Consider the following 56,445-nt stretch of genomic DNA (forward strand, 5'->3'; position numbering starts at 1 on the left):
GAGGACGACCTCTTCGTCAAGTTCAGCCTGGATGTGCGGATCACCAACGACATCCGCCGGCTGTGGCGCCACGACCTGATCGAGCTGCGCCGCACCGACGCGGCGGCGGCCTCCGCGTTCGCGGCGCACCGGGGTCCGGCTGTCTGGCTGAGCGACCGCGGCTGGCGCACGGCCGCCTTCGCCTTCGAGGAACTGGCGGTCCTGGTCCGCGACGGGCTGCGCCCGCACCTGCTGCCCGGTGCCACCCCGCTGCTCGCCGCCGCCCTGGTGGAGGGGTTCGACGGCAGCCCGCTCGACGCGCTCACCGACCCCGCCGCGTGGTGGACGGCGTATCTGCGCCAGGTCGTGCCCCCGGCCCTCGAGGCGTTCGAACGGCACGGGGTCGTCCTCGAGGCGCACCTGCAGAACACGCTGGTCGCGGTGGACGGCACGGGACTGCCCGTGCAGGCCCTGTTCCGGGACGCGGAGGGCGTGAAGCTCCTGGCGGACGTGTCCCGCGAGAAGGGCTGGGAGCGGCTGGTGTACTGCCTGGTCGTCAACAACCTCATCGAGGTGGCCTCCCTGCTGTCCGAACGCCACCCGGGCTGGAACCCCTGGCCCGCCGCCCGCGCCGAGCTGTCCCGCCACCCCGTCCCCGAGATCCCCGCCCTGCTCGCCTCGCCCACCCTGCCCGGCAAGACCAACCTGCTGCTGCGCTGGACGGGCGCGGACGGCGCGGACGCGCGGTATCTGCCCCTGCCGAACCCGCTGGCCTGCCGCTGAGCGCCGCTCAGCGCTCAGATATGCCGACGGCCGTCACGGTCCTTTGTCCTACAGTGGCCCGTGTGCTGCGCGACGTGACTGCTGTTCGATACGTGACCCCGCTGCGCTCCGGCGGTTCCGTCCCCGGAGTCGTCGAGGCCGACGACCTGGGGACGTACGTCGTGAAGTTCACCGGCTCCGCACAGGGCACGAAGGCCCTGGTCGCCGAGGTCATCGTGGGGGAACTGGCGCGCCAGCTCGGGCTGCGCGTCCCCGAGCTGGTCCTCGTCCACTTCGACCCCGCGATCGGCGCGCACGAGCCGCACCAGGAGGTGCGCGACCTGCTCAACGCCAGCCCCGGCCTCAACCTCGGCATGGACTACCTGCCGGGCGCCCGGGACCTCACGCCCGAGGTCGCCCAGGTCTTCCCCGTCGACCCGGCGGAGGCCGGCAGGATCATCTGGCTCGACGCGCTGACCGTGAACGTGGACCGCACGGTGCACAGCTCCAACCTCATGGTCTGGCCCACCTTCGGCATCGCACCGCCGCGGCTGTGGCTGATCGACCACGGTGCCGCGCTCGTCTTCCACCACCGCTGGGACGCCTCCGCACCCGAGAAGGCCTACGACTTCCGCCACCACGCACTCGGCCACTTCGCCCCGGACATGCGGGCAGCGGAGGACGCCCTGGCGCCGCTCGTGACGAAGGAGCTGCTGCGCGAGGTCACCGAGGAGGTACCGGACGCCTGGCTGGCGGACGAGCCGGGCTTCGCGACGCCCGGCGACGTCCGTGCCGCCTACGTGGACTACCTCACGGCCCGGGTCAGGGCGTCCGAGGCATGGCTGCCCACCGACTTCCCCACCCAGGAGGAGCGCGCCGCCGAGGAGGCCCAGCGTGCGGCGCGGACACAGCAGGGCCGGCCGGGCTGGCTCAAGCGGGTCCCGGACCTGCACGGCAAACCGGCCGCGGAACAGGATTGGTCGGTGCACCTGGGATGACCCACCGTGTCCAGATCGAGTACTGCACCCGGTGCCGCTGGCTGCCCCGGGCGGCCTGGCTGGCGCAGGAACTGCTGACCACCTTCGAGGCGGAGCTGACCGAGCTGTCGCTCAAGCCCGGTACGGGCGGCGTGTTCGTGGTCCGGGTGAACGACGAGGTGGTGTGGGACCGGAGGGAGCAGGGGTTCCCGGAGCCGACGGCCGTGAAGCAGCTCGTACGCGACCGAGTGGCCCCGGGGAAGCCCCTGGGCCACTCGGAGAAGTGAGACCTCAGCCCTCGATGAGGCCTCAGCCCTCGAGCTGCTCGTAGGCAGGAAGCGTCAGGAAGTCCGCGTAGTCCTCGTCCAGCGCGACCTTCAGCAGCAGGTCGTGGGCCTGCTGCCACTTGCCGGCCGTGAAGGCCTCCTCGCCGAGTTCCGCCTCGATGTTCCGCAGTTCCTCCGCGGCGACCTCGCGGGCGAGCGCGGCGGTGACCCGCTCGCCGTTGTCGAGGACGACCCCGGCGTTGATCCACTGCCAGATCTGGGAGCGGGAGATCTCCGCGGTGGCCGCGTCCTCCATCAGGTTGAAGATGGCGACCGCGCCGAGGCCGCGCAGCCAGGCTTCGATGTAACGGATGCCGACCTGGACGGCGTTGACGAGGCCCGCGTACGTCGGCTTGGCGTCGAGGGAGTCGATGGCGATCAGGTCGGCCGCCTTGACGTCGACGTCCTCGCGCAGCCGGTCCTTCTGGTTCGGCTTGTCGCCGAGGACCTTGTCGAAGGACTCCATCGCGATCGGGACCAGGTCGGGATGGGCGACCCAGGAGCCGTCGAAGCCGTCGTTCGCCTCGCGGTCCTTGTCGGCCCGGACCTTCTCGAAGGCGACCTTGTTGACCTCGGGGTCCCTGCGGGAGGGGATGAACGCGGCCATGCCGCCGATGGCGTGGGCGCCGCGCTTGTGGCAGGTACGGACGAGGAGTTCGGTGTACGCGCGCATGAACGGGGCCGTCATCGTGACCGCGTTGCGGTCCGGCAGGACGAACTTCGCTCCGCCGTCACGGAAGTTCTTCACGATGGAGAACAGATAGTCCCAGCGCCCCGCGTTCAACCCGGAGGCGTGCTCGCGCAGTTCGTAAAGGATCTCCTCCATCTCGTACGCCGCCGTGATCGTCTCGATCAGGACCGTGGCGCGGATGGTGCCCTGCGGAATGCCGACGTGGTCCTGGGCGAAGACGAAGACGTCGTTCCAGAGGCGGGCCTCCAGGTGCGACTCGGTCTTCGGGAGGTAGAAGTACGGGCCCTTGCCGAGGTCGAGCAGCCGCTGGGCGTTGTGGAAGAAGTACAGGCCGAAGTCGACGAAGGCGCCCGGGACCTGCTCCCCGTCGACCTGGAGGTGACGCTCGTTCAGGTGCCAACCGCGCGGGCGCATGACGACCGTCGCCAGCTCCTCGTTCGGGCGCAGGGCGTAGGACTTGCCGGTCGCCGGGTCGGTGAAGTCGATGCTGCGGGTGTAGGCGTCGATCAGGTTGAGCTGGCCGAGGACCACGTTCTCCCAGGTGGGCGCGGAGGCGTCCTCGAAGTCCGCGAGCCACACCTTGGCGCCCGAGTTGAGGGCGTTGATGGTCATCTTGCGGTCGGTGGGGCCGGTGATCTCGACCCGGCGGTCGTCGAGGGCCTCGGGCGCGGGCGCCACCCTCCAGGTGTCGTCCGCGCGGATCGCGGCGGTCTCGGGCAGGAAGTCCAGCGTTGAGGTGCGGGCGATCTCGGCGCGGCGCTCCGCGCGGCGGGCCAGCAGCTCCTCGCGGCGCGGTGTGAACCGCCGGTGCAGCTCGGCCACGAAGGCGAGCGCCGCGTCGGTGAGGACCTCCGCCTGCCGGGGCAGGGGCTCGGCGTCGACGATGGCCGCCGGGGACGGCGCTGGTGCGGACATGAGGCTGTCACTTCCTTCGGCGAGCTGGCATGAGGGTGTTGCGGCACCGCGTGCCAGGGGCTCCGTATGCGGTCGGCGGCGCCTGGGGAGCGGTCGAGCGCTTCTGATCAGTGGATACTAGTTTCCTCATAGTGGAAGTTCAATGGTTTGTTGATGTCGAGACTCTCGGGGTCGAGGCGAGGCGGCGCTCGGTGCCACTCCGTTCACTGAAGGTGGGACAGGTCCGCCGCCGTGTCGATGTCGTAGGGCTGTGCCACGTCCCCGCACTCGACGAGAGCGATGGCGTCGTCGTGGGCCTTCAGGTAGGCGCGTGCCCCGCGGTCGCCGGTCGCGGTCCGGGCGACACCGGCCCAGTGGGCCGAGCCGAGCAGGACCGGATGCCCGCGCACCCCGTCGTACGCGGCCGAGGCCAGCGACTCCTCGTCCCGGAACGCGCAGAGCACCCGAGCCACCGCCTCCGGCCCGATGCCGGGCTGGTCGACGAGCAGGACCAGCGCCGCCCGCGCGTCCGTCCCGGCGAGCGATGCGAGCCCGGCCCGCAGTGAGGAGCCCATGCCCTCTTCCCAGTCCGGGTTGTCCACCAGCACGCAGCCGGTGAGGTCGGCACGCTCCCGTACGGCGGTGGCCCCCGCTCCCACCACCACGTGGACGCGGTCGCATCCGGCCGCGCGCAGCACTCCCGTCGCGCGCTCCACCAGTGGGCGCCCACGGTGTTCGAGCATCGCCTTGGGCCGCCCGCCGAGCCGCCGTCCCCCGCCTGCCGCGAGCAGCAGCCCGGCGATCCGCCCTTCGTTGCCTGTCATACGTCCTGCTTACCTGACCCGAAGCCGATCGCACGGTTTCCAGGGGCTGAATTTCCGTCCACACGGTGGCGCCCGGCGCGCCCGGTGGCGTTTACTGGCCCGCATCCCCGGTGCCCGACCACGCCCCGGGGCACGGGGGGACGTACGAGCACAACGGCGTTTCGAGGGGGATGGCTGTGGTGCGGAGCTTGGGGCAGAGGCCAGTGACCGGCAGTGAAGAGGATCCGAGAGTGGCGGGACTGCGTACCGCCGTGTCCCGGCTGCGCCGTGAACTCGCCGCGCATCCGGCGGAGTTCCCCGACCGGGCGATAGCCGAGGACGAACTGGCCGCACTCGCGGCGATGGCCGCGGGAGGCGTCCCCGAGATTCCCCGCCTGCGCCGCTCCCTGCTGCTGATCGCGGGGGCGATCGGCTCGGTCAGCGCACTGAACAGGGGTTTGACGGAGGTCCGCAGGGCGGTCGAACTGTTCGGGGAGCCGCCGCGCGGCAGGCGGGAGTTCGACGACAGGGTCTAGGTCTAAAACTGCCGGACGTTGTTGACACCTGGGTCTCCGACCACTCCGGAGATCCGACATGCCCCTTCGTCAGACAGCAGCAGGACCGCCAAGCCCAACGGCGCCTGGCGGTCCTGCGCCATGCCCCGCTCCCTGATCCGGCCTGATCCAAAGGAAAGACCCCAGGGCTGCGTGCAGCTGCAAGCCCGGCTCCGACCCTGGTGAAGAGGGAGTGCCCGAGGGCCGGGTCGGCCGAGGGCTGTGGGTGATGCCGGGGTGCCTCAGGCGGCCGGGCCGCCCGAGGCCGCCAGAGTCCGGGACAGTTCCGCCGCCACCTGCTGGAGCACCGGCACGATCCGTTCCGTCGCGGCCTCGGTGACGCGGCCCGCCGGGCCCGAGATGGAGATCGCGGCGGCCGTGGGGGAGTCGGGAACGGACACCGCGAGGCACCGGACCCCTATCTCCTGCTCGTTGTCGTCGACCGCGTACCCGAGCCGGCGCACCTCCTCCAGCGCGGCGAGGAACGCGTCCGGCGTGGTGATCGTCTTCTCGGTCGCGGCCGGCATGCCCGTACGGGCGAGCAGGGCGCGCACCTCGTCGTCCGGCGTGCTCGCGAGCAGAGCCTTGCCCACGCCGGTGGAGTGCGGCAGTACCCTCCGGCCCACCTCGGTGAACATCCGCATCGAGTGCTTGGAGGGCACCTGCGCCACGTACACGATCTCGTCCCCGTCGAGCAGCGCCATGTTCGCCGTCTCGCCGGTCTCCTCCACCAGGCGCGCCAGATGCGGCCGGGCCCAGGTGCCCAGCAGCCGGGACGCCGACTCGCCGAGCCGGATCAGCCGAGGGCCGAGCGCATAACGGCGGTTGGGCTGCTGGCGCACGTACCCGCAGGCCACCAGGGTGCGCATCAGGCGGTGGATCGTGGGCAGCGGCAGGCCGCTGCTCGCGGACAACTCGCTCAGGCCGACCTCACCGCCCGCGTCCGCCATCCGCTCCAGCAGGTCGAAGGCGCGCTCGAGGGACTGGACACCACCGCTCGCGGCGGACTTGGCGGGGGTGGACGTCGACGGCGGCACGGCGCGTTCCTTTCGGCTGTGTCTGCGGTTTCGGAATTCTAATTCCGCTACACGGAAACGTCCAGGGTTCTCCGGGCCGGTACGGCGAGGGGCGCCAAGAGGATTGTGCCCTTGACGGCAGGGGTGCGGGAGGGAAGACTCCTTCAACAGAACGTTGAATTCCGTTACGCGGATGTAAATCCCGTCATCCGGAAGCCGACCGGAAGCGGGACGGCGGCAGAAAGGGGCCCGGGTGTCCGACGCTGAACTGGTGCTGCGCTCCACGCGCGTGATCACCCCCGAGGGCACGCGCGCCGCGTCGGTCGCGGTCGCCGGGGGCACGATCAGGGCCGTCCTGCCGTACGACGCCGCCGCACCGGCCGGGGCCCGGCTGGAGGATCTGGGCGACGACGTCCTGCTGCCCGGCCTCGTCGACACACACGTGCACGTCAACGACCCGGGTCGCACCGAGTGGGAGGGCTTTTGGACCGCCACCCGCGCGGCGGCGGCAGGCGGCATCACCACGTTGATCGACATGCCGCTCAACTCGGTGCCGCCGACCACGACGGTCGCCCACCTCCGCACCAAGCAGGAGGTCGCGGCCGGCAAGGCCCACATCGACGTCGGCTTCTGGGGCGGCGCGCTGCCCGACAACCTCAAGGAGCTCAGGCCGCTGCACGACGCGGGCGTCTTCGGCTTCAAAGCGTTCCTGTCACCGTCGGGCGTGGACGAGTTCCCGCACCTCGACCAGGAGCAACTGGCCCGCTCCCTGGCCGAGATCGCCGCTTTCGACGGGCTGCTGATCGTGCACGCGGAGGACCCGCGCCACCTCGCCGCCGCCCCGCAGCAGGGCGGTCCCCGGTACGCGGACTTCCTCGCCTCCCGGCCCCGGCACGCGGAGGACACGGCCATCGCGCACCTCATCGAGCAGGCGAGACGGTTCAACGCGCGCGTGCACGTGCTGCACCTCTCCTCGAGCGACGCGCTGCCGCTGATCGCCGCCGCCAAGGCGGAGGGCGTACGGATCACGGTGGAGACCTGCCCGCACTACCTCACCCTGACGGCCGAGGAAGTCCCCGACGGGGCCAGTGAGTTCAAGTGCTGCCCGCCCATCCGTGAGGCCGCCAACCAGGATCTGCTCTGGCAGGCGCTGGCGGACGGCACGATCGACTGCGTCGTCACCGACCACTCCCCGTCGACCGCCGACCTGAAGACCGACGACTTCGCCACCGCCTGGGGCGGCATCTCGGGCCTGCAACTGAGCCTGGCCGCGGTGTGGACCGAGGCGCGCAGGCGGGGGCACGGCCTGGAGGACGTGGTCCGCTGGATGTCCGAGCGCACGGCCCGGCTCGTGGGGCTTCAGACCCGCAAGGGCGCCATCGCGGCGGGCCACGACGCGGACTTCGCCGTGCTGGCGCCCGAGGAGACGTTCACCGTGGACCCGGCGGCCCTCCAGCACCGCAACCGGGTCACCGCGTACGCGGGCAGGACCCTGCACGGCGTCGTGAAGTCCACCTGGCTGCACGGCGAACGCATCGTGACGAACGGTGAGTTCACCGGGCCGAAGGGACGACTGCTCGGCAGGACCGACTGAACCGCCCGCACCGACTCCCGCGCCGCAGCGGGCGACACCGAAAGGAAGAACTGATCACCGTGACGGCGATTCCGAGTTTCACGGGCGACGCGAACCCCTACCGGGGCGGCGACCCCTACGCGGACTACCGCACCGCCGACTTCCCCTTCACCCGGTACGCCGACCTCGCCGACCGCCGGCTCGGGGCGGGGGTCATCGCCGCCAACGACGAGTTCTTCGCCGAGCGCGAGAACCTCCTGGTGCCCGGGCGCGCCGAGTTCGACCCCGAGCACTTCGGGCACAAGGGCAAGGTCATGGACGGCTGGGAGACGCGCCGCCGCCGGGGCGCCTCGGCCGGGCACCCGTGGCCCACGCAGGACGACCACGACTGGGCGCTGGTGCGCCTCGGCGCGCCCGGCGTCGTACGGGGCATCGTCGTCGACACGGCCCACTTCCGGGGCAACCACCCGCAGGCGGTGTCCGTCGAGGGCACGTCGGTCGCCGGCTCCCCGTCGCCGGAGGAGCTGCTCGGGGACGACGTGAAGTGGACGACGCTGGTGCCGCGCACCCCGGTGGGCGGACACGCGGCCAACGGCTTCGAGGTGGACGTGGAGCAGCGCTTCACCCACCTCAGGCTCAACCAGCACCCCGACGGGGGCATCGCACGCCTTCGCGTCCACGGCGAAGTGGTGCCGGACCCCGCGTGGCTGGAGGTGCTCGGCACCTTCGACGTGGTGGCCCTGGAGAACGGGGGCCAGGTGGAGGACGCCTCCGACCTCTTCTACTCGCCCGCCACCAACACCATCCGGCCGGGCCGCTCCCGGAAGATGGACGACGGCTGGGAGACGCGGCGCCGTCGCGACCGGGGCCACGACTGGATCCGCTACCGGCTGACGGCACAGGCCCTGGTCCGGGCGGTCGAGATCGACACGGCGTACCTGAAGGGCAACGCGGCGGGCTGGGCGTCGGTCTCGGTCAAGGACGGTGAGGACGGCGACTGGCGCGAGATCCTCCCACGCACCCGCCTCCAGCCCGACACCAACCACCGCTTCGCCCTCCCGGCCCCGGCGATCGGCACGCACGCGCGCGTGGACATCCACCCGGACGGCGGCATCTCCCGCCTGCGCCTGCACGGCTCCCTGACAGAGGACGGGGCGAACCGGCTGGCGGCGCGCCACCAGGAGCTGGGCGGCTGACATCCTCACGCGCGCGTGGGGCGCACCGGCATTACCGGGACGGTCGGAGGAGCTGGTTGCGCGGCCGGGCTGACGGCACCGGCGCGCGCCCGCGCCGCACGCCGCGCGCACCCGTGCGACCCCGGCCGGAGCGTCGGCAGGCAGGCGGCGAACGGGGGCCGTCCTCGGACGGCCGGAACTCTTCGCCCCTCCCGTCGCGTTCTCCTCGCGTGACTCTTCAGCAAGAAATCGTCGGCAACGCCATGCAGATGGCGGTCGTCAACCTGCACCCGGGCCAGACCGTGTACTGCGAGGCGGGCAAGTTCCTCTTCAAGACCACGAACGTCACCATGGAGACCCGCCTGTCCGGCCCGTCGAACGGCGGTGGCGGGCCCGAGGGCGGAGCCGGTGGCGGCGGCATGGGCGGCTTCCTGCGCCAGGCCATGGGCACCGCCATGCAGGTGGGCCAGCGCGCGCTCGCGGGCGAGTCGCTGGCGTTCCAGTACTTCACCGCCCAGGGCGGCGAGGGCACCGTCGGCTTCGCGGGCGTGCTGCCCGGCGAGATGCGGGCGCTGGAACTCGACGGCACGCGCGCGTGGTTCGCGGAGAAGGACGCCTTCGTGGCCGCCGAGTCGACCGTCGACTTCGGCATCGCCTTCGCCGGCGGCCGCACCGGCATGAGCGGCGGCGAGGGCTTCATCCTGGAGAAGTTCACCGGACACGGCACCGTGATCATCGCCGGCGCGGGCAACTTCATCGACCTCAACCCCGCCGACTTCGGCGGCCGCATCGAGGTCGACACCGGGTGCGTCGTCGCCTTCGAGGAGGGCATCCAGTACGGCGTCCAGCGCGTCGGCGGCCTCAACCGCCAGGGGATCATGAACATGGTCTTCGGCGGAGAGGGACTGTCCCTGGCCACCCTGGAGGGCAACGGCCGCGTCATCCTGCAGTCCCTGACCATCGAGAGCCTCGCCAACGCCCTGAAGAAGGCGCAGGGAGGCGACAAGCAGGGACCGACCGGCGGACTGTTCTCGACCCACGCGGGATGAGCCCGATCACCGGGCTACCGGCGGGCGGCTGACCACCGCGTCCACAACCGCCCGCCGCCCCGGGTGCCCGGGCGCAGGTTAACGTGCCGAAAACAGTTGGCACTTGGGCGTGAAAATCCTCTGGTTGTCATTGACATGCCACCATCTACGCGCGTCACCATGCCGCTATGAGAACCCCCACACGCGCCACCCGGATCGGCGCCGCAGCCGCGCTCCTGTCCGCCCTCCTCATGGGCGGCACCGTCTCCGCCACCACGGCGGACGCCGCCACCACCTCGGTCGGCAGCATCTGCTACAGCGGCCTGCCGTCCCAGGCCCACGACACCCTCGCCCTGATCGACCAGGGCGGCCCCTTCCCGTACTCGCAGGACGGCAGCGTCTTCTCGAACCGCGAAGGCGTACTCCCCGGCCAGTCCTACGGCTACTACCACGAGTACACCGTCATCACCCCCGGCTCCTCCACGCGTGGCGCCCGCCGCATCGTCACGGGTGAGGAGTACCAGGAGGACTACTACACGTCGGACCACTACGCGACGTTCGACCTGATCGACTTCGGCTGCTGACGAGCGGTCACCACGAGCCGGGGTCCGGTCCGCACCCGGCCGGACCCCGGCTCTCCCGAGCGGCCGAGAAGACGGCCGCCAGGACGAGCGGGACCGTGGGACCTACGGTGCCCGGCGTACAGGCTCCGGGAGGAGATCGCCGGGTGACCCCGTGACCGCGGCCGGTCACCGCGGCATCGCGTCGGACCGGGATTGCGCGATGTCCGAAGCCGCCTCGGCGAACTCGCGGATGAGCGGGGAACGCCGGGTGGCCATCCACGCCAGGCACACGTGATTGGGGCCGATGTCCTCGACCGGTACCGGAACGACGTCCGGGCGCGTGTAGAAGTTGGCCGTGGACAGGGGGATCACGCAGACTCCGGCTCCGGAGGCCACGAGCTCGAGCTTCTCCTCGACCTGATGGATCTCGGGCACCTCGGGCCGGTCCCGCTCGCGCATCTCGAGGGCCACGTCGCGCCACTCCGGCACCGCGTCCGGGTCCTGCAGCAGGTGATCGGCGGCCAGGTCCGCGACGGCCACCGACTGCTTGCCGGCCAGGGGGTGGTCCAGGGGCAGGACGACGACCCGGGGCTCCTGGAACAACGGCACCACCTGAAGGCCTTGCTGGTCGATCGGCAGACGGACGATGCTCACGTCCGCCCGGCCGTCGTGCAGCACTTCCACCTGGTCGACCCAGCTCGTGCGCAGCAGGCGCACGTTGAGCCCCGGGCGGCGCGAGGTCAGGGCGCGCACCGCGGACGTCACGGTGATGCCGGGCATGAAGCCGATCGTGAAGGTGGGCGTGCCCTTGGCCGCGGAGGTGACCCGCCGGAGCAGTGCCTCGGACGCGGCGAGGAGCGGGGGTGCGTCCTCCAGCAACTGCTCGCCGGCCGGGGTGAGCATGGTGCCGCGGCGGTCACGGACGAACAGCTCCGCCCGCAGCTCCTCCTCGAGGGCGCGGATCTGCCGGGACAGAACGGGCTGGGCGATGTGCAGGCGTTCGGCGGCGCGGCCGAAGTGGAGTTCCTCGGCCACCGCCACGAAGTACCTGAGCTTCCGCAGGTCGACGTCCACAGCTCCGCACCGCCCGTCTCCGTTTCAGATGAATCTACCTCCGAACGTGCCGACCGCGCCGCCGACAAGGGGGCACGTCAAGCAGGCGCCGAGGATCGACCGAGTCTTGTCAGCCGCGGGCAAGGACCGTCAGCGGGTCGGTGTGGCGGAGCGTCTCGGCCCGAGCCGCGGCGGCGTTGAGCACGTCGAGGTCGTCCAGCCCGCCGATCACCGGGACGGCACCCAGGGCGCGGACCGCGTCCGCGGAGCGCTCGCTGCGGGCCGGTGCCTCGACGGCGTGTCCGTGCCGGATCAGCGCGGTGATCGTCGCCCTGCCCAGGTAATCGGAACCACCGGTGAGGAAAACCTTCATCGCTTGCCTTCCGCTTGCCTTTCGTCCGGTCCAGACCGTCGCATTCAGCGTGCGCCGGACCCGAGGCAGGCGTCCAAGACCTGTTCGGTCGGCTGTGATGCCCCAGGGGTATCAGTGCAGTCGGCGCCGGGGGCTCGCCCTGATGTCCGGCTGCGGTCGACGCGGTGCGGCGCGTCGCGACCGGCGACCCGGTCTCGTCGCCCGCCGTCGGCCGCCCGCCGTCGGCCGCCCGCCGTCGGCCGCCCGCCGAAGGCGCGCGACGCCGCCGGGGTCGGGACCGGCACCCGGCGCGCCACCGCAGGCGGACGGGACCTGACCCGGCCGCCGGTCAGTGGCGGGCGCCCGGGATCTCCCCGAGACGCACCGGGCGGCGCTCCCTGCGGGACAGTTCGCAGGCCTCCGCGACGCGCAGGGCCTGCAGTGCCTCGCCGCCGTCGCAGGGGTTGGCGCGCTCGCCGCGCACCACCTCGACGAACGCCGCGATCTCGGCCTCGTACGCGGGCGCGAACCGCTCCAGGAACCCCCTCCACGGCTTGTCCGCGGCCGGCGGACCGGCGAGCTCCGTGGACGCGATCGGAGTACGGTCGTCCAGGCCCACCGCGATCGTGTCCAGCTCGCCCGCCAGCTCCATGCGCACGTCGTAACCGGCCCCGTTCGTACGGGTCGCCGTGGCCGTGGCGAGTACGCCGTCCTGAAGTGTGAGCACGACCGCCGCCGTGTCGACGTCGTCCGCCTCCCGGTACATCGCCCCGCCCGCGTCGGACCCGGTCGCGTACACCTCGGACACCTCCCGGCCGGTCACCCAGCGCAGGATGTCGAAGTCGTGGATGAGGCAGTCCCGGAAGATGCCGCCGGAGACCGGCAGGTACGCGGCCGGCGGCGGTGCCTGGTCGGCCGTCAGCGCGCGGACCGTGTGCAGCCGCCCGAGCCGACCCGAGCGCACGGCCTCCCGCGCCGCCGAGTAGCCCGCGTCGAACCGCCGCTGGAAACCCATCTGCAGCACCGTCCCGGCGGCGTCGACCTCGGCGAGCGCGGCCAGCGTGCCCGCCAGGTCCACCGCGATCGGCTTCTCGCAGAACACGGGGAGGCCGGAGCGCGCCGCCCGGCCGATCAGTTCGGCGTGCGCCGCGGTCGCGGCGGTGACGACCACCGCGTCCACGCCCCAGGTGAAGACCTCGTCCACGCCGGGTGCCGCCGTCGCGCCCAGCCGGTCCGCGAGCTGACGGGCCCGCGCGGTGTCGACGTCCGTGATGATGAGCGAGCCCACCTCATGGTGACGACTGAGGGAAGCCGCGTGGTATGTCCCTATACGCCCCGCTCCGATCAGTCCGATGCGCATGGGACCAACGTGGGGGTGTACCCCCCACTATGTCAATGCTTTGTCCGGACAACCGGACTACACAACTTCCCGTCAACAAGCGCCGGAGCTACGCTCGCCCCGTGCCGAAACCAGATGTGGACCCCACCGTCCCACTCCAGCTCAGCGTCGACCGGAGCAGTCCGGTGCCGCTCTACTTCCAGCTGGCCCAGCAGCTGGAGGCCGCGATCGAGCACGGCGAGCTGACGCCGGGCAGCCTGCTGGGGAACGAGATCGAACTGGCCGGGCGGCTCGGCCTGTCCCGCCCCACGGTCCGGCAGGCCATCCAGTCCCTGGTCGACAAGGGCCTGCTCGTGCGCCGCCGCGGCGTCGGCACCCAGGTCGTGCACAGCCAGGTCAAGCGCGGCCTGGAGCTGAGCAGCCTCTACGACGACCTGGAGGCGGCCGGGCAGCGCCCCGCGACCCGGGTCCTCGTCAACACCTTCGCGCCCGCCTCCGCCGAGGTCGCCGCCGCACTCGGCGTCCCCGAGGGCATGGAGGTGCACCAGGTCGAACGGCTGCGTCTCGCCCACGGCGAGCCGATGGCGTATCTGTGCAACTACCTGCCGACCGGCCTGCTCGACCTCGACAGCGACCAGCTGGAGGCCACCGGCCTCTACCGGCTGATGCGCGCCGCCGGCATCACCCTGCACAGCGCCCGGCAGTCCATCGGTGCCCGCGTCGCCGGCCGGGGCGAGGGCGAACGACTCGGCGAGCCCGAGGGCGCCCCGCTGCTCACCATGCAGCGCACCACGTTCGACGACACGGGCCGCGCCGTGGAGTTCGGCACCCACACCTACCGCGCCTCGCGCTACTCGTTCGAATTCCAGCTGCTCGTACGCTCCTGAGCTCCGGGGCGCACGACCCCCCGCCCCGCCACCCGTACTCATCATCCTCACGCCCCGTCCCGCCCCTACCAGGCCCTGACCTGCGGCGTCGATCCGCGGTCGGCGATACCGGTCGTTCCGTGCGCCGCACGACTCGTGAGGAACTGCCGCGTATGGGCATCGACCCGCGCCACGTCGACCAGTCGATCGGGACCCTGTCGGGCGGTGAACGCCAGTGCGTGGCGATCGCCGGCGCAATCTGCGCCCCGAGCTGGAACGTGCCCTGTAGGTGTCGCCCCCGCGCGGCGCGGCCCACGGCCCCGACGCGGCGAAGGGGCCCACAGTGCAGGCCAACGCGCGCGTGCGGCAGAATCGGGCCGGTGAGCACCTACCGCGACTTCACCCACCGCGGCTCCGCCCGGGCCACCGTCCTGCGGACCGTCGGCACGCGCGAGCGCCGTTCCCATCTGTCGGCACCGCGCGTCCCCACGGTCGGCATCGACATCGGCGGCACGAAGGTGATGGCCGGCGTCGTCGACGCCGACGGCAACATCCTGGAGAAGCTCCGCACCGAGACGCCCGACAAGTCCAAGAGCCCCAAGGTGGTCGAGGACACCATCGTCGAGCTCGTCCTGGACCTCTCCGACCGGCACGACGTGCACGCCGTCGGCATCGGCGCGGCCGGCTGGGTGGACGCGGACCGCAACCGGGTCCTGTTCGCCCCGCACCTGTCCTGGCGCAACGAGCCCCTGCGGGACCGTCTCGCCGAGCGGCTCGCCGTCCCGGTCCTGGTCGACAACGACGCGAACGCCGCCGCCTGGGCCGAGTGGCGCTTCGGCGCCGGCCGCGGCGAGGACCACCTCGTCATGATCACCCTCGGCACCGGCATCGGCGGCGCCATCCTGGAGGACGGCCAGGTCAAGCGCGGCAAGTACGGGGTCGCGGGCGAGTTCGGCCATATGCAGGTCGTACCCGGCGGCCACCGCTGCCCGTGCGGCAACCGCGGCTGCTGGGAGCAGTACAGCTCCGGCAACGCCCTGGTCCGCGAGGCCAGGGAGCTGGCCGCCGCCGACTCCCCGGTGGCGTACGGGATCATCGAGCACGTCAAGGGCAACATCTCCGACATCACCGGCCCGATGATCACCGAGCTGGCACGTGAGGGCGACGCCATGTGCGTCGAGCTGCTCCAGGACATCGGCCAGTGGCTCGGCGTCGGCATCGCGAACCTGGCGGCCGCCCTGGACCCGTCCTGCTTCGTGATCGGCGGCGGCGTCAGCGCGGCCGACGACCTGCTGATCGGCCCGGCCCGGGACGCCTTCAAGCGCCACCTCACCGGCCGCGGCTACCGCCCCGAGGCGCGTATCGCCCGCGCCCAGCTGGGCCCCGAGGCCGGCATGGTCGGCGCGGCGGACCTCGCCCGGCTGGTGGCCCGCCGCTTCCGGCGCGCCAACCGGCGCCGGGTGGAGCGGTACGAGCGCTACGAGCGGTACGCGCAGTCCCGCCGCACCACCAAGGGACTGCTGTGACGGCCGCCGCCTCACTGCCGCGCCAGTCGTCGCCCCCGGGTGAGCCGCCGCGCCCGCCGGAGGACCGTCGGCGCACGATCCGCCGCCGGGCGCTGACGCTGCTGATCATCGTGCTGCTCATCGGCGTGCCCGCCGGGTACCTGATCATCTCCGCCAACCAGTCCCGCAACAGCGGCAAGGACAAGGAGGCGAAGTACGCGGCGACCGGCCTCGTCCCCGGCTGGCCCTCGCGGGTGCAGCGCCGCCTCTACCAGGTGTGGGTGCCGTGGGACGCGACGAAGGTCGCGTCGTACGAGACGAACAACTGGAAGACCAGCCGGCTGTACGTGCAGTTCACCACCAGCGACGACGGACTGAACCGGTTCCTGTGGACCCTCAAGGCCACCCGGTCCTCGCTGAAGGCGAACGACATCGCCATCAGCGCGCGCGACCAGCACGTCGTCAACTGGTCCTTCACGGGGCAGGGCCCCTGGTACGGCCTGACCCACGCGCAGAAGAACCCGGCCCCCACCTTGGACGTCGTCGTGAACACGTCCCAGCCCCAACACCCGACGGTGTACGTGGTGTCGCGGACGGTCCCCTGACGGTGATCCCTGCCGGGTGGTTCCCCGACGGGTGAGCCCCGCACCGGTGGTCCCCGACGGTCCCGTCCCCGCAGGGCCCGGCCGGTGGCCGGAGCCGATTGTCAGACCCCGCCCGTAGAGTCGAAGACGACCGACACGAACGAGCGGCGGGAGGTGACCGGACGTATGGCGGAGCAGGTGGCCGAGGAGGCCGTGCCCGGGCGGGCGCCCGCATGGGAGAGCCTGGCCGCTGTCTTCCTGCCCGCGCCGCTGCCCCGCCGGAGCCGGGTGGCCTTCTGGGACCCGGACGGCGGCCCGCTGCCGTCGGACGGCACCGAGGACCTGACGGTCGTCCGGCCGCACGGATCCGGAGCACGCAGAAGCACCGTTCCCGCCGTGACCCTGCCCCTCACCGAGGCCCTCCCGCTGCTTGCGCGAGCCCGCCGCGCCCCCGCCGCCCACCCCGCGACCGCCTGCTGGGGCGCGGCCGCCCTGCACGCCCTGCGGCTCGTCGCCCGCGGCCGGCTGCTGCCCGGGCTCACCGCGGACGGATACGACGCGTGGCGCGCGGGGCCCCTGGAGCCGGACGACATCACCCACCTCAGGGCCATCGCCGCCGCCCTGCCGTCCGAAGGCCACGCCGTCCCGCTCCCCGGCAAGGGCCCCCTGCTGCTGCCCGAGCCCGAGGCCCTCGTCCGGTCCTTCCTGGACGCGGTCGCGGACACCCTGCCGCGCACCCCGGCCGCCCCCCACACCTCGGGCAGGCCGTTCGCCGCCGAGGAGCCGCAGCGGCTGCCCGAGGCGCACGAGTGGGCCGCCGAGGTCGCCGCGGGCATGGACGCGGGCGTGCGGATCTCGCTGCGTCTGGACCTGTCGGCCTACGACCTGTTCGACGGCGGCGAGGGAGGGGGCCGCGCCGGTGCGGCGATCGTGCAGGTGCACAGCCTCGCCGACCCGACCCTGGTCGTGGACGCCGACGCACTGTGGGCCGGTGAGGCGGACGCGGCCTTCGGTCCCCGCGCGCGCGTCGACGCGGCCCTCGCCATCCGCCGCGCGGCCCGGGTCTGGCCCCCGCTCGACCGGCTCGCCGAGCGGGAGGTGCCGGACGTCCTGGCGCTGTCCGAGGACGAGTTGAGCGATCTGCTGGGCGTCGCCGCCACCCGGCTGGGCGCGGCCGGAGTCGCGGTGCACTGGCCCCGGGACCTGGCACACGACCTCACGGCGACGGCCGTCGTACGGCCGGCGCCCGGCTCGGCGACCGACGGCACCGGCTTCATGGAGAGCGAGGAACTGCTGCGGTTCCGCTGGCAGTTGGCGCTCGGCGGCGACCCGCTCAGCGAGGCCGAGATGGACGCCCTCGCGGAGGCCCACCGCCCGGTCGTCCGGCTGCGCGACCGGTGGGTGCTGGTCGACCCGGCGCTCGTCCGCAAGGCCCGCAAACGGGAGTTGGGCCTGCTCGACCCGGTGGACGCGCTCGCCGTCGCCCTCACCGGGACCGCGGATGTCGACGGCGAGACGGTTCAGGCGGTTCCGGCCGGCGCGCTGGCCGCGCTGCGGGACCGGCTGACGGCCGGCGTCGGTCCGGTGGATCCGCCGCCGGGGCTCGCCGCCCGGCTGCGGGACTACCAACTGCGCGGCCTGGCCTGGCTGGACCTCATGACCTCCCTCGGCCTCGGCGGCTGCCTCGCCGACGACATGGGGCTCGGCAAGACGGTCACCGTCATCGCCCTGCATCTGCGCCGGGCACGCCGCGAGCCCACGCTGGTGGTCTGCCCCGCCTCCCTGCTCGGCAACTGGCAGCGGGAGATCACCAGGTTCGCGCCCGGAGTCCCGGTCCGCCGCTTCCACGGCCCGGAGCGCACCCTGGACGACGTGGACGGCGGATTCGTCCTGACGACGTACGGCACGATGCGGACGGCGGCACCCCGGCTGGCCGAACAGACCTGGGGCCTGGTCGTCGCCGACGAGGCGCAGCACGTCAAGAACCCCTACTCCGCGACGGCGAAGGCACTGCGCAGCATCCCGTCCCCGGCCCGCGTCGCCCTCACCGGCACGCCCGTGGAGAACAACCTCTCCGAACTGTGGGCCCTGCTGGACTGGACGACCCCCGGACTGCTCGGCCCCCTGAAGTCCTTCCGCGCCCGGCACGCGCGGGCGGTGGAGACCGGTGAGGACCCTCAGGCGGTGGAGCGGCTGGCCCGCCTGGTCCGCCCGTTCCTGCTGCGGCGCAAGAAGTCCGACCCGGGCATCGTTCCCGAGCTCCCACCGAAGACCGAGACGGACCACCCGGTCCCGCTCACCCGCGAGCAGGCCGCCCTCTACGAGGCGGTCGTACGGGAGTCGATGCTGGCGATCGAGACCGCCGAGGGCATCGCACGGCGGGGCCTGGTCCTGAAGCTGCTGAGCGCCCTCAAACAGATCTGCGACCACCCTGCCCTCTACCTGAAGGAGGACGCGGCAACCGCCACGGGCCTCATCGCCAGGTCCGGCAAACTCGCCCTGCTGGACGAGCTGGTGGACACCCTGCTGTCCGAGGACGGCTCGGCTCTGGTCTTCACGCAGTACGTGGGCATGGCCCGCCTGATCACCACGCACCTGGCCGCCCGCGCGGTGCCCGTGGACCTGCTGCACGGGGGGACGCCGGTGCCCGACCGCGAGCGGATGGTGGACCGCTTCCAGAGCGGCACGACCCCGGTCCTGGTGCTCTCCCTCAAGGCGGCGGGCACCGGCCTGAACCTCACCCGCGCCGGCCATGTCGTCCACTTCGACCGCTGGTGGAACCCGGCGGTGGAGGAACAGGCCACGGACCGCGCCTACCGCATCGGCCAGACCCAGCCGGTCCAGGTCCATCGTCTGATCACGGAGGGCACGGTCGAGGACCGCATCGCGGAGATGCTTCAGGCCAAGCGCGCGCTGGCGGACGCCATCCTGGGCTCGGGCGAGTCGGCCCTCACGGAACTCACGGACCGCGAGCTGGCGGACCTGGTGTCGCTGAGGAGGACGGCGTGAACGGGGCGGCGGAGGAACGCCCCTGGGCGGGCGGGCAGCAGAGCGGCGGCCGAGCGCAGCGCCCTGCCGACGCGGCCCGCCGTGCGCTGCGCGAGGCACGGGAGCGCGAGCGCGCCGACGGTGTGGCGGAAGGCGTGGAGCCTCCCGCCCGAGTCGAGCCTTCTGCCCGGGTCGGGTCCTCTGCCCGGGTCGAGCCCTCCGCCGGGGGAGCGGATGCCGTCCTCCCCGAGCCGGAGGTGAAGCCGACGGCCACCCGGCCGGGCGATGCGGCGCGAGCGGCGCTGCGGCGGGCGAACACGGAGCGCCGGAGCACCCGGCTTGCGGACGAGCCGGAGGAGGGGCCGAAGGAGGGAGAACCTGCGGAAACGCGGCGGACCGCAGCACCCCCGGCCACAGCTCCCCCAGCCGCCGCGCGGGAGACCGCGCCCGCCGCACGGCCCGGCGACATCGCACGCGAGGCGCTGCGGACAGCACGGAAGGAAGCGGAACGGGACCGCGCGGACAGCCGTGCCACCGAGGCCGAGGTACGGCGCCGATCCGGCAGCCCGGATCCGGCCCGCTCCCAGGAGGGCGCCGCCGAGCCGTCCGGCGCCGAGGAGACCCCCGCCCACCGGGCATCCGTCGCCGCGACGAGGCCGACGGGTGCTCGCGCCCGCCGCAGCACTCGTCCGGCGGGCGGCCGCCAGGCCCGGGACGTACGGGCGCTCCTCGCCGGTGCCTTCGAACTGCCGGCGTCGGCGGCACCGCGGAGCGGGAGCGGGCCCGCCGCGCGGGAACCCGGCGAGCGGAGCCACACACCCTCGCCCTCCCCACGCGAGACACCGAGCCCGCCCCCACGGCGGTGGCAGGGCCCACCCGAACCGTCCGCCGGGCCCCGCGGTACGCAGGCCGGCGCGCCCCCGGTCGCCCCCCGCTACCCGCGGTCGATGGCCGCCCCCGGTCGTGACGGCGAGCTGCGGCGTACCTTCGCGGCGCTCCCCGCCCGTCCGGTGCGTGACCGCGACCGGTTCGCCGAGACGTGGTGGGGCAACGCCTGGGTGTCCGCGTTGGAGGAAGGGGCCCTCGACGCGGCACGCCTGGCGCGGGGGAGGGCGTACGCGGGGCGGGGGAACGTGGACGCCATCACCGTCACCCCGGGGCTCGTGGTGGCGTACGTGCAAGGCAGCCGGCCCCGGCCGTACCGTGTGCAGGTGCGGCTCAGGACGTTCTCCGACGAGGAGTGGGACCTCTTCCTGGACGCCGCCGCCGAGCGGCCCGCGCACATCGCCGCGCTGCTGGACAAGCAGATGCCGCAGTCCCTCGCCGAGTGCGGGGTCCGCCTGCTCCCCGGCGCCGGAGACCTCGAACCCCACTGCAGCTGCCCCGACTTCGGCCACCCCTGCAAGCACGCGGCCGCCGTCTGCTACCAGACCGCGCACCTGCTCGACCGCGACCCCTTCGTCCTGCTCCTGCTGCGCGGCCGTGGCGAGCGTGACGTGCTCGACGCCCTGTCACGGCGCAACGCGGCCCGCGCGGCCCGGGCCGACCGGGACCGCAGGCCCGCCCCCGCCCCCGGCATACGCGCCCGGGACGCCCTGGCCCGCCGCACCCGGCCGCCGCTCCCCGCGCCCCTGCCCCCGCCCGCCCACCCCGAGCAGCCACCGGTCTACCCGGACGCTCCGGGCGGCCCCGACTCGTTCGCGCTGGACCAGCTCGCCACGGACGCCGCCGCCCGCGCGCACGCCCTGCTGACCACCGGGCACGACCCGGTCGGGGAACTGACGCTGTGGCAGGACGCGGTGCGGCTCGCCGCCGCCCGCCCCGGCTCGGGCCTCACCGCAGGAAGCCGGGCGCTGTACGCGTCGCTGGCCGCCGCCACCGGGCGGACACCGGCCGACCTGGCGCGGGCGGTCGCCGCCTGGCGGCAGGGCGGGAGGGAAGCCCTCGCCGTGCTGGAGGAGCCCTGGGACCCGCCGGCCGGCCGCTTCGACCGCGCCCGTCCCCTGCTCCTGGCCGCGGACCTGCCCGCCTTCCGCCCGTGGCGCAACCGCCTCACCCATCCCGACGGCCATGTCCAGCTCCGTCTCGGCCAGGACGGCCTGTGGTACGCGTACGAGTCGGAACCGGACCGTGACGACTGGTGGCCCCGGGGCACCCCCGACCCCGACCCGGTCGGCGCCCTGACCGGACTCGGGGCGCCGGGGGAGGGCTGACACGGGGGCGTCCCGGGATCGCCCCAAGGGGCCGGCGCAGACCTACGGGTTCAGGACCGTCACGGTTCCCACGCCACCGTCCGCGCCGTCACCGGCCCGGTCAGCCCCGACGGAGCCGCCTGGACAGACGGAGCTTCACCGGCCCCCGAGCCGCGCGGACCTTGCGGATCTCGAAGTCCATCGCACCGCTTGAGCTGGGGTGTTGCGACGACCACTGGAACCGAGGCATACCTGACGGGGCCTCTTCGTGTGGCTGGTCACGATGGTCTGAGGGCTCCTTCGTGGGCTCCGTTGTACTCGGGCTCGCCGCTGTCGAGCACCCGGAGCAGGCACCTGGTGACGCCCGGCGTGCTGCGGCCGATGCGAGCATGCGGCATGGGTACTTCCCCTCGCGAACGAGGTCGTAGCCCTTCGCCGTCGAAGGAGCCGTGCGACAGCCTCACTCCCTTGCTGCCGTCGTCGTGTATCGCCCATGTATGGCCGCTCCCTAGCGTGACGCCGATGGAGGCGCCATGTGGGGAATGATCACCGGTCAGCTGCGCAGGCAGTTCGTGCGGACGTCGACGTTGCTGGTCGGTGTGCTGGTGGCCACGGCCGGGTTCACTCTGCTGACCGGGTCCGTGGAGACCTCACGCCTGACGGTGAAGGCGTCCGCCGACGCCAACTTCCGTGCCGCGTACGACATTCTCGTGCGGCCTGCCGGTGCGCGGACCGGGCGCGAGGAGTCCGTCGGCCAGGTGCGGCCCAATTTCCTGTCCGGGCAGTTCGGTGGGATAACTCCCGGTCAATGGCGGGAGATCGCCGATCTACGAGGGGTGGAGATCGCCGCTCCCGTGGCGATGCTCGGCTATGTGCAGGCCGGGACGCACGCCCGGGTCGATGTGACCGGACGGCTCGACCCCGCGGCCGACCGGCAGCTGCTGCGGCTGCGCAACACCTGGACCACGGACCGGTCCCTGAGCAAGGCCCAGGACCCGGGTTCGGTGTACGTCTACGTCACGAGCAACCCGGTCGTGCTGCCGGATGCCACATCGACGGCCAAAGACCCGAGTTGGAGGAGTCTGTACACGTACCGCGGACGGCACCTGACCGAGGTCGGTGACGTGCTGAGCCAGGGGGACAGCCCCTGCGACGAGGGCGAGATGCCTCCGCTCGAGGTGCTGCCCGGGGGGAAGTTCGAGCCGCTGTGTTCCCTTCGTACGGTCTCCTCGTACGGCGGTGGCGCGGTCAACGACCAGCTCGACCCCGCCCAGCGCAGCGAACTCGTCGTCGTGCAGCGGCATGCGGACGGCACCTTCACCAGCGGCACGGACGTGCACAACCGCACGACCTCCCGCCGCGCCGTAGTCGACATCGACTGGTCGATGACGCTGCTGCTCGCCGCCGTCGATCCCGAGCAGGAGGCCCGGCTGGTCGGGGTGGACCGGGCGATGACCTCCGGCCGGTATCTGAAGGACGGTGAGAAGCCCGCCATGGACACGGCGCGCGGGGCGGGGTTCGAGGACATTCCGCTGATCAGTACGGACCAGCCCTATCTGGACGAGCAGTTGAGCACGTCGGTCTCAAGCGTCACGGGAACGCTTCCGAAGCTTTGCGGGCGTGGTGGGAAGGAGCTGCGCGGTCTGCTGGCCGGGCTGCCTGTCAGCCCCGGGGCGACCACGCGCGCCGACGCCGACACCGTGTTCCGGCGGTCGGTCGCGGACGGCACGATCGACGTCAACCCCTTCGTCGTCCTCCAGGCCGGAGCCCCCCGCTACGCGGCCGGCGGGGGAGTGCTGCGGCCGGTACCCGTCGCGTCGGACAGCGGTGAGCTGTGGCGGCAGTCGACGTACGGCGGCGATCTGCCGGCGTGGTTCGTTCAGGACACGGCGTTCCGGCCGGTGACGAGGTTGCCCGGAACCGACGCGAGCCAGGACCACTTCCCGCAGTTCAGGGTGGTCGGCACCTACGCCGTCGAGCGACTGAAGGGCTTCTCGAAACTGTCCGAGGTGCCCCTGGAGACCTACCGGCCGCCCGTCGCCCGCGCCGCCGACGAGGCCAGCCGCGTCGCACTCGGCGGCCAGGCGCTCGCTCCCAACAGCAACCCGGGCGGCTACCTCGCCACCCCGCCGCAACTGCTCACCACCCTCCAGTCGGTGGAGGCCGTCACCGGTCCGGACTCCCCGCACGCGAAGGACCCGATCTCCGCGGTACGGGTCAGGGTCGCGGGTGTGCACGGAACGGACGAGGCGTCCCGGGAACGAATCCGCGCGGTCGCCGAGGCGATCACCACCCGCACCGGGCTCGACGTGGACATCACGGCAGGTTCCTCCCCGGCGCCGCAGGACGTGGCACTGGGGAAGGGCAAGTTCGGGCGGCCCGCGCTCGCGCTGACGGAGAACTGGACCGCCAAGGGCACCGCCGTGGCACTCGTCGAGGCCGCCGACCGCAAGAGCGTGCTGCTCTTCGGCCTGGTGCTCGGCGTGTGCGCACTGTTTCTCGGCAACGCCGTGGCCGCCTCCGTACGCACCCGTCAGCGCGAACTGGCCGTCCTCGCCTGCACCGGCTGGACGGGCGCCCGCCTCGCCGGCCTCGTCCTCGGTGAGGTCGCCCTGGTCGCAGCCGTGGCCGGTGCCGCCGGTGCCGGGGCCTCGTTCCCGCTGGGCTGGGCCTTCGGTCTCGACGTCACCGCGGGGCGCGCGCTGCTCGCGATACCGCTGGTGGTGGCCACGGCCCTGCTGGCCGGGGCGCTTCCGGCGATCCGGGCGGGACGGCCGTATCCCGCGCAGGCGCTGCGGGGCTCGGTTGCCGGGCCGCGGCGGGCCCGGCGCGCCGGGCGCGGACGCACGCTGCCCGGCCTCGCGGTCAGCGGGGCGCTGCGTACGCCGTCCCGTTCGGCGCTCGGCGCGCTGGCGCTCGCGGTGGGGGTGGCCGCGGTCTCCCTGGTCACGGCGGTCGTGTGGACGTTCCAGGGCGAGGTCCAGGGCACGCTCCTCGGCGAGGCGGTCTCCCTCGAGGTGCGCGGGGTCGATGTGGCCGCGGCCGTACTCACCGCGGCCCTGGGGGTGTTCGCCCTCGCCGATGTCCTCTATCTCGACAGCTGTGAACGGGACGGGGAGTTCGCCATGCTGCGGGCCTGCGGCTGGGCCGACACCGAGGTCATGCGACTGGTCGTCGCGCAGGGGGCGGTGATCGCCGTGGCGGGCGCGGGGGTCGGCGCCGCGACGGGGCTCGGACTGACCGTGGCCTTCACCGGCTCGATTCCGGCGGGCCTGCCGGTGGCGGTGGGCGCGGTCGCGGTGGCGGGAGTGCTGGCGGCCGTGGCGGGCAGCGTCGTCGCGGCCGGCCTCGCGGTGCGGCGGTCGCCGGCCGGGCCGTTGGCCGAAGAGGGGTGAACCAAGAAGGATGGACAGAGATACGGAGAGGGGAGAGAACCCTATGGGGGACGGTGCGTCGGTCCTGGTGGAGGACCTGCACAAGAGCTTCGGCACCGGTGACGGGCTGATCAAGGCGGTCGACGGCATCAGCCTGGACATCCCGGCCGGACACAGCGTCGCCCTCGTCGGTGCCTCCGGCTCCGGCAAATCCACGCTGCTGCACCTCATCGGGGCCATCGAACGGGCCGATGCGGGACGGGTGTCGGTGGACGGCCAGGACGTCACCGCGCTGGGGCGGCGGGCCGCCGCCGCGTACCGGCGCACGGTGGGGTTCGTGTTCCAGCGGTTCCATCTGCTGCCGGGCCTGAGCGCGCTGGACAACGTGCTGGCTCCCGTGCTGCCCCGCAAGGTCGGCTTCGACCGGGACGCACGCGCCCGCGAACTCCTCGCGGCGGTGGGCCTTCAGGGACGGGAGTCGGCGTTGCCCTCGCAACTGTCCGGCGGACAACAGCAGCGGGTCGCGGTGGCGCGGGCGCTGATCGCCCGGCCCCGGCTGCTGCTCGCCGACGAACCCACCGGGAGCCTGGACTCGGCGACCGGTGAGCAGATCATGGACCTGGTGGGCGAGTTGGCCGCCGAGCACGGCTGCACGCTTGTGGTGGCCACGCATGACATGGGGGTGGCGGAACGCTGCACGGACGTGCTGCGGGTACGGGACGGGCGGCTCGGCGAGGTGGCGGGCAGCGGGGCTTGAGATCGGGGCGCGCCCGGTGAGCGGGGCGCAAGTGGTCCGCGTATCGGCGATGTATGGCAGGCGTATGCCGTCCCCGTAGCGTCATGGACGAACGCCGTCGTGACGAGCGACGGCCTCAATTGGGGGTTTTGTGATGCGCACTCTGAACCGACTCGCAGACTCGGTCCTCGGCCGGGTGGTACCGCGCGCCGAGGCCGAGGCGAGCACCACGGAGTACTGGTGCCGCCGCGACACGAGCTGCGGCCCCCAGTACCCCAACGCCAAGGGGAACTGGCGTCGTTACTGCGAGTCACCGGGTACGAACTGCACCGCGTGGACGCTCTACTCCTGCTGTTACTGACGCGGTTCCTGTCGTCCCCGGTGCTTGGCATCGGTCGCGCCCGGCCCCCCGTCGCACCCTGCGGCGGGGGGCCGGGCCTTTGTGCCGAGCACCACCGCGACCACCACGTCCACGGGTACGAGGCCGACGGTCCGTGAGTCCGTGCTCGACGCCGCGTTGTCGCCGAGCACCGCCATCAGCCCGGGCGGCACCCGGCCAGGGCACCCGGGAACCCCGGCCGGAACCGGGTCGCCCGGCAACGCCGCGACCCGCTTCACCCACAACCCGTCCCCCTCCGCGACCGGGCCCACCACACGGGCGCCGTCCGGCAGTTGCACCGGCAAAACGACCACCTGACCCACGCGCAGCCGACGGCCCGCAGAGCCACTGCGCCGCCCCGCGAGCGGCCCGCCTCCGCCCGCACGACCTCCGGTCCGACGGGCCAGGACCACCGCCCCGTCCCGCAGGTCGGGCTCCATGCTGTGCCCCCGTACGGTCACGAGCATCAGCCACCTGCCGAGCACCCGCTTCACCCCGCGACCTCCTGCTCCCGGCCGGGCTCGCCCCCCTGAACCCCCGCCACCTCCCGCTCCGGCCCCGACGATTCCTCCCGGAACCCCGCCGCCTGTCCCCGGAACAGCTCGGCGTACCGTCCCGACGGCAACCTCATCAGCTCCTCATGCGGTCCTTCCTCCCGCACCGCACCCCCGTCGAGGAGCACGATCCGGTCCGCGGAGCGAACCTCGCTCAGCCGGTGCGAGATCAGCAGCCGGGCCTGGCCCCGCCCCAACCGCCGGATCACACCGGCCACTTCGGCCTGAGCATCCGGATCGAGCCCCGACGTCGGTTCATCGAGCACGAACAGGTCCCGGTCCGCCCGCAGCAACGCCCGGGCCAGTGCGACCCGTTGCCACTGTCCGCCGGAGAGCACGACACCGCTGTCCCGGTCGTTCGCCCCGAAGAACCCCCGGGTCAGCATCGTGTCGTACCCGGCCGGGAGACCCGCGAGGACCTGGTGCACCCCCGCCTCGCGCGCGGCTTCGACGACCTCCGGGCCGGGCGCGCCGGCGGGAGTGCGAACGGCCAGCGCCGGATCGCCGAGCGCGATGTTCTCCGCCGCCGTCATCTCGTACGAGACGAAGTCCTGGAAGACGACACTGAGCCTGTCCCGCAGCGACTCGGGCGTGTACTCCCGCAGATCCGTCCCGTCCCACAGGATCCGCCCCCGTTCGGGGTCGTAGAACCGGCAGAGCAGTTTGACCAGCGTGCTCTTGCCGGCCCCGTTCACGCCGACGAGACCCACGCTCTCCCCGGCGTGCACCGTCAGCGTCACGCCCCGCAGCACCCACGGCAGATCCGGGGCATAACGGAACCACACGTCGTCGAGGACGATCCGGTCGCGCAGGGGGCCCACGACCCGCCCTTCCGTGCCGGGCCGTGCGCCGCCCTCGGCCACGGCCACGTACTCGGCGAACACCAGCAGATGCTGATGGCCGTTGGCCACCGCCGTGACCGCCGAACCGAGTCCGCCCTGTACCGAGGCCACCGCCGCGAGGAACACGGAGAGGTCCCCGACGGTCAGCGTCCCGGCCGACACGCGTCCCACCGCCCACAGCAGTCCGCCGCCGGCGATGCCCGAAGCGAGCAGAGTGGGCAGGGAGTTGACGCTCAGACGTCGTACGTCGAGCCGGTGCCTGATCCGGTTGACGGCCCGCCGCTCGACGAGCATGCGCTCCCGCAGCACATCCCCGATGCCGAACAGCCGTATCTCCTTGGCCGCCGTCGTACCGCCGAGCAGCGTCGAGAAGAACGCCTCGCGGCGCTCGCCGGCCGTGACGCCTGCGAACGCCGCGGCTGTGGCCCGGGCCAGCCGCAGCTCCGCGACCAGCTTCGGTACGGCACCGAGCAGCACCAGTCCCGCAAGGACCGGGCTGACGGCGGCCAGCATTCCGGCGAACCCCACCAGCGTCCACCCCGACCGCAGCAGGATCAGGGCGCACTGCACCAGCTGTACGGGGGTGTCCTGGCCGGACTGCTGGGCGAGCCGGAGCCGGTCGAGCCGTACCGGATCCTCGTAGAGGTCCAGGCCCGGATGGGCGTTGACCGCACGGAACAGCCGATCCTGCGCGGTCAGCGCCACGGCCCGGGTGAGCACGCCCTGGCAGAGATCGTCGGCGTACGGCAGGAGCGCGAGCAGCACGCCGATCCCGGCCAGGGCCGCGGCGGTCGCGGTGACCTCGCGCGTCCCGTACCCGGTGAGCGAGTCGATCAGCCGCTTGGTCAGCCAGGCCGCCGCGACCGGCCCGGTGGCCTCGACGACGGCGAGCAGCAGGGTCGCCGCGAGGGCGCGGCGGTGCGCGCCGAGCGCGAGCCGCAGCGCCGTGGCCGCGACCCGGCGCCGGGACACGGGGTGCTGTGCCCGGTGCGTCATACGACCGGCCGGCCCACGATCCCCGCCTTGGCGATGAGCTCCGGCGCGCTCACCGCCGACCAGCGGATCACCACGCCGTCGCCGGTGTCGTCGAGACCGCAGACCAGGGGCAGCCCGTCCACTCGGAAGGTGGTGATCCACGACTCGACCCAGGGGTCCTTCGGGCCGCCGACGATGACCCGGGCCACCGGTTCCAGGGCTTTCGTGAAACGCGCGTTGTCGTCGTCGGTGCCCTCGGAGAGGATGGCGACAACACGTTCGCTGCCCCCGGGCTCGTCCATGGCGCTCGTGAGGACCAGCGGCAGCAACTGCTCACAGGGCTCGCAGCCCGGTGCGAAGAAGGCGACGAGCGTGGGCCGGGTGCCGTCCGGTATGTCCACCATGGCGCCGGCGGTCATCCGGTGGGCCTCGGTGATGCCGGTGACCGGGGCGGGCGCCGCATGGGCCGGGCGGGCCTCGATCTCCTTGAGCCGGCGGATGACGCCGTACAGGAGAAGGAGATCGAACAGGCCGAGGAGCAGGCCGAGTACGGAGAGACCGAGGGACACAGGGGCTCCTACGGGAGGTCGGTGGCGCGGGTGGTGGAGGCGGTGGGCGCGGTGAACAGATCGGCGATGTCGTCCAGGCCGATCACGACGACGGCCAGTACTGCACCCGCGGCCACGGACACGACCAGCTCGCCGCCCGCTGCCCGCCCCGGACCGGAGCCGGTGACGACCAGGGCGCCGACGGCGGCCAGCAGCAGTCCGCTGTTCCTGACCAGGTGCAGTACGCCGAGGGGGCGCCCGGTGCGGCCGAAACAGGCGCAGGTCACGGGCGGACCGCCGCGCCGTACCGTCCGCACCACGCCGATGGTGAGCACGGCAAGGACCAGCGAGGCAAGGAGCAGCCCGATCACACCGGCCCGCGTGCCGGGCAGCAACAGCAGGCCCGCGGCCACGCCTTCGGCCGTGATGGTCGCGTACGCGAGCGGGCGGCGCAGGCCCGGGGTACCAAGGCCCATATCGGCGAGCGTGGTGAGGAAGGCACGGAATCCGGCGGGGCGTGCCTTGCCCACGGCGGATGCGGCGAAGACGACGGCGACCAGAATGTGACAGACCGTCAAGAACGCGGTGGCCATGGTGCTCACCCCGCGAGCAGCTGCTGATGCAGCCGGCCCAGACAGGCATCGGGTTCGGTGCCGAGCTCGCGGCGGAAGACGGTCCGCGCCGACTCGAACGCGTCCGTCACACGCCCTGGTTCGCCGAGGTGGTGATGGGCGTTCAGGACGAGCAGCCAGCTGCGGATGCGCAGCGGCTCCGCGGCGAGCACCTGCCCCGCCGTACGCAGTGCGGAGTGCGGCTGGCCGACGCCGAGCCAGGCATCGGCCAGATCCTCGGTGGCCCGGATGCGCTCGGCGTCCAGGGTGCGCAGCGGGCCGTCGAGCATGCCGTACCGTTCGACCCCGGGGGCCGCGTGGTCCGAACTCCACAGCGCCAGCGCGGCGTTGAGCAGCTCGATGGCCCGGGGCGGGTCGTCGGTGACCGCGCTGCGGCCCCGGTCGGCGAGCCGCTCGAACACCAGATGGTCGACGGCGTCCGGCGCTACCTGGAGTTCATAACCACCCTGGTGGCTGATCAGCGGGGCGGTCACCGGGAGCCGTCGGCGCAGGAGATGGGCGTACGAGCGCAGGTTCGCGACGGCGGAGCGCGGCGGCTCGCCCGCCCACAGGGCGTCCATCAGGTTCTCCAGGGACACCACGCTCCCGGGCCTGAGCAGCAGCGCGGTGAGTAGTGCGCACGGCTTGATGCCGCGAAGTGGCCCCGGGTGCGCGCCGTCGCTGATCTCGATCGGCCCCAGGATGCGTATCAGCGGTGCCTGCACCTGAGCTCCCCTCTGTGACACGTGGGTCGACTTGGGGCACACACGCTATTATCGAAGCGCTTCGAAAGTAACCCTGCTGCAACAGCCAGTACATTGAACGCGCTCTGGTTGATGACGAGTTGAAGAGGCGTCTGATCATCGAAGCGCTTGCCCCGCCCCAGGGCACACGCACGCCGCGGCCGAGCTCGCCGAGGCTGTCGATGTACCACTCCGTCAATGGCATCTTCGATAGGAGTCCCGCGAGTTCGCTCGACCACTCCATGCCCCACCTCGTGGTGGCCAGGTCCGCTTCTGCGACTCGCGGAATGCCCGTCGACCGGTCCTGCCGTTTCCACGGGGCAGGGAGACCCCCGGCCAATGGTGATCTTCGGCGTCGACACCCACAAGCGCAATCACACGGCAGTCGTCATCGATGAACGTGGACGCGAACTCGGCAGCCACACCACCGGCACCACCAGCGCGGACCGGCTGCGCTTACTCGCCTGGGCACATCGCTTCGGCGGGCACCGCACGTGGGCGGTGAAGACTGCCGCCGGCTCTCCCGGCGCCTCGAGGCAGACATCCTCGCAGCAGGCGAGCGGATCGTGCGCGTTCCGCCCAGGCCCATGGTTCATTGCCGCACCGCCCCCCGCCGCACGCACGGCAAGTCCGACCCCATCGAACGATCCTTGGGGAGGGCGCTTCACGCTTTGCTGCAACCCGGACCGCCTGGAAGCCGTGCCGAAGAAGGATGCTCTGCGCGCAGGGACCTGGAGTGCGCGCGAGCCAGGAGGACGCACCGTCGCCACGGCCGCGCGTACACGCCGGAGAACTCGTATCTGGATTCCCGCGGGTTCCGGCCGTGCCGGTGCCGCGCCGAGAGGATCGGGAGCCGCCGGGTCCCCCGGCCGTATCAGCCTTCGCGGTACGTGAAAGGGTCTGAGGCGTGAGTGAGACACCGTCGAACACCCTGCAATACCGCTTTGACGGGCCGGAAGAGGCTCCCGTCCTGATACTGGGTCCCTCACTGGGTACCACATGGCACAGGTTGTAGGGACCGTCTTTGGGCGTCCAAGTCAGTCCAGGGCGGGTGCGCAATGGCAGGTCATGGCATCGCCGTCCGGGGGAGTCGGCGTAGTTGGTGACAGACGTGTGACAGCACCCGTGACAGGGCCGGTGATAGGGCGAGGCCCCGCCAGGGGGCATCCGGCGGGGTCTCTCCCGTAGCCCATGAGACGAAGATCCACCGGAGTGCTCCGGTGGAGCTTCGTCTTGAGCCCGACTGTGCTTGCGCGCATGAGACGTCGGGCTCCTCAGGCAGTTCGCGTTCCTCGATGCGCTGGAGGACGCCGGATTTGCTATCGCAGCCGCCAAGACGGATGCCGCGTGCATAAGCAGTACGACGGTTTCGACGCGTCATCGCTGGGTCGCGGCGTCTCGACCGGCTTGAGGTCCTGCGCCTGCTGAACAATGCGCTCGCTCACGAGGGGTTCGCAGAATTCTGCGGATACGAATCGACTGCGTGCCTGCCGTGTGGCTTGCTGCCCAGGGTGCAGGACAAGCTCAGGCTGCAGGGCAGCCGGAAACTTCCCGCCGGTTGTCGGGCCTGCGAGCGGAAGGCGGCAGTGTCATGAATAGGGAAGATCTGGCGATCGGCCCGAACGGTGGACGGATCACAGTCGACGGGTACCTCAAGATGGTGGCGCAGGCTCTCGCGGAACGCGGGTACTGCGCTATGCCGGAACTGCCTGATCTCCTACCGGTACGCACGTCGCTGCACGACGTATATGCGCCTCTGAAGACGTCGCAGGCCCGACATCATTGACTCCGGCTTTCTGTCGGGCCGGCGGCACATGCGTAGGACGGCGTCCGGGCAGTCGCCGAGCTGGAGAGGAAATGGCTCAGCTGCGGCCGGAGGTGTCGGTGTAGGGCGTCGACATACTGCGGCGCGCGCGGGACGACTCCGCTGCGCGGACCGCTGCGCTGGCGGCCATGGCCAGCAGGAGGGCCAGTGCGCCGGTGATGACGTTGTTGACGATCGTCTTCGTCGTGTCGACGTTACCGGCGACCACCCAGGGGGCGATGATGGCCCATACGCCCAGGGCACAGCATGCCCACGCCATGCTGTGCGTGCGTTCGTAGGCGCGTCCGAATCCTCCGCTCATCAGGACCGCGTAGGCGATGCCGGTGAGCAGGTTGCTGACGGCCAGTGTCGACAGAGCGTTGAAGCCCGTGATCCAGGGCGATGCCGCGAGGTACAGACCGGTGAGGAGCGCCAGGGTTTCGATGGCCTGTCCCCTGGGCGTGCTCGTGGTGCGCTCGGCCATCTCGTGCCTGAGTCGCATGTCGAGGATGTCCGGGTGCGTTTCCATCGACGGCCGGGGAGAAGTGGTCATTTTCTTCACCTTCAAAAGGGACGTGCATTCGGACTTCTGCGAGTACCCGCACGGGGAATCGCAACCAGCCGCCCGGTCTCTGGACCGTCGAACGGATTGCTGCTTTCGCTTCGAAGCTCATCCGGAGCAGGTGGAGGACAGGGCAACCGGGGGATTGACCAGTCGATCGCGGCGCCACGATCTCACCGCTGCGCGAGAGCTCCGCCACCCGGTCAGGACGGCGCCCAAATGGCGCCGGCCGCCGGCTCGACCCGGGCGGTGCCTCCCTGTGCGTACCTGACGCTGGGAACGTGACCGGCGTCCCCGATGCGCGGGTGTCGCAGGCGGCCAGGGGTGTGCTGATGACCGATCCTTCGGCGCCGACGGAGCCGACCGAGTATGTTGTGATCAGGTCTCGGGCCGTGACGCGTCGGTGGCGTGTCCCGGCGGCGCCGGGCGGCGCCGTCCGCGGTAGTGATCACTGCTCGTACGAGGGCCGGAAAGGGGTCGTCCCATGCGATGTCCCTGCCGTACCCCGGTGCAGGTCGCCATGGCTTGGACCGGCCCCCGGCGGCCGAACAGGATCTGTCATGGTTGACAGGGCCGCAGCCGCCCTGGCACTGGTGCGGATGCTCCAGGCCGGTCACACGGTCACGCTGGAGCAGCTTCCGGATCTGGTCGCCGCGCACGCCGCAGAGGCCGGACTGTACGACACGGCCGTCTACGTCGTCGACATCCGTGAGACGGTGCTGCGTCGGCTCACCGGCAAGGGGCATGATGCCGCCGGGGGAGGGCAGGAGTTCACCGTCCAGGGCAGTCTGCCGGGCCAGGCGTACCAGCGTGTGGATGTGCTCGCCGAGTCCGCATCGGCCGCCTCACCGGGCGGGCGGCGGCGGTGGTGGGTGGCTGTCACCGACGGTGTGGAGCGTCTGGGCGTGCTCCGCGCCGACAGCGACACCGATGACGAGCCGATCCGTGACATCCTGCGCGATCTCGCCTCGACCGCGGCATTGCTGCTGCTCAGCAAGCGTTCCTTCAGCGACTCCTACGCGCGGCTGGTGCGCACCGAGCCGATGAACGTCGCCGCCGAAATGCAGTGGAACCTCACCCCGCCGCCCGCTTATGCCGGACATGACGTCACCGTCGGGGCGGTGATGGAACCGGCGTACCAGGTCGGCGGTGATGCCTTCGACTACGCCGTTGCCGACACGACGCTGCACCTGGGCGTCTTCGACGCCATGGGCCATGACACGACCGCCGGTATCACCGCGAACGTCGCCGTGGCCGCCTGCCGCAACGCCCGACGCCAGGGCGCGTCGCTGACCGAGACCAGCGAGCAGGTGGAGCAGGTGCTGCTGGAGCAGTTCAGCACCAGCCGCTACGTCACCGCCATCCTGGCCGACCTCGACATGGTCAGCGGGCGGCTGACCTGGATCAACCGCGGTCATCCCCTCCCGATCCTCATCCGCGACAACCGCTGGACCATCGAGCTGGCCTGTCCGCCGGCCGGCCCCATGGGTACCGATCTGGGCCTGCCGGTGACCCAGCGCACCGAACACCTGCAACCCGGTGACCGCCTGCTGCTGTACACCGACGGGATCATCGAAGCCCGTGACGCCTGCGGTGACGAGTTCGGCCGGGACCGGTTCGTCAGCTTCATCCGCCGTCACCATGCGGGTCGGCACACGCTGCACGAGACCCTGCGCCGGCTCATGGCGGCTGTCATGGAACACAACGCCGGGCGGCTCGCCGACGACGCCACCGTCCTGCTCACCGAGTGGCGCGGCGGGCACCAGGACGAACTCACCCCGTGAGGCGCACCGGCCGGGACAGGAGGTTCGCATGAGCACCGACCCGCCCACCCCTGACCGGCGACAGACCACTCCTGTGGACGTACAGGTGCGCACGTCGGCCCCTGACCGCTTTCTGGTGACGGTCACCGGCCATCTGGACCTGCACACCGCCCACCATCTCGCCGACGTGCTGCAACCGCTGCTGGGCCACGACGGCCATACGGTGCTGGTGGACCTGTCCGGCGTCACCTTCCTCGACTCCACCGGACTGACATGTCTGATCACCGCCTACCGCACCGCCAGGAGCACCGGCGTCCGTCTCGCGCTGGTTGCACCGAGCCAGCCGGTGCTGAAGATGTTGCAACTCACCGGCGTCGACCAGGTACTCGACAGCTACCCCTCCCTGGATGCCGCGCCACCCTGACATCTCAGACCGATACCGCGATACTCGGGATGGTGGAGGGCAAGGCGGCCGGATGCAGACGATGCTTCGGCTCTGCTCGACGGACGAGCGCCCACCCGGCTCCATGAGCTGCTCGAACGAGCCCGGCAGCAGCACGAGACGATCGGGGAACCTGCAGCCCCAGCCCGCACGGCTGCTGCAGATCACGCAGACCTCCGAACTGTTCCCGCCCGGCACCACCGCAGCGTCGGCTCGGATGAGGCCCTGACCGTCTGAGGCGAACTTACCCGGTGGCGTCCCACGGACCCGGAGCGGGCACACTCACCCCATGTGCACCACGGGGGCGACAAGGCGGCGACAACGGTGTCGGCAAGGCGGTCGTCATCGCGTTCGCCCGGGGGGTGCGGATCTTCTGCTCTCCTACCTGCCGAAGGAGGAAGAGGACGACCTGGGACACCGCGCACTGGCTGGAGTAGGCCGGGCGCGAGGCGGTCCTGGTGCCGGGGGACCTGGCAGATAGGGCGTGGCGTACTGCCGTGAGGTGATCGGGCGGGCGGTGGACTCGGACCGGCGGAGGAGTCCGCACGGATCTCCCGTCCAAGGATCAGTCGGATCACCGCTCCCGCGGACGGCGTCGTGGACGACGGCGCTGATGTCATGCTGCGGGGTGGTGAGCGCATCGGCCCTCACCACCCGGCGCTCGATGACAACGAACACGGCAACCTGTGCTGGGCGGACCGGTACACGGCGTTGAACCCGACGTGGCCGGTCGCGTCCGTGATCAGATGGGCAGGGCTGGGAGCGGGCAGCGACTGCATGTCTGGCTGTTCTGCCCCGTCGCTGGTTCGTCCACGCCGCGCAGGGGAGACGCTCATGCGCTTGCGGGCCCGGCCAGTCGGCCACAGCGGAGCCATGCCGTCAGCCATCCGGCCTGCATGGCCGCGTCCAGGAGGTAGGTGGGGCGGATGCGGCGTCGCGGCACATACAAAAGGTCGATCGCCAGCAGGGTCATCGCAGTTCCCACACCGGTGCGGCGGGCCTGGCGGAGTCCGTCGGTCGTGGGCGGGCCGAGCAGCATGCTGCAGCCTGCCGTGGCGAGCAGCCCGGCGGTCGTCTGCTGCAGCCACTCCTCCGACTTGGGGCCGAAGACCCACTCGAAGCTGCGGAGGTGCAGCAGTGGCCAGCCGCCGCCGACCAGGTTGAACAGCCCTTGTGATCGGGCCACCCAGATGGGGTTCATCCCTGCCTCCTTGGCTGCGGCCGCACTGGCCGTGAGAGACCGAGGCGCACCTTGTGCACCCCGTCGGAGAAATGCACCAGCGGCTCCTCGGCGGGGGCGGGCAGTCCTGCTGCACGGGTCACGCTCTCGGCGAGGTCGTCGAGATGCGCCGCGCGCAGCGGCCAGGGCTCGTGCTCGACGGGCGTCTCCCACAAAGCGCCCGCGCTCTGCGTGAACGCCCGCCATCGGGACGCCAACCACACGTCCCGGTGCGTAGGGCGGATCGGCGGGCCCGGTCGTACGGTCATGCGGTAAGCCGATCCACCGCCGCACCTCGATCCGGCGTACGTCACGCTCTCACCGCTGCGCGCCAGACGCAGCCGCCCGAGGTGGTACGGCGCCCCGATGGCGCGAGCCGCCAGCATCACCGGGCTGGCCACCTCGATCGACAGGAACCACAGCCCTTCCCGGCCGCCCGGTCCACGCACGTAGGTGCGCAGATTGGTCTCCGGGAAGGCGGCCAGCGCCACAGGGGAGCCGGGAGGGCGCACGTCGGCCATGACGAACGGTGTGAGACCCACCCAGGCGCGCCCGTCATAGGTGTCGACCGTGAGCCCATCGGGCAGCAGGCGTTGGATGAGTTCTGGAGCGTACGCCCAGTGCAGAAAGGTCTGTGTCAGCCAGCCGGCCCGCAGCGCCGCCATGCGGACACGATGTTCCGGCCCGTACGTCACCACGCGCATCGGCTCCTCTGCATGCCCGTGTCCCGACCACGGCGAGTTTGCCGAGATACCGGCGGCTTTCCGATCCGCCGCACTGGGTCGGATCCGGTGGACAAGCCCTTGGTCTGGCTGGAGACCAGCTCAATGACATCTTTCAACGCTACCCTGCGGTCCCGATCGCTACCGGGGCGGTGGCGCGTCATGAGGCGGTCGGTCTCCGCGTGATCCCAGCCCTGCCGCGCCGGCACACTGCTCTGACGGCCCAACTGTTGGGGTCCCGTGAGGATCAGGGGCGCGTGCCGAGTGCGTCGCGGGCTCGGTCCAGCAAGGAGCGAAAGGCCCCAGCGTCCACTGCAGCACGGGCGAACCGGCAGTGGTGGGGTGCGGGTGCGTGGGAGCCGCCCTTTCGGCCGTCAGCAGGCGCCTGCCCATGGTCTGCCGCTGCTCTGGGGTGCAACCGGCTTCCAGGGCCGGGAACTCCATCGCCTCCTCGCGTGCGGCGTGGGCAAGCGGCTGGCAAACCCTGCGCCGGCTCAGCGCCGTCGACGAGCGCCTGGACCCGGCCCGGCTCGACACGCTGCTGGAACGAGCCCGGCAGCAGCAGGAGAGGATCGAGGAGTGGCGCGTCCGCCAGGCCTAGAAGGCGCTGGCCACCACAGCCGGTGAGCTTCTGCGTCAGGGACGTCACAGCCCACTCAGCGAGATCATTGTGGGGACGTGTGGCCGTGCATGTTCGAAGCGTCACCAGTGTGTGCCCGCTGGAAGGTCCCGTACAGCAGCCACAGGGCCGGGATCAGCAGCACTGCGCCGCAGGCGAGGGCGATGAGGCAGGCGGAGAGCACGGCGGGCTGGGAGGCGGCCTGGTCCACGGTGAGGCTGCCGACCAGCATGGCCGGGTACTGGGCCGCGCCCCAGGCCCACAGGATCGCGGCGACGGCCAGCGCAGCCGCTCCCCGGACCGCGACGTATCGCCGCCGCGTCAGCAGGCTCAGGCCCACGACACCGCTGACCGCGCTCAGAACGATCAGCGGCAGTCGTTCACAACCACTCTCCCGCCGAAGGACCGTCACCGCAGGCTGCCCCGGCACTCACTGGAGCCAGCGTGCGGCCACTTGGGGGTAACCCGGACGTGTCATGGCAAACCGACCTGGAGCATGAGCCGCTCGTCTGCCCACATGTGCGGCACAGAAGCGCGCCGTCACTTTCCAGATCGGCCAGGGCGAGGAAACCGGAGGTCCAGAATCTCGTCCGAGTTCCGGGCGAACATGACAGACGAGGCTGCTGCCCTTCCGGACAGCCGCCTCGCCGCATCAGCCAAGTCGCCCCGGCAAGGGGCAGAACCCCGCCCGCGTTGTTCAGGGCGGACGACCGAGCAGGCTGCCGCTGTCACTGTTCCGAGTCGCGCTTTCCCCTGATCGCGTCGACGAGTTCTTCCTTGCGCATGTCGTGAACGCCGCTGAGGCCCTTTTCGCGGGCCATGTCGCGTAGTTCGTCCACATTCATTTCGCGGAGTTGCTCTTCGGACACGTCGGTTTCGCTCGCCGCCGGGCAGCCGCCACTCGAAGACGCTCCGGCAGGGGTCGTCGCGCTGGGCGGCGACGTCGAGGCGGGAGAGGTGCTGCAGCCCGACGCACCGCCCACCACGCACGACACCATGGGCGGCAGGCTGGTGGGTCTGCTCAGCCGCCGCGCCGGTGGGGAGGGGGTGCTGTGAAGGCCCTGTGTTGGGAAGGCGTCAACAAGCTGTCCGTAGAGCAGGTGCCCGATCCCGCCCTGCGCAACGACCAGGACGTGATCGTACGGCTGATCGCCGGCACCACCTGCGGCTCCGACCTGCAACTTATCGGCGGCTACATCCCGTTCATGCGCTCCGGGACGTCATCGGTCACGAGTTCCTCGGCGAGGTTGTCGAGGTCGGCCCGGCGGTACGCCGCCACAAGGTGGGGGACCGGGTGGTGGTGTGCTCGTTCGTCGGGTGCGGCCGCTGCTGGTACTGCACCCACGACCTGTGGTCCCTGTGCGACAACACCAACACCAATCCCGGCATCGGTCAGGCCCTGTTCGTGCCGACACCGGCGGCATCTTCGGCTACTCCCACGCCATGGGCGGGCTGCGCGGCAGCCATGCCGAGTACGTGCGCGTGCCCTTCGCCGACTACGGGGCCTTCCCCGTACCGGAGGGCGTCGACGACACGAGCGCCCTGTTCGTGTCCGACTCGGTGCCCACGGGCTGGATGGGCGCCGATCTGGCCGGGGTGAAGCCCGGCGACGTGGTCGCAGTGTGGGGTTGCGGGGCCGTCGGCCAGATGGCGGCACGCGCCGCGATCCTGTTGGGCGCGGAACGTGTGATCTCCATCGACAGGATCCCCGAGCGTCTGGAGATGACCGAGCGGCACATCGGCAGCGAGGTCATCGACTACACGAGCACCGACGTCGGGGCGGAACTGCGCGAGCGCACCGGCGGCCGTGGCCCCGACGTGTGCATCGAGGCCGTCGGCATGGAAGCCCACAGCGACAGTCCCGTGCACCTTTACGACCAGGTCAAGCAGCAGCTGCGGCTGCAGACCGACCGTCCCACCGCCGTACGGCAGGCCATTCACGCCTGCCGCAAGGGCGGTACGGTCTTCGTCCCGGGCGTGTTCGCCGACGCCGTCGACAAGTTCCCCCTCGGCGCGCTGATCAACAAGGGCCTGACCGTGCGGGGCGCCCAGCAGCACCCGCTACATCCCGATGCTGCTGGACCGGCTGGCGGCCGGAGAGCTGAGCACGGCGCACCTGGCGACCCACACCGTGTCCCTGGACGAGGCGCCGCGGGCCTACGAGAGGCTCAAGGAGAAGGAGGACGGCTGCGTGCGCGCGGTGATCCGGCCGGGCGACTGACCGCTCCGTTTGCCGTCCGCGCAGGTGGGGACCCGGCCGACCATGAGCACTACGCCACTCCGCCGCCCCCGGATGCGGCAGAGCCGCCTCCTGTGGCTGCTGGACCGCTTGGAGCGGGAGCCCAGGGCCGACGCGGTGATCGACCGGGCCCGCAAGGGGGTGCGGGCCCTGCCGCTCGGCGACGGGCGGGGCCTCCTGCACGGCAGGTGGTTGGGGCACCCGGTGCATCCGCTGATGGTGCAGGTGCCGATCGGCAGCTGGCTGTCGGCGGCGGTACTGGACCTGTACCCCGGCCGCTCCCGCGAGGCAGGCCTGCTGGTCGGCGTCGGCCTGGCCTCCGCCGCGCCCGCGGCCCTGGCGGGCTGGGGCGACTGGGCGGAGCTGCACCGCCAGCAGCAGCGCGTCGGGCTGGTACACGCCCTGGCCAACTCCACGGCTGTCGGCCTGTACGCCGCCTCGCTCACCTGCCGCGTCAAGGGACGGCACGCAGCAGGCCGGGCCTGCGGCTTCCTCGGCCTGACGGCGGTCGCACTCGGCGGCATGCTGGGCGGCCACCTGGCCTACCGCCAGGCATCCGGCACCAACCACGCCGAAGAGGTCCCGCACGTCGTCACCCAGGGCTGGCACCGGATCGGAGCCGTGGCGGACTTCCCGGTCGACCGGCCGGTGCGGCGCAGCGTGGACGACGTCCCGGTCCTGGTCGTCCGGGAGACAGGTGGGGCGTTCCACGCCCTGGCCGAGCGGTGCAGCCACCTCGCTGGGCCGCTGTCCGAAGGCACGGTCAGCGACGGATGCGTCCAGTGCCCCTGGCACGGCAGCGTCTTCCGGCTCTCGGACGGCTGGAACGTCCGCGGCCCCGCCACTGCCCCCCAGCCGGCCTTCGACACCCGGATCGCCGACGGCCACGTCGAGATCCGCCTGCGCCAACAGGACCGGGACAGGCGGGCGCCGGACGAGGTCGAAGCAGGGCAGCGACGCACGGAAACGGGAGCCCATGGGCACGACAGCTGACGGCCGTCTCGCGCGACGTCTGCACGGGCTGCTGCAGCGGACCGGAAGGGTGTACGCGGCAGGGCACGACCGGCCGCTGGGCGGCTACCTCGCGGCCATGGCGGGCTTTGCCGCGTACACGACGGCCTGGGCCACCGCCGTACGGCTCCGCGGCCGACCGCTGCCCGACCGGCCCGAACCGTGGGACGTGTTCCTCACCTCGGTCGCCACGTTCCGGCTCAGCCGTCTGCTGACCAAGGCATCGGTCACCAGCCCGCTGCGCGCCCCCTTCACCCGGTACGTCGCCCCGCAGGGCCCGGCCGAACTGCACGAGGAGGCACAGTCCGAGGACGTCAGGCACACCGTCGGTGAACTGGCCACCTGCCCCTTCTGCATGAGCGTCTGGGTGGCCTCCACCCTGACCGCCGGCCAACTGCTCTGGCCGCGCGCGACACGCACCGCCATGGGCGCCCTCACCGCCCTGGCCGGGGCGGACACGCTGCAACTGGCCTACAGTGCGCTGATCGAGAAGACAACAGGCGAGTGACCCGCCAGCGGAAGGCGGTGCGGGAGCCGGAGCCGTCGTCCAGGAAGCCGGGCCTGGACGGACGAGCGGGACCGCCGGCCCGCGTCCGGTGGTGGCGGGTCGCGCGGGCGGCGGCCAAAAAGACCGGGGCGTGGGAGTGAGGGTGGCACGGGCCTGCAAATCTGCTGTGTTCTGCCAGCTGCTGGTTGTTCCAAGGGCGTACGCGTTGCGCGGGCGCACCCACCGCGCGGGTGAAGCCGGTGGCAGAGGGTACCCGCCGGGCATGCTCAAGCGTGCACTGTGGCAGGGACTGCTCGCCGGAACCGCCGGAGGAGTCGTGATGACCCTCGGTGAGAAGATCGAACAGACCGTCACCGGCCGGCCCGACTCCCATGTGCCCGCGCGGGTTCTCCAGCGGCTGACCGGCCTTCCCGAACGTCCCGGCAGACAGCCGCTGCCGGTGAACTGGGCCATGCACTACGGCCAGGCCGCGCTCCTTGGAGTGCTGCGCTCGATCATGGCCCAGACCGGACTGCGGGGACCGATCGCCTCCGCCAAGTTCACCGTCGTCCGCCTCACCAACGACCAGATCCTCGAAAACGCGACCGGCGTCGGCGCCCCACCCGCCACCTGGCCCCGCCGGGAGCTCGCCGTGGACCTTCTCCACAAGTCGGTCTACGCCTTCACCACCGGCGTCGTCGCCGACGCCCTCGCTGCCCGCAGCGGGCCCGGCCCCGGACAGCGCCACGCTGCCGTCCGCCCCGGTCGCCACGCCCACTTCGGCCCCCTGCCCCGCAGGCACGCCTACGGACCAGGGGACGAAAGATGAGTGGGCGTCGAGTGAGAATCCGACTCATCCGCTCGTGCCCGTCCGCGTGGCCTGCGGCGCCTTGGCCCAGGAGCAGGGCATGGTGAGCCCGAGCTGATGCCTGACGCCTTCTGAGAAGTGCACCACGGGCCCGCCGAGCGGCGCCTCATCGAGGCACGCCGCAGCGGTCAGCGTCTCCTCCAGTACGTCGACGGTGGCGTGGGCCAGCGGCCACGGCTCGTGCCGGGTGTCTCCCAGAGCATGCCGAGCTGGCGGGTGTAGGCCCGCCAGCGCGAGGTCAGCCACACCTCGCGCTCCGTCGGCTCGATCAGGTCGCCGCGGCGGACGTGCAGGTGGTAAGAGGCGTCACTGCTCCATCGCGAACCGGCGTACGAGAGGGTGTCCCCGTCCGCGGAGACGCTGAGGATGCCGGGGTTGTACGGCGCACCGATGGCGCGGGCCGCCAGCATCGGGGGGAAGGCCACCTCGATCGACAGGAACCAGATCCCGTCGCGCTCGTCCCGGTACCGGACGTAGGTCCGCAGATTGGTCTCCGCGAACGTCGGGAGACCGGGCAGCGCGGCGGGAATGCCGGGCAGACACACGTCCGCCATGACGAACGGCGTCAGTCCCACCCATGCGGCGCCGTCATACTCGTCCACAACCAGTTCCTCGGGCAGCAGCACCTGTACCGCCTCAGGCTGGAAGGGCCAGTGGACGAACGTCTGCGTCAGCCAGTCGGCCCGCACGCGGGCAGGCTCACCCGCTGTTCCGCTTCATATGCCACCACAGGCGGTGAGTCCCCACATACGATCGAGGAACACACACGGGCACGCGCCTGCGGGGCTGAAGCCCGCGGCAGGTCAGGGCATGGTGCTCCTGCCGGTGATCAGGTCGGTGACGGCGGGCAGGCCGCCTCGGGCCAGGGCGGCACGTTGCCGACCGACCAGGGTGTTGCCCAGTCCGTGGCGGGCGGCGTGCCACATGCTCGCCTGCAGCAGTTCCTGGTCGCAGTCGAGCGCGGGAGCGCCGGCGGCGGCCTCCGCAAGCGCGGTCTCCACCAGGGCCCGGACCAGGCCGGTGAGCATGACCGCGTCGTCCGGGCGCGGCTGCACGTCCAGGCACCGTACCTCGATGGTGGGGTACCGCGCGAAGAGCCGGGCCTGCCAGTACAGCTGACCGGTGTCCGGGATCAGGCCGCTGTCCAGCAGTTGCTGCACCGCCGGTCGCGGTCGGCGATGTCGGCGAAGTGCGGGGGCATGCCGCTGACCGGCCAGCGGCTGAAGATCACGGTGCGCCAGCTGGCGAAGCCGCTGTCGTGGCTGTCCCACAGCGGGGAGTTCGCGGACAGGGCGGTGAGGGTCGGCAGCCACACCCGGATCCGGTTCAGGATCTGTACGCCGGTGTCCCGGCTGGGTACGCCGACGTGCACGTGCATGCCGTTGACCAGCTGCTCCGCCACGAGCTGGGGCGCCTGGGTGAGCATGGCCCGGTACCGGGCCTGGTCGGTGACGGCCACGGGGTGGCCGTGGCGCAGTGGGGGTGTGGCGCAGGCGGCGATCCGGCAGCCGTGCGCCTCGGCGGCCGCTCCGACGGCGTGCCGCAACCGGAGCAGGTGCCCCCGACCTCCTCCAGTGTGCCGCACACCGGGGTGGCGACCTCGACCTGCGCTTGCAGCAGCTCGCAGTGCACCTCCTGGTCGGCCACGAGGCGCCCCAGGCCGGCCGCGGCACGCACCCTGTCCGCCGTGGGTACCGGCAGTCCGGTGACGGGGTCGAGCAGCAGGTATTCCTCTTCGACACCGATCGTCGTCACTTCTGTTCCGCCCGGCTGTGCCGGGCTGGCTCCCGATGCGCCTGGCCGGTGCATCGCGCGGCGAAGACTCGTCGGAGAAGCCACTCGCGGTGCCCGAGTGACCGCACCCACTTCCCGGTAAACGACCACCCGCCGTTGATGAACTCGGCGAGGGCCTGCGGCCGCGATACCGCGCCAGCAGGCCCTCGCCGAGCAGAATTCCGCCCGGATGCCCATGCGTCGATCGCTCGGTGGTGGCCCGGAGCCTCACTTCCGACGTCGGCCCGTTGCGGCCCTGTCTCGCGCCGCGGCTGGCTGCCGTTTCGGCGTATTACCCCCTTGGCGCTCCGGAGGTCGGCCGACTTGACGGCTCCCGGGTATGTCAGCTCTTTCCCATGGCGTTGCGGACGGCGTCTTTCGTGCGGTCCATGAGTGCGGACACCGGACCGAGGGCCACGTTGGCGGTGGCCGACTGGACACCGGGGTGGGGCCGGGTGGGGGCCATGGCCTCGGCGGCTTTGACGGCCTTGGCCATGGCGGCGAGGTTGGTGACGTCGGTGCTGCGGCGGATGTGGGCGAACTCGTAGCGTTCCTCCGCCCCTGCGTGCTCCTGTACCTCGGTCCGCAGCTGCATGAGCCGGGGCATGAACTCCGGGTCGTCGGTGTCCATCTCGTCCAGGGCCGAGAGGGTCTCCTTCGCCGACTTCTCCTCCGCCAGACGGTCGTCGACGACCTGCTCACCACCCTCGACCGCCCTGCGGACGAAGGGGTGGACGACCTCTTCCTCGGCGGTCTCGTGCACGGCCAGCAGGCGTACGAGGCGACGGAAGGCGTCCCGGCGTTCCTCACCCCGGCTCTGCTCGACCTCGTCGAAGAGGTTGCGGATGTCGCCGTGCTGACGCATCAGCAGAGCCACCACGTCGATGTCGGGTGCCTGGTCGTCGCCGGCCTGGGGCGTCTCGAGTTCGGACATGTGCGGCGTCCTCACTTCTCGCGCGGGGTCGGGGTGCTCACCCTCGGTCTGGACGCGGTATTCGCGGCCGAACATCTCGTCGTGCTCGGCGATGATCCGGTCGCTCGGCGGGGCTTCGTCGCCGTGGATCTGTTCCTGCATCTTCTCGAACCGTTCGTGGGCCTCGCGGACGTATCCGGCGCCGAGGGTGGTGGGGTCCATCTGGGTGTCGAGGAGTTCGCGCAGGTACTGCTTGTTCGGCTCGAAGGTGAGCACGTTGGGCAGCTCGGGAGCCAGGACTTCCTGCGGGTCGCGGCCATCGTGGCGGCGCATCAGGTCGCAGGCGGTGTGCAGGTGCTCCAGCTTCATGTTGAGGTGCAGCTCCCAGATCGCCTTGACCTTGGGGTCGGTCTCCTGCTCCAGCAGGTCCGCCTGGGGCGGGATCCGAGGGGAGGACGGTGCCGAGGTGACCGAGACCCACTCGATGCCGAGAACGCGGCCCGGGCGGTGCTGAGCGGGCGGGCGCGCGCCCAGGCCAAGACGGGCGACGGGCCGGTGCAGATCGCCCGGATGTACAAGCTGGCCAAGGACTCGGCGGTCAAGGCCCGCACCCAGGCGATCAACCAGCTCAAGGCCGTCCTCATCTGTGCCGATCCGCAGCTGAGGGAGGAACTGGCCGGGCTGGGCAATGCAGAGCTTTTCCGCACGTGCGCAGGGCTCGTCGACGACAGCCTGAACCATGAGGCCGGCGAGGGATCGGTGCTCCACGCCACCCACGTGACCCTGGGACTCCTGGCCCGGCGCATCGGGCAGCTCAGCGAAGAGGTCCAGGAGCTGGAAGGCCGCCTGACCCGGCTGGTGGAGCGCCACGCTCCGCAGCTGCTCGAGGTGGTGGGCATCGGTCCGGACACGGCCGTCGCTTTGCTGAGCACGGTGGGGGACAACCCGGAACGCCTGGGCAGTGAGGTGTCGTTCGCGGCGCTGTGCGGGGTCAGCCCCGTCGAGCGTTCCTCGGGCAGTCGCCAGTACAGGCGCCTCAACCGTGGCGGCGACCGGCAAGCGAACGCGGCCCTGCACCGGATCGTGCAGACCCGCCTGCGCGTCGACCCGCGCACCCGGGACTACCACGAACGCCGCAGCAAGGAGGGCAAGACGCGGCGCGAGATAGTCCGAAGTCTCAAGCGCTATGCGGCCCGGGAGGGTTTCCACCTGGTTAGACCTGTGCACTCGCAACCCTCGTTATAGGGGCAGTCGTGAGACGTGAGAGGGTCTGAGGCGTGAGTGAGACACCGTCGAACACCCTGCAATACCGCTTTGACGGGCCGGAAGAGGCTCCCGTCCTGATCCTGGGTCCCTCACTGGGTACCACATGGCACATGTGGGACCGGCAGGTTCCGGAGCTCGCCGAGCAGTGGCGCGTCTTCCGCTTCGACCTGCCCGGTCACGGCGGCGCACCCGCCCATCCGGCGGGTTCCGTCGCCCACCTCACCGCCCGCCTGCTCGCCACCCTCGACGCGCTCGGTGTGCAGCGCTTCGGCTACGCGGGCTGCGCGCTCGGCGGCGCCGTGGGCATCGAACTCGCCCTGCGCCACCCCGAGCGCCTCGCCTCGCTCGCGCTGATCGCCGCCTCGCCCCGCTTCGGCACCGCGGACGAGTTCCGCCAGCGCGGTGTGATCGTCCGGACGAACGGACTGGACCCGATCGCCCGCACGTCCCCGGAGCGCTGGTTCACCGGAGGGTTCGCCGCCGCGCAGCCCGCGATCACCGAGTGGGCCGTGCAGATGGTCCGCACCACCGACCCCGGCTGCTACATCGCGGCCTGCGAGGCGCTCGCCGCATTCGACGTACGGGCCGACCTGGGCCGTATCGGCGTGCCCACCCTGGTCCTCGTCGGCTCGGAGGACCAGGTCACCGGACCCGCCGAGGCACGCACCCTGGTCGCCGGGATCCCGGACGCCCGGCTCGCGGTCGTCCCCGGCGCCTCCCACCTGGTGCCCGTGGAACAGCCCGCGGCGGTCACCGACCTGCTCGTCCACCACTTCGCGACCGCGTGGCAGCCCGCCTTCGACGCGACCACCGGTCAGATGGCGGCGATCGCGGCGCCCCCGGCGAAGCCGGTGCCGGTCGCGCCGCCGCCGGTGGCCCCCGTTGCCGAGATCGCCCCGGCCGCGGCCCCGCCCCAGCCCTCGACCCCGCCCGACGCGTACGACACCGGGATCAAGATCCGCCGCGAGGTGCTCGGCGACGCGCACGTCGACCGGGCCCTGGCCACCGCGGACGACTTCTCCGGCGACTTCCAGGAGTTCCTCACCCGCTACGCGTGGGGCGAGATCTGGAACCGGCCCGGCCTCGACCGGCGCACCCGCAGCTGTGTCACCCTCACCGCGCTGGTGGCGGGCGGCCACCTGGACGAGCTCGCCGCGCACACCCGGGCGGCCCTGCGCAACGGCCTCACCCCCGCCGAGATCGGGGAAGTACTGCTCCAGACCGCGGTCTACTGCGGTGTACCGGCCGCGAACAGCGCGTTCAAGGTGGCGCAGCAGGTCATCCGGGAGGAGACGACCCCGCAGGAGTGATCACCAGCCGGGTACCAGGAACACCATGCTCCGCGGGCCCACGCGCTCGGGGCGAGGGCAGGATGGACCCATGAAGCTCACGAAGAAGTCGCACGCCTGCATCCGGCTCGAGAAGGACGGGCGGACGCTCGTCATCGACCCGGGCACGTTCAGCGAGGAGGACGCCGCGGTCGGCGCGGACGCCATCCTGGTCACGCACGAGCACCTCGACCACTTCAACGCGGACCGGCTGCGGGCCGGCATGGAGGCCAACCCGGGCGCCGAGATCTGGACCCTGAAGTCGGTCGCCGACCAGATCTCGGCGGCCTTCCCGGGCCGCGTGCACACCGTCGGCCACGGTGACACCTTCACCGCCGCGGGCTTCGACGTCCAGGTGCACGGCGAGCTGCACGCCGTGATCCACCCGGACATCCCGCGCATCACGAACGTGGGGTATCTGATCGACGGCGGCAAGGTCTTCCACCCCGGCGACGCCCTCACCGTCCCCGACCGCCCCGTCGAGACGCTGATGCTCCCGGTGATGGCGCCCTGGAACAAGATCGCCGAGGTGATCGAGTACGTCCGTGAGGTCAAGCCGCAGCGCGCGTACGACATCCACGACGCCCTCCTGACCGACCTGGCCCGCCCGATCTACGACAACCAGATCGGCGCCCTGGGCGGAGCCGAGCACCTGAGGCTGACGCCGGGCGCGTCGGCGGAGGTCTGAGGCGGGCGGGAAGCCTCGGGGGAAAGGGCGGGGTCCGGTTGTCGTACCCGCCGGGTAGGTTGTGAGGCATGCGCATCGCGACCTGGAACGTGAACTCGATCACCGCCCGCCTCCCGAGGCTCCTGGCCTGGCTGGAGAGCAGTGGCACGGACGTGCTCTGCCTCCAGGAAGCCAAGATCGCCGAGGACCAGTTCCCGTACGAGCAGCTGCGCGAGCTGGGCTACGAGGCCGCGGTCCACGCGGACGGCCGGTGGAACGGCGTCGCGGTGCTCTCGCGGGTCGGCCTGGAGGACGTGGTCAAGGGCCTGCCCGGCGACCCGGGCTACGACGGCGTGGAGGAGCCCCGCGCCGTCTCCGCGACCTGCGGCCCGGTCCGCGTCTGGTCGGTGTACGTGCCGAACGGCCGCGAGGTGGGCCACCCGCACTACGCGTACAAGCTGCAGTGGTTCGAGGCGCTGAAGGCCGCGGTCGCGGGCGACGCCGCGGGCAGCCGCCCGTTCGCGGTGCTGGGCGACTACAACGTGGCGCCGACGGACGACGACGTCTACGACATCACGGCCTTCGAGGGCTCGACCCACGTCACCCCGGCCGAGCGTGCCGCCCTGGCCTCCCTGCGCGAGGCGGGCCTGGAGGACGTGGTCCCCCGCCCGCTGAAGTACGAGCACCCGTTCACGTACTGGGACTACCGCCAGCTCTGCTTTCCCAAGAACCGCGGTATGCGCATCGACCTGGTGTACGGCAACAAGCCGTTCGCGAAGGCGGTCAAGGACGCCTATGTGGACCGCGAGGAGCGCAAGGGCAAGGGCGCCTCGGACCATGCGCCCGTGGTGGTGGACCTGGAGCCGTAGCCTCCGGGGCGTGACGGCGGCCTCTGCGCGCCTGTGGTGTCTCGGAGCGCGCCGGTGTCAGGCTGGGCGTATGAACATCTCCTTCCTGGGCAACTGGCGCAAGAAACGCGGTCCCGCCTTGGGCGTCGCGGTGTTCTCCGACGGTGACGCCGACGCGGACGCCGTCACCGCACTCCTGTCCGAATGCGAGTTGCTGCGTTCCCACGCCGAGCAGGCGGGCGTCGAACTCGACGACTCCACCGCCTCGTTGGAGGCGCTCGACCAGCTCCTGCCGCGCTGGCGCGACGACGAGGAGGTCCTGCCCTGGCTCGGGAACGACGCGGGCCTCTACCTGGGCACGGTCATCGTGCGCACGGTCCCCGGCGCGGCGTGGGAGATCTGGCCGAACGGCCACCCCGTCGTCCGGCTGGCCTCCGGCCGCGAGATCGACGTGGTCACCGACGGCCACACCTGGGCCTCCACGGGCGCCCCCGAGCTGTCCCAGGTCTATGCCGAGGTGGCGGAGCTCTAGCGGCCGGAGACGTCGGCGGCCGTCTGGATGCCCGCCGTGGCCAGCAGCGCCCGTGGCGCGGGCTCGGCCTGGAGGCCCGGAAGGAGCAGCAGCCACAGGTCGGTCAGGCGGTCCTCGATCAGCAGGCGGTCGTCCAGGGCGTCGGAGAGCGTGTGCAGCCCGAAGAACGCGGCGACCAGGGTGGGGGCGTCGCGGCCGGGGTCCGCCCAGGGCGCGAGGTCTCCGTCGGCGTGTGCCTGGGTGAGCATCCGCTCGACCGTGGCGATCCAGTCCACGAAGGGCGGAGGCATCTCGACGTCGATGGACTTGCGCTCCGCCCACAGCCGGGCGCCCGCGCGGACGAGGACGTCGTCACGGAAGGCCCGGGCGACCGCGAAGCTGAGGCCGACGAGCTTCTCCAGGGCCGTTTCCGCCGCGGCCTCATGGCGCGCGATCATCGGCGGCCAGGTCGCGAAATGTGCCTTCACCACGGCAAGGGCGAGCTGTTCCTTGTTGGTGTAGTGGAAATAGATGGCGCCGCTGGTGCGGCCGGACCGTTCGCTGATGTCACTGATACTGGTGGCCACGTACCCACGTTCGAAGAACAGGTGAGCCGCGGCCAGTAATACGGCTTTGCGGGTTTCTTCCGCCCGATCCTGCACGCGCCGCCCCTTGTCCGGTCGATGGGTCGCGAGGAGGAATGTAGCCGTCCCGCCGGAAAGCCATGAGGGCGCGCATGCGAAAGCAGCAATAGTCTTATTAGCTGTTTTCATGGATTCCCGCTTCTGTTGTTCGTCCTTGAGCTGGTCCAGGACCGTCGAACGCGAGGCGGTGCACCGGATCTCGGTGGCCGAGGTGCTGCTGACGGACGTCCGCTCGTGCGGGCCGCTCACCTTCTGCGCCGCCGCCGCGTGGACACGCTCGCACCCCACGTTCCCCCGCGGCCGTGACGACCGGCACAGCCCCTGGATGCTCGTCGAGACCCTGCGCCAGCTCGGCATCTGCGTTCCGCTGCGCCACTTCGGCGTGCCGGCCACGGCGCACTTCCTGATCGACGACGTCTCCTTCCGGCTCGACCCGAGCGCCGAACCCACGGCACCGCACGGCGCCAGCGAGATCACCTGCCGGGTGTCGGTCGGTGACCTCCGCACCGACCGGAGCGGGAAGGGGGTGACCGCGCTGCGGATGCGGGCCGCATTCCTCGCCGCAGGCCGTACGTTCGCCCACGCGGCGGGCGGGGCACGGATTCTCGGCGCCCGGCGGTACGCGGAGATCCGCTGCGAGTCCGCTGCGACGGCCCCGGCGCCGAGCGGGCGCCCTCGGCCGCAACCGGCCGTCCTGGGGCTCGAGTCGAGGGCCGACGTCCTCATCTCCCGCCCGCAGGACGACATCCTGGTGGATCCGGCCGATCCACGTCACCCCTACTACTTCGACCACGGCACCGACCATGTGCCCGGGATGGCGCTGCTGGAGGCGGCACGACAGGCGATCGCCCTGCGCAGCAAAGGGCGCATGCTCCGGCCGGTTTCCGGCCGCATGACGGCCCTCAAGTTCACCGAACACGCACCGCCCGCGGTCATTCACTGCTTGCCGTACGGCCGTACCGGCTTCTTCTGTTTTCGGCAGGGTGGTGAGCGTACAGCCGAGGGTGTGCTCCGTTATCGATGAGGCGTCACCCACACGTGGGTATTGCGGAGGCAAATCTTCACGACTGCTCCGAAAGAGCGTAGCGTTCATTATGTTTCTGGTTCCGGATGCGGTCATGACCACCGCAGACCGCGATGTGTGACCCGTGCATGCGTGAACCAGTCGTCTCGGCCTGCGATGTCACGCTTTCCCGACGCTTTCCCGAAGTGAAGAAAGCGCAGCAGGCGCACACCGGCATCCCCACCGGCGGATCGTGCCGCCTTCCGGCCGTTCCGTCCTGCGCCAAGAACGGCACACACATGACGACCCATCGTATTCTCGACTGGACTCCAGCGGCCGTCGTATTCGATTGCGACGGCACTCTGGTGGACTCCGAACGGCACTGGCGGCAAGCGCGCGACACGGTCCTGCGCGGCCACGGCGTCGTACCCGACGCGGAGTTCACCCACCGCAGCACAGGGCTGCACTACACCGAGTGCGGAGCCCTCATGGCCCGGCTCGCCGGCAGACCCGACAGAGCCGAGGAGATGACCCGGCAACTCCTGGCGGCCTTCCGCGCTCTCGTCGCCCGGGATCCCGAGCCGATGCCCGGGGCGCGGGCCCTGGTGACGGCCCTGAGCCGGACGGTACCGTTGGCCGTGGCCAGCAACTGCCCCGCAGACGTGGTGGAGTTCTCCCTGGATTCGGTGGGACTGCGCCACCACTTCCGGCACATCGTCGTGCCGGGCGCCGGCCTACGCCCCAAACCGCACCCCGACACCTACGCCGAGGCCACGCGGCGCCTGGGTGTGGAGTGCGGCAGAGCCCTGGCCGTCGAGGACTCGGTCAGCGGGCTGAAGGCCGCCGGCGCGGCGGGCCTGCGGACCGTCGGGGTGGGGCGGAGACCCGGCGGGGAGGCCGTGGCCCTGGCCGACCTGTGGGTGGACACACTGGAGGACCCGGGGCTGCTGGCCTGGGCGCGCGGCGGGCCGAGCGCGCGGAGTGACGAGCCCGGCATCGCGCTGCGGGACGAGCCCGGCACCGCACGCCCCGCCCGGCCCCGGCCGACGGTGCCCCGGCAGGGTGGAGCGCCCCGGTCCGGAGCCGGAGCCGCGCCCCGGCAGCAGCCGTGGGACGGATCCGGCTGACCTCCGGTCGCGACGCCGGCCCCGGGCGCGGACACGGACGGGCCCCGCCGCCGCGAGCCGGGTGAACCCGGCTGCGCGCAGGGCGGGGCCTGCCGGATGCCGCCGGTCGCGGCGGCGCCCATCGACCGACCGGCACTACCAGTAGTGCCGTCGCCCGAACACCGCGTGTCCGAGAGAGCCGAGGAGCCACAGTACGGCTCCGACGACGACGAGGATGATCCCGATCGTCCAGAGAATGGCGATGTTCGCGACGAACCCGATGATGAGGAGAATGATCCCCAGGATGACCATGACGCCTCCCGACGAGGGCTGCCGCCGGGCCGTGATCCCTTGAGCTGTGCCCGATAAATCCTATTTTCGGAGTTCCCGTCGCGCTGTGCCCCAAACCACACCCCGAGAGGCGGTGCGGTGCCACCGCTCAGGGGCCGGAGCCGAGCCGGATGGAGCGCCGACCGGGCGGGGCGCCCGGTGGTGGATCTCGGGCCCGGCCCCGGTCGGCGGGCGCGGCAGACGGCGCCCGGCCGCACCGCTGCGCCCCGGTGGAGCGAAGTGGTCCACGGTGACCCCGGGCACGAAGGGGCGGCGGCAGCCGGACGTGGAGATCAGCCGTGGGCGAGTGCGACTCGGCGGTGCGTGGCCGCCCGCCCGGCGCATCCCGCCGGGTCTCGACTACGATGTGCCGTTCATCCCCGTGGTGTTGACGGCCGTGGGGATCCCCCCGCGGTCCGTCGACCGCGAGGGGAAGGGGAGCAGCAGCTCAGAGGGCCGGGCCCGGAAGGCGACAGCCGAAGATCACTGCTCGCGCAGCGGAATCGACACGTAGGACGGGTCGTTCGCGGGCGAGGAGAAGGTCAGCTGTGCGCCGGACGGGTTGTGCTCGATGTACAGCGGGTCGACCGTGTCGACGACCAGGGCGAGGCGGTGGCCGGCCGGGACGTCGTAGGCCGTGGAGAAAAGCTCCAGGTCGACGCCGAACGGCGTGCCGGGCGATCGCCCGTGCCAGGTGTACGGCGCGTTGCTGACCAGCTTGCCGAGGCCGAGCGGGCCCACGTCGTACAGGTATGCGACGAGGGTTCCGCTCTCCTTGGTGGGCGTGAGCGTGGTGTGCAGCTTCGCCGTGCCGCGCACGTGCTGGGCGCTTGCGTACTTCTCCGACTGCCACACGGCGGCCCAGCGGCGCGGAAGCAGCGGGATCGACGCGACCGGCGGGAGCCGGCCCACCTGGTCGAGGATGCTGGACAGGAAGACGATCCCGCCGTCGGCGCCGGAGTCGACGTTGGCGTGGATGGTGGTGGAGCCGGCGAGCGCGATCTTCCGGCGGGTCGCTGCGATCGACTTCCAGTCCGGGTAGCCCTCGTATCCCCCCGCGCTACGGGACTCCAACTGGACCGGCTGCTCACGGTCGATGCCGTTGTCGACGCCCTTGAGATAGTGGTCCAGCCAGCGTTCGGTGTCCGTCCAGACGTCGTTGGGCAGCCCGAACAGGCCGGTCAGTTCGGCGGTCGCGTGGTCGCCGGGGCGCAGTTCGAGCCGCTTGGGTACGGTCAGCTTCTCGTAGAAGTCGGCGTACTGGTTCGCCGGGAAGACCGTGTCGCCCCAGGCGTTGGCGAGCATGACGGCCGGGCCGTTCTTGTTCAGCTGGTCGACGTAGGTGGCAGCGGAACGTTTCCGCCCCCAGTCGATCATCTCCTGCTCCTTCGACAGGTTCGAGGAGTACAGGTTGTCGAAGATCGCGCGCAGTTCGGGGCTCTCCCGGCCGGTGAGGGTGGCCGCGCCGTCCAGGACGGCCGCCGCCTGCACATGCTGGGTGCGGCCCGAGTAGATCGAGTCGATGAGATCCGCCCAGCCGCTGAGGGCGGCCACCGCCTTGATGCGCTTGTCGTGCGCGGCGGCCAGCAGGCTGATCCCGGCGCCGTACGACACCCCGGCCATGCCGACGTGCGCCGGATCGGCCGGAGTGTGCGCGAGGGCCCAGTCGATGACCTTGGAGGCGTCCGCTATGTCCGGCGGACCGGCCACTTCTATCTGTCCGCCCGACTGCCAGAAGCCGCGCACGTTGTAGGTGAGCACCACATAGCCGGTGTCCGCGAGCTTCTGGGCCTGCGTCAGGTACTCCACCTGCGGCAGGCCCCAGCTCGTGGGCAGCACGACGAGCGGGTAGCGGTGCGAGCCGTCGGCGCCGGCGGGCGTGACGACGTTCGCCTTCAGTGGGGTGCCGCCGTCGCCCGAGATGTCGACGAAGCGGACGCTGCGGGCCTGGGCCGCGGGTGCGAGGCCGACGACGGTACCGGCGACCAGCGCCGCCGACACGGCTCCTGCGGCGGCGGTGCGCAGAGGGGTGCGACCATGTCCCATGGGTCACTCCTTCACTCGTGTCAGTGCAAAGTGACCCGACGGTAACCGTGCGCCCTTACCGCAAGTAACCCGCCGGTAAGTTACGTAGCAGTAACGTTTGTTGAACCGCTAAGCGGCCGTGTCGGCGGAGCTCGGCTCGGGCAGCGGCGTCCGCGCCGCCCGGGTCACGTCCGCGACCAGCTCGACCACATCCGGGCCATACGCCTGCGAATTGACCACCTTCAGCAGCAGCACGAAGGATCCGGTGCCGTACTTGCGGTGCAGCCGCTCGTGGTTGCGGGCGAGATAGCGGGTTGCGGCCTGGTTGTCGACGGCCCGCTGACCGCAGAAGAGGAACACCGGGCGGGAGTGCTCCTGACCGTCCGCGGTGAGCCGGGCGAGCAGGACGTACTCGCTCCGACCGCGCTCCATGCGGTAGTACTCACCGCCGATCCTGAACGTGCCCCGTTCCGTCACCGGTTCGGGGTCCGTGTTGACCCACACACCCGGCAGCAGCGAGGCAAGGTGGGCCGCCATCCGGCGGTTGGAGTAGGGGCCGCCGATGCAGAACTCCGTCCGTTCGCCGAAGCCCTGCTGGGTGGCGTCGTGTGCCACGACCTGGGCGCGCGCGTGGCAGTCCTTGATCAGAGCGGACAGTTCGAGCAGGGCGAACACGTCGTAGCGCTTCACCGAAAGCTCCGGTCCACCTGCCGCGCGGTTGACCACCAGCAGCGACTCCGAGTGGTCGGGCAGTCCGAAGAACGCCTGCTTGCGACGCAGCCTGCGCCTCCACAGGTACGTACGGGCGAGCCAGCCGAGCCCGGCACTGATACCGGCGGCTATCACCCCGAGGACGATGTTGCGCACGTCGTCGTTCATGGGCGCGCATGCTAGTCCCCCATTCGGACCGCCGGCCGAGGCGGTGCTGACGGGGCCATGGCAATGTGGTTACCCTGCGTGGACGCACGCCACTGGAGGTACGAATGCGTCGCCCTGTCGCGCGGAAACTGGCGGTTTCGGCGGTCTCGGCCGCCCTGGTGTCGGTGGGAGCGGCGGCGCCGCCGCACGCCGCCCCGGCGCCGGAGAAATCGACTCCGGCGAAAGTGCCCGTGGCCGTGGGCTACGGCGGGGCCGTGGCCAGTGTCGACGCCGACGCGTCCGCCGCCGGTATCGAGGTCCTCAAGAAGGGCGGCAACGCGGTCGACGCGGCCGTGGCCACCGCCGCCGCGCTCGGTGTCACCGAGCCGTACTCCGCGGGCGTCGGCGGGGGCGGCTACTTCGTCTACTACGACGCCAAGTCGCGTACGGTGCACACCGTCGACGGCCGCGAGACGGCCCCGCTGACCGCCGGCCCGGACCTGTTCGTGGAGAACGGCAAGCCGCTCGCCTTCGCCGACGCCGTCAGCAGCGGCCTGAGCGTCGGCACCCCCGGCACGCCCGCCACCTGGCAGAAGGCGCTGGACGAGTGGGGCACCAAGCGGCTCGCCACGGTGCTGAAGCCGGCCGAGCGGATCGCCCGCGAAGGCTTCACCGTCGACGACACCTTCCGCTCCCAGACCGCCTCCAACGAGGCCCGCTTCCGGTACTTCCCGGACACGGCCGCGCTGTTCCTCCCGGGCGGCCGACTCCCCGTCGTCGGCTCCACCTTCAAGAACCCCGACCTCGCCCGCACCTACGAGGAGCTGGGCCGTAAAGGCATAGGGGCGATCTACCACGGCGACCTCGGCAAGGACATCGTCGCCACGGTCGACAAGCCCCCGGTGGACCCGGCCTCGGGCTGGAACGCCCGCCCGGGCAAGCTGTCCGAGAAGGACCTCGCGGCCTACGGCGCCAAGCTCCAGGCGCCCACGAAGACGTCCTACCGCGGCCTCGACGTCTACTCCATCGCGCCCTCGTCCTCCGGCGGCACGACCGTCGGCGAGGCGCTCAACATCCTCCAGAAGACGGACCTTTCGAAGGCGAGCGAGGTGCAGTACCTGCACCACTTCATCGAGGCCAGCCGTATCGCGTTCGCGGACCGCGGGCGCTGGGTCGGCGACCCCGCCTTCGAGGACGTGCCGACCAAGGACCTGCTCTCGCAGAAGTACGCCGACTCACGCGCGTGCCTGATCAAGGACGACGCCGTGCTCACCAGCCCGCTCGCGCCCGGCGACCCGCGCCACCCGGCGCCCTGCGCGACCGGCGGCACGGCGGCCCCGACGACGTACGAGGGCGAGAACACCACGCACCTCACGGTCGCCGACAAGTGGGGCAACGTCGTCTCCTACACCCTCACCATCGAGCAGACCGGCGGCAGTGGCATCACCGTCCCGC

General features: G+C 71.7%; 56 protein-coding genes and 3 pseudogenes (1 of these 59 only partly in view). 36 read left to right on the plus strand and 23 right to left on the minus strand.

All coding sequences use genetic code 11. From position 1 onward, the window contains the following. The 3 genes from C3488_RS19965 to C3488_RS19975 all read left to right on the plus strand — a co-directional run. Window positions 1-762 (plus strand): IucA/IucC family siderophore biosynthesis protein (locus tag C3488_RS19965; protein ID WP_219822323.1); only part of this gene is annotated, 762 nt, incomplete at its 5' end. Between the two features lie 62 nt (window positions 763-824). Then, the gene (locus C3488_RS19970; RefSeq protein ID WP_103841354.1) at window positions 825-1,739 is read left to right on the plus strand and encodes a HipA family kinase; all 915 of its coding nucleotides are present in this window, start codon (window positions 825-827) and stop codon (window positions 1,737-1,739) included. Further along, a complete protein-coding gene (locus C3488_RS19975; protein ID WP_103841272.1) occupies window positions 1,736-2,005 on the plus strand; it encodes a SelT/SelW/SelH family protein in 270 nt (89 codons plus the stop codon). Before C3488_RS19970 ends, C3488_RS19975 begins: the two co-directional genes overlap by 4 nt. Before the next feature lie 22 nt (window positions 2,006-2,027). Here the strand turns inward: C3488_RS19975 and aceB are convergent, their stop codons facing one another. Next, window positions 2,028-3,650, minus strand: a complete 1,623-nt coding sequence (gene aceB, locus C3488_RS19980; protein ID WP_103841274.1) for a malate synthase A — start codon at window positions 3,648-3,650, stop codon at window positions 2,028-2,030. Between the two features lie 203 nt (window positions 3,651-3,853). Continuing rightward, window positions 3,854-4,453, minus strand: a complete 600-nt coding sequence (locus C3488_RS19985) for an NTP transferase domain-containing protein (protein WP_103841276.1) — start codon at window positions 4,451-4,453, stop codon at window positions 3,854-3,856. A 203-nt stretch (window positions 4,454-4,656) separates the two neighbouring features. Here C3488_RS19985 and C3488_RS19990 point away from each other — a divergent pair, with 203 nt between their 5' ends. Then, the gene (locus C3488_RS19990) at window positions 4,657-4,968 is read left to right on the plus strand and encodes a DUF5955 family protein (RefSeq protein WP_308460679.1); all 312 of its coding nucleotides are present in this window, start codon (window positions 4,657-4,659) and stop codon (window positions 4,966-4,968) included. 260 nt (window positions 4,969-5,228) lie between these two features. Here C3488_RS19990 and C3488_RS19995 read toward each other — a convergent pair whose 3' ends face one another. Continuing rightward, window positions 5,229-6,023, minus strand: coding sequence for an IclR family transcriptional regulator (locus C3488_RS19995; protein ID WP_103841280.1), 795 nt, complete (start codon window positions 6,021-6,023; stop codon window positions 5,229-5,231). 232 nt (window positions 6,024-6,255) lie between these two features. On the opposite strand from C3488_RS19995, the gene allB reads away from it, so the two are divergent. The 4 genes from allB (at window position 6,256) to C3488_RS20015 (ending at window position 10,362) form a co-directional block, all read left to right on the plus strand. After that, on the plus strand, window positions 6,256-7,596 hold the full coding sequence (gene allB, locus C3488_RS20000) for an allantoinase AllB (protein ID WP_103841282.1): 1,341 nt from the start codon (window positions 6,256-6,258) through the stop codon (window positions 7,594-7,596). A 59-nt stretch (window positions 7,597-7,655) separates the two neighbouring features. Next, complete coding sequence (gene alc, locus C3488_RS20005) at window positions 7,656-8,771, plus strand: allantoicase (protein WP_103841284.1); 1,116 nt, start codon at window positions 7,656-7,658, stop codon at window positions 8,769-8,771. Window positions 8,772-8,980: 209 nt separating this feature from the next. Further along, entirely contained in the window at window positions 8,981-9,799 is an 819-nt protein-coding gene (locus tag C3488_RS20010; protein ID WP_103841286.1) for an AIM24 family protein, read from the plus strand. Window positions 9,800-9,966: 167 nt separating this feature from the next. Beyond that, window positions 9,967-10,362 (plus strand): ribonuclease domain-containing protein, encoded by a 396-nt coding sequence (locus C3488_RS20015; protein ID WP_103841288.1) that lies wholly within the window; start codon window positions 9,967-9,969, stop codon window positions 10,360-10,362. Window positions 10,363-10,527: 165 nt separating this feature from the next. On the opposite strand, the gene C3488_RS20020 is transcribed toward C3488_RS20015, so the two are convergent. From C3488_RS20020 to C3488_RS20030, 3 genes are all read right to left on the minus strand, one after another. Continuing rightward, entirely contained in the window at window positions 10,528-11,415 is an 888-nt protein-coding gene (locus C3488_RS20020; protein WP_103841290.1) for a LysR family transcriptional regulator, read from the minus strand. 109 nt (window positions 11,416-11,524) lie between these two features. Continuing rightward, window positions 11,525-11,767 carry a hypothetical protein gene (locus tag C3488_RS20025; protein WP_308460680.1) on the minus strand — a complete coding sequence of 81 codons (243 nt, stop codon included), beginning with the start codon at window positions 11,765-11,767 and terminating at the stop codon, window positions 11,525-11,527. Window positions 11,768-12,095: 328 nt separating this feature from the next. Continuing rightward, entirely contained in the window at window positions 12,096-13,106 is a 1,011-nt protein-coding gene (locus tag C3488_RS20030; protein WP_103841292.1) for a Gfo/Idh/MocA family oxidoreductase, read from the minus strand. 116 nt (window positions 13,107-13,222) lie between these two features. On the opposite strand from C3488_RS20030, the gene C3488_RS20035 reads away from it, so the two are divergent. From C3488_RS20035 to C3488_RS40155, 8 genes are all read left to right on the plus strand, one after another. Beyond that, entirely contained in the window at window positions 13,223-13,972 is a 750-nt protein-coding gene (locus C3488_RS20035) for a GntR family transcriptional regulator (RefSeq protein WP_258053531.1), read from the plus strand. 359 nt (window positions 13,973-14,331) lie between these two features. Continuing rightward, window positions 14,332-15,477, plus strand: coding sequence for an ROK family glucokinase (locus C3488_RS20040; protein ID WP_103841296.1), 1,146 nt, complete (start codon window positions 14,332-14,334; stop codon window positions 15,475-15,477). Next, a complete protein-coding gene (locus C3488_RS20045) occupies window positions 15,474-16,061 on the plus strand; it encodes a sugar kinase (RefSeq protein ID WP_103841298.1) in 588 nt (195 codons plus the stop codon). Before C3488_RS20040 ends, C3488_RS20045 begins: the two co-directional genes overlap by 4 nt. 165 nt (window positions 16,062-16,226) lie before the next feature. Continuing rightward, window positions 16,227-19,049 carry a DEAD/DEAH box helicase gene (locus tag C3488_RS20050; protein WP_103841300.1) on the plus strand — a complete coding sequence of 941 codons (2,823 nt, stop codon included), beginning with the start codon at window positions 16,227-16,229 and terminating at the stop codon, window positions 19,047-19,049. Further along, window positions 19,046-21,241 carry an SWIM zinc finger family protein gene (locus C3488_RS20055; protein WP_103841302.1) on the plus strand — a complete coding sequence of 732 codons (2,196 nt, stop codon included), beginning with the start codon at window positions 19,046-19,048 and terminating at the stop codon, window positions 21,239-21,241. Before C3488_RS20050 ends, C3488_RS20055 begins: the two co-directional genes overlap by 4 nt. Window positions 21,242-21,753: 512 nt before the next feature. Then, entirely contained in the window at window positions 21,754-24,615 is a 2,862-nt protein-coding gene (locus C3488_RS20060; RefSeq protein WP_103841304.1) for an FtsX-like permease family protein, read from the plus strand. Between the two features lie 43 nt (window positions 24,616-24,658). After that, entirely contained in the window at window positions 24,659-25,351 is a 693-nt protein-coding gene (locus C3488_RS20065) for an ABC transporter ATP-binding protein (RefSeq protein WP_103841306.1), read from the plus strand. A gap of 133 nt (window positions 25,352-25,484) precedes the next feature. Next, window positions 25,485-25,691 (plus strand): hypothetical protein, encoded by a 207-nt coding sequence (locus C3488_RS40155; protein ID WP_146067896.1) that lies wholly within the window; start codon window positions 25,485-25,487, stop codon window positions 25,689-25,691. Here the strand turns inward: C3488_RS40155 and C3488_RS20070 are convergent. From C3488_RS20070 to C3488_RS20090, 5 genes are read right to left on the minus strand one after another with little or no spacing between them, the layout of a single operon-like run. Beyond that, window positions 25,685-26,203 (minus strand): S26 family signal peptidase, encoded by a 519-nt coding sequence (locus tag C3488_RS20070; protein WP_103841308.1) that lies wholly within the window; start codon window positions 26,201-26,203, stop codon window positions 25,685-25,687. The genes C3488_RS40155 and C3488_RS20070 overlap by 7 nt on opposite strands. Continuing rightward, the gene (locus tag C3488_RS20075) at window positions 26,200-28,101 is read right to left on the minus strand and encodes an ABC transporter ATP-binding protein (protein WP_103841310.1); all 1,902 of its coding nucleotides are present in this window, start codon (window positions 28,099-28,101) and stop codon (window positions 26,200-26,202) included. The genes C3488_RS20070 and C3488_RS20075 overlap by 4 nt, the downstream gene beginning before the upstream one ends. Next, window positions 28,098-28,649 carry a hypothetical protein gene (locus C3488_RS20080; protein WP_103841312.1) on the minus strand — a complete coding sequence of 184 codons (552 nt, stop codon included), beginning with the start codon at window positions 28,647-28,649 and terminating at the stop codon, window positions 28,098-28,100. Before C3488_RS20080 ends, C3488_RS20075 begins: the two co-directional genes overlap by 4 nt. An 8-nt stretch (window positions 28,650-28,657) precedes the next feature. Beyond that, a complete protein-coding gene (locus C3488_RS20085) occupies window positions 28,658-29,221 on the minus strand; it encodes a MauE/DoxX family redox-associated membrane protein (RefSeq protein WP_103841314.1) in 564 nt (187 codons plus the stop codon). A gap of 5 nt (window positions 29,222-29,226) precedes the next feature. Further along, window positions 29,227-29,964, minus strand: a complete 738-nt coding sequence (locus C3488_RS20090) for a BTAD domain-containing putative transcriptional regulator (protein ID WP_181139095.1) — start codon at window positions 29,962-29,964, stop codon at window positions 29,227-29,229. A 357-nt stretch (window positions 29,965-30,321) separates the two neighbouring features. On the opposite strand from C3488_RS20090, the gene C3488_RS42610 reads away from it, so the two are divergent. Both C3488_RS42610 and C3488_RS42615 read left to right on the plus strand, forming a co-directional pair. Then, window positions 30,322-30,876, plus strand: coding sequence for a transposase (locus tag C3488_RS42610; RefSeq protein WP_374955440.1), 555 nt, complete (start codon window positions 30,322-30,324; stop codon window positions 30,874-30,876). A gap of 13 nt (window positions 30,877-30,889) precedes the next feature. Further along, window positions 30,890-30,988, plus strand: a pseudogene (locus C3488_RS42615) (3-oxoadipate enol-lactone hydrolase); the annotation flags it as partial. A gap of 856 nt (window positions 30,989-31,844) precedes the next feature. Here C3488_RS42615 and C3488_RS20100 read toward each other — a convergent pair. Then, entirely contained in the window at window positions 31,845-32,339 is a 495-nt protein-coding gene (locus tag C3488_RS20100) for an SPW repeat protein (protein WP_258053519.1), read from the minus strand. A 569-nt stretch (window positions 32,340-32,908) separates the two neighbouring features. Between C3488_RS20100 and C3488_RS20105 the strand changes: the two genes are divergently transcribed. Genes C3488_RS20105 through C3488_RS20115 form a run of 3 tightly spaced genes read left to right on the plus strand, consistent with a single transcriptional unit; the run spans window position 32,909 to window position 34,782 of the window. Further along, window positions 32,909-34,132: a PP2C family protein-serine/threonine phosphatase gene (locus C3488_RS20105; RefSeq protein ID WP_103841320.1), complete on the plus strand. Its 1,224-nt coding sequence runs from the start codon at window positions 32,909-32,911 to the stop codon at window positions 34,130-34,132. 28 nt (window positions 34,133-34,160) lie between these two features. Continuing rightward, the gene (locus tag C3488_RS20110) at window positions 34,161-34,535 is read left to right on the plus strand and encodes an STAS domain-containing protein (RefSeq protein ID WP_103841322.1); all 375 of its coding nucleotides are present in this window, start codon (window positions 34,161-34,163) and stop codon (window positions 34,533-34,535) included. A 52-nt stretch (window positions 34,536-34,587) separates the two neighbouring features. Next, the gene (locus tag C3488_RS20115; protein WP_103841324.1) at window positions 34,588-34,782 is read left to right on the plus strand and encodes a hypothetical protein; all 195 of its coding nucleotides are present in this window, start codon (window positions 34,588-34,590) and stop codon (window positions 34,780-34,782) included. Between the two features lie 603 nt (window positions 34,783-35,385). Here the strand turns inward: C3488_RS20115 and C3488_RS20120 are convergent. Next, complete coding sequence (locus C3488_RS20120; protein WP_103841326.1) at window positions 35,386-35,754, minus strand: hypothetical protein; 369 nt, start codon at window positions 35,752-35,754, stop codon at window positions 35,386-35,388. Beyond that, window positions 35,751-36,476, minus strand: a complete 726-nt coding sequence (locus C3488_RS20125; protein ID WP_258053520.1) for a YqjF family protein — start codon at window positions 36,474-36,476, stop codon at window positions 35,751-35,753. Before C3488_RS20125 ends, C3488_RS20120 begins: the two co-directional genes overlap by 4 nt. Before the next feature lie 430 nt (window positions 36,477-36,906). On the opposite strand from C3488_RS20125, the gene C3488_RS20130 reads away from it, so the two are divergent. Then, window positions 36,907-37,095 (plus strand): hypothetical protein, encoded by a 189-nt coding sequence (locus C3488_RS20130; RefSeq protein WP_146067897.1) that lies wholly within the window; start codon window positions 36,907-36,909, stop codon window positions 37,093-37,095. 64 nt (window positions 37,096-37,159) lie between these two features. Here C3488_RS20130 and C3488_RS20135 read toward each other — a convergent pair whose 3' ends face one another. Both C3488_RS20135 and C3488_RS40620 read right to left on the minus strand, forming a co-directional pair. After that, complete coding sequence (locus C3488_RS20135) at window positions 37,160-37,525, minus strand: cytochrome d ubiquinol oxidase subunit II (protein ID WP_258053521.1); 366 nt, start codon at window positions 37,523-37,525, stop codon at window positions 37,160-37,162. A 316-nt stretch (window positions 37,526-37,841) separates the two neighbouring features. Beyond that, the gene (locus tag C3488_RS40620) at window positions 37,842-37,982 is read right to left on the minus strand and encodes a Rho termination factor N-terminal domain-containing protein (RefSeq protein WP_181139096.1); all 141 of its coding nucleotides are present in this window, start codon (window positions 37,980-37,982) and stop codon (window positions 37,842-37,844) included. A gap of 194 nt (window positions 37,983-38,176) precedes the next feature. Here C3488_RS40620 and C3488_RS41650 point away from each other — a divergent pair, with 194 nt between their 5' ends. The 6 genes and pseudogenes from C3488_RS41650 (at window position 38,177) to C3488_RS20160 (ending at window position 41,679) form a co-directional block, all read left to right on the plus strand. Next, window positions 38,177-38,713 carry an alcohol dehydrogenase catalytic domain-containing protein gene (locus tag C3488_RS41650; RefSeq protein WP_374955441.1) on the plus strand — a complete coding sequence of 179 codons (537 nt, stop codon included), beginning with the start codon at window positions 38,177-38,179 and terminating at the stop codon, window positions 38,711-38,713. 47 nt (window positions 38,714-38,760) lie between these two features. Beyond that, window positions 38,761-38,904 (plus strand): annotated as a pseudogene (locus C3488_RS41655) (glutathione-dependent formaldehyde dehydrogenase); the annotation flags it as partial. Between the two features lie 280 nt (window positions 38,905-39,184). Continuing rightward, entirely contained in the window at window positions 39,185-39,334 is a 150-nt protein-coding gene (locus C3488_RS41660) for a hypothetical protein (protein WP_258053522.1), read from the plus strand. 72 nt (window positions 39,335-39,406) lie between these two features. Next, window positions 39,407-40,345: a Rieske (2Fe-2S) protein gene (locus C3488_RS20150; protein ID WP_103841330.1), complete on the plus strand. Its 939-nt coding sequence runs from the start codon at window positions 39,407-39,409 to the stop codon at window positions 40,343-40,345. Beyond that, window positions 40,329-40,871, plus strand: a complete 543-nt coding sequence (locus C3488_RS20155) for a DUF1360 domain-containing protein (protein WP_103841332.1) — start codon at window positions 40,329-40,331, stop codon at window positions 40,869-40,871. Before C3488_RS20150 ends, C3488_RS20155 begins: the two co-directional genes overlap by 17 nt. 262 nt (window positions 40,872-41,133) lie before the next feature. Beyond that, entirely contained in the window at window positions 41,134-41,679 is a 546-nt protein-coding gene (locus C3488_RS20160; RefSeq protein WP_103841334.1) for a hypothetical protein, read from the plus strand. A gap of 167 nt (window positions 41,680-41,846) precedes the next feature. Here the strand turns inward: C3488_RS20160 and C3488_RS20165 are convergent, their stop codons facing one another. From C3488_RS20165 to C3488_RS20175, 3 genes and pseudogenes are all read right to left on the minus strand, one after another. Further along, complete coding sequence (locus tag C3488_RS20165; RefSeq protein ID WP_258053524.1) at window positions 41,847-42,407, minus strand: DUF2071 domain-containing protein; 561 nt, start codon at window positions 42,405-42,407, stop codon at window positions 41,847-41,849. Between the two features lie 114 nt (window positions 42,408-42,521). Next, window positions 42,522-43,473, minus strand: a pseudogene (locus tag C3488_RS20170) (glutamate--cysteine ligase). 361 nt (window positions 43,474-43,834) lie between these two features. Then, on the minus strand, window positions 43,835-44,425 hold the full coding sequence (locus tag C3488_RS20175) for a hemerythrin domain-containing protein (RefSeq protein ID WP_103841360.1): 591 nt from the start codon (window positions 44,423-44,425) through the stop codon (window positions 43,835-43,837). Between the two features lie 486 nt (window positions 44,426-44,911). Here C3488_RS20175 and C3488_RS20185 point away from each other — a divergent pair, with 486 nt between their 5' ends. The 5 genes from C3488_RS20185 to C3488_RS20205 all read left to right on the plus strand — a co-directional run bounded on the left by C3488_RS20185 (window position 44,912) and on the right by C3488_RS20205 (window position 49,045). Continuing rightward, window positions 44,912-45,649 carry a transposase gene (locus C3488_RS20185; protein WP_308460681.1) on the plus strand — a complete coding sequence of 246 codons (738 nt, stop codon included), beginning with the start codon at window positions 44,912-44,914 and terminating at the stop codon, window positions 45,647-45,649. Window positions 45,650-45,681: 32 nt separating this feature from the next. After that, window positions 45,682-46,980 carry a 4-carboxymuconolactone decarboxylase gene (pcaC, locus tag C3488_RS20190; protein ID WP_103841336.1) on the plus strand — a complete coding sequence of 433 codons (1,299 nt, stop codon included), beginning with the start codon at window positions 45,682-45,684 and terminating at the stop codon, window positions 46,978-46,980. Window positions 46,981-47,050: 70 nt separating this feature from the next. After that, window positions 47,051-47,686 (plus strand): MBL fold metallo-hydrolase, encoded by a 636-nt coding sequence (locus tag C3488_RS20195; protein WP_103841338.1) that lies wholly within the window; start codon window positions 47,051-47,053, stop codon window positions 47,684-47,686. A 68-nt stretch (window positions 47,687-47,754) separates the two neighbouring features. Then, the gene (locus C3488_RS20200; RefSeq protein WP_103841340.1) at window positions 47,755-48,534 is read left to right on the plus strand and encodes an exodeoxyribonuclease III; all 780 of its coding nucleotides are present in this window, start codon (window positions 47,755-47,757) and stop codon (window positions 48,532-48,534) included. Window positions 48,535-48,604: 70 nt separating this feature from the next. Continuing rightward, a complete protein-coding gene (locus C3488_RS20205; protein ID WP_103841342.1) occupies window positions 48,605-49,045 on the plus strand; it encodes a DUF6278 family protein in 441 nt (146 codons plus the stop codon). On the opposite strand, the gene C3488_RS20210 is transcribed toward C3488_RS20205, so the two are convergent. Next, window positions 49,042-49,686 carry a ScbR family autoregulator-binding transcription factor gene (locus tag C3488_RS20210; RefSeq protein WP_103841344.1) on the minus strand — a complete coding sequence of 215 codons (645 nt, stop codon included), beginning with the start codon at window positions 49,684-49,686 and terminating at the stop codon, window positions 49,042-49,044. The genes C3488_RS20205 and C3488_RS20210 overlap by 4 nt on opposite strands. A gap of 136 nt (window positions 49,687-49,822) precedes the next feature. On the opposite strand from C3488_RS20210, the gene C3488_RS20215 reads away from it, so the two are divergent. Next, the gene (locus C3488_RS20215) at window positions 49,823-50,692 is read left to right on the plus strand and encodes a ScbA/BarX family gamma-butyrolactone biosynthesis protein (RefSeq protein WP_258053529.1); all 870 of its coding nucleotides are present in this window, start codon (window positions 49,823-49,825) and stop codon (window positions 50,690-50,692) included. A gap of 278 nt (window positions 50,693-50,970) precedes the next feature. Then, window positions 50,971-51,798: an HAD family phosphatase gene (locus tag C3488_RS20220; protein ID WP_103841362.1), complete on the plus strand. Its 828-nt coding sequence runs from the start codon at window positions 50,971-50,973 to the stop codon at window positions 51,796-51,798. 135 nt (window positions 51,799-51,933) lie between these two features. On the opposite strand, the gene C3488_RS40625 is transcribed toward C3488_RS20220, so the two are convergent. The 3 genes from C3488_RS40625 to C3488_RS20230 form a co-directional block, all read right to left on the minus strand. Further along, on the minus strand, window positions 51,934-52,089 hold the full coding sequence (locus C3488_RS40625) for a DUF6131 family protein (RefSeq protein WP_181139097.1): 156 nt from the start codon (window positions 52,087-52,089) through the stop codon (window positions 51,934-51,936). A 501-nt stretch (window positions 52,090-52,590) separates the two neighbouring features. Further along, window positions 52,591-54,153 carry a CocE/NonD family hydrolase gene (locus C3488_RS20225; protein ID WP_103841348.1) on the minus strand — a complete coding sequence of 521 codons (1,563 nt, stop codon included), beginning with the start codon at window positions 54,151-54,153 and terminating at the stop codon, window positions 52,591-52,593. Between the two features lie 108 nt (window positions 54,154-54,261). After that, window positions 54,262-55,011, minus strand: a complete 750-nt coding sequence (locus tag C3488_RS20230; RefSeq protein WP_103841350.1) for a hypothetical protein — start codon at window positions 55,009-55,011, stop codon at window positions 54,262-54,264. Between the two features lie 104 nt (window positions 55,012-55,115). On the opposite strand from C3488_RS20230, the gene ggt reads away from it, so the two are divergent. Continuing rightward, window positions 55,116-56,445, plus strand: partial view of a gamma-glutamyltransferase gene (ggt, locus tag C3488_RS20235; RefSeq protein WP_103841352.1) — the 5' portion only. The gene runs 482 nt beyond the window's last position; the window shows 1,330 of its 1,812 coding nt (coding positions 1-1,330); the start codon lies at window positions 55,116-55,118; the stop codon falls past the right edge of the window.

The organism is Streptomyces sp. Ru72 (assembly GCF_002920635.1).
GTDB lineage: Bacteria > Actinomycetota > Actinomycetes > Streptomycetales > Streptomycetaceae > Streptomyces.

Bases quoted from the DNA above. Each gene is read 5' to 3' on its own strand.
- C3488_RS19975 (WP_103841272.1), top strand. From the start codon at position 1,736: ATGACCCACCGTGTCCAGATCGAGTACTGCACCCGGTGCCGCTGGCTG.
- aceB (WP_103841274.1), bottom strand. From the start codon at position 3,650: ATGTCCGCACCAGCGCCGTCCCCGGCGGCCATCGTCGACGCCGAGCCC.
- C3488_RS19985 (WP_103841276.1), bottom strand. From the start codon at position 4,453: ATGACAGGCAACGAAGGGCGGATCGCCGGGCTGCTGCTCGCGGCAGGC.
- C3488_RS20015 (WP_103841288.1), top strand. From the start codon at position 9,967: ATGAGAACCCCCACACGCGCCACCCGGATCGGCGCCGCAGCCGCGCTC.
- C3488_RS20025 (WP_308460680.1), bottom strand. From the start codon at position 11,767: ATGAAGGTTTTCCTCACCGGTGGTTCCGATTACCTGGGCAGGGCGACG.
- C3488_RS20030 (WP_103841292.1), bottom strand. From the start codon at position 13,106: ATGCGCATCGGACTGATCGGAGCGGGGCGTATAGGGACATACCACGCG.
- C3488_RS20050 (WP_103841300.1), top strand. From the start codon at position 16,227: ATGGCGGAGCAGGTGGCCGAGGAGGCCGTGCCCGGGCGGGCGCCCGCA.
- C3488_RS20060 (WP_103841304.1), top strand. From the start codon at position 21,754: ATGTGGGGAATGATCACCGGTCAGCTGCGCAGGCAGTTCGTGCGGACG.
- C3488_RS20065 (WP_103841306.1), top strand. From the start codon at position 24,659: ATGGGGGACGGTGCGTCGGTCCTGGTGGAGGACCTGCACAAGAGCTTC.
- C3488_RS40155 (WP_146067896.1), top strand. From the start codon at position 25,485: ATGCGCACTCTGAACCGACTCGCAGACTCGGTCCTCGGCCGGGTGGTA.
- C3488_RS20075 (WP_103841310.1), bottom strand. From the start codon at position 28,101: ATGACGCACCGGGCACAGCACCCCGTGTCCCGGCGCCGGGTCGCGGCC.
- C3488_RS20085 (WP_103841314.1), bottom strand. From the start codon at position 29,221: ATGGCCACCGCGTTCTTGACGGTCTGTCACATTCTGGTCGCCGTCGTC.
- C3488_RS42610 (WP_374955440.1), top strand. From the start codon at position 30,322: ATGGTGATCTTCGGCGTCGACACCCACAAGCGCAATCACACGGCAGTC.
- C3488_RS20100 (WP_258053519.1), bottom strand. From the start codon at position 32,339: ATGACCACTTCTCCCCGGCCGTCGATGGAAACGCACCCGGACATCCTC.
- C3488_RS20105 (WP_103841320.1), top strand. From the start codon at position 32,909: ATGGTTGACAGGGCCGCAGCCGCCCTGGCACTGGTGCGGATGCTCCAG.
- C3488_RS20110 (WP_103841322.1), top strand. From the start codon at position 34,161: ATGAGCACCGACCCGCCCACCCCTGACCGGCGACAGACCACTCCTGTG.
- C3488_RS20115 (WP_103841324.1), top strand. From the start codon at position 34,588: ATGCAGACGATGCTTCGGCTCTGCTCGACGGACGAGCGCCCACCCGGC.
- C3488_RS20120 (WP_103841326.1), bottom strand. From the start codon at position 35,754: ATGAACCCCATCTGGGTGGCCCGATCACAAGGGCTGTTCAACCTGGTC.
- C3488_RS20125 (WP_258053520.1), bottom strand. From the start codon at position 36,476: ATGCGCGTGGTGACGTACGGGCCGGAACATCGTGTCCGCATGGCGGCG.
- C3488_RS41660 (WP_258053522.1), top strand. From the start codon at position 39,185: ATGCTGCTGGACCGGCTGGCGGCCGGAGAGCTGAGCACGGCGCACCTG.
- C3488_RS20150 (WP_103841330.1), top strand. From the start codon at position 39,407: ATGCGGCAGAGCCGCCTCCTGTGGCTGCTGGACCGCTTGGAGCGGGAG.
- C3488_RS20155 (WP_103841332.1), top strand. From the start codon at position 40,329: ATGGGCACGACAGCTGACGGCCGTCTCGCGCGACGTCTGCACGGGCTG.
- C3488_RS20160 (WP_103841334.1), top strand. From the start codon at position 41,134: ATGCTCAAGCGTGCACTGTGGCAGGGACTGCTCGCCGGAACCGCCGGA.
- C3488_RS20175 (WP_103841360.1), bottom strand. From the start codon at position 44,425: ATGTCCGAACTCGAGACGCCCCAGGCCGGCGACGACCAGGCACCCGAC.
- C3488_RS20195 (WP_103841338.1), top strand. From the start codon at position 47,051: ATGAAGCTCACGAAGAAGTCGCACGCCTGCATCCGGCTCGAGAAGGAC.
- C3488_RS20200 (WP_103841340.1), top strand. From the start codon at position 47,755: ATGCGCATCGCGACCTGGAACGTGAACTCGATCACCGCCCGCCTCCCG.
- C3488_RS20205 (WP_103841342.1), top strand. From the start codon at position 48,605: ATGAACATCTCCTTCCTGGGCAACTGGCGCAAGAAACGCGGTCCCGCC.
- C3488_RS20220 (WP_103841362.1), top strand. From the start codon at position 50,971: ATGACGACCCATCGTATTCTCGACTGGACTCCAGCGGCCGTCGTATTC.
- C3488_RS40625 (WP_181139097.1), bottom strand. From the start codon at position 52,089: ATGGTCATCCTGGGGATCATTCTCCTCATCATCGGGTTCGTCGCGAAC.
- C3488_RS20225 (WP_103841348.1), bottom strand. From the start codon at position 54,153: ATGGGACATGGTCGCACCCCTCTGCGCACCGCCGCCGCAGGAGCCGTG.
- C3488_RS20230 (WP_103841350.1), bottom strand. From the start codon at position 55,011: ATGAACGACGACGTGCGCAACATCGTCCTCGGGGTGATAGCCGCCGGT.